Origin of the sequence: Novosphingobium sp. HR1a, from assembly GCF_015594425.1 — a bacterium.
Taxonomy (GTDB): domain Bacteria; phylum Pseudomonadota; class Alphaproteobacteria; order Sphingomonadales; family Sphingomonadaceae; genus Novosphingobium; species Novosphingobium resinovorum_A.
This window is the reverse complement of record NZ_JABXWS010000083.1, coordinates 1-56,137: the sequence shown is the minus strand read 5'-3', so window position 1 is coordinate 56,137 and position 56,137 is coordinate 1. Positions and strand designations below refer to the sequence as shown.

53 protein-coding genes and 2 pseudogenes are annotated in these 56,137 nt (G+C 63.6%); 29 read left to right on the top strand and 26 right to left on the bottom strand.

Translation table 11 applies throughout. From position 1 onward, the window contains the following. Nucleotides 1-34 precede the first annotated feature (34 nt). The 3 genes from HWN72_RS22095 to HWN72_RS22085 all read right to left on the bottom strand — a co-directional run bounded on the left by HWN72_RS22095 (nt 35) and on the right by HWN72_RS22085 (nt 5,404). Nucleotides 35-1,021, bottom strand: a complete 987-nt coding sequence (locus HWN72_RS22095; RefSeq protein ID WP_211151381.1) for a pectinesterase family protein — start codon at nt 1,019-1,021, stop codon at nt 35-37. After that, complete coding sequence (locus HWN72_RS22090; RefSeq protein WP_211151380.1) at nt 1,018-4,131, bottom strand: sugar-binding domain-containing protein; 3,114 nt, start codon at nt 4,129-4,131, stop codon at nt 1,018-1,020. The genes HWN72_RS22095 and HWN72_RS22090 overlap by 4 nt, the downstream gene beginning before the upstream one ends. A gap of 196 nt (nt 4,132-4,327) precedes the next feature. Beyond that, the gene (locus HWN72_RS22085; protein WP_248006234.1) at nt 4,328-5,404 is read right to left on the bottom strand and encodes a LacI family DNA-binding transcriptional regulator; all 1,077 of its coding nucleotides are present in this window, start codon (nt 5,402-5,404) and stop codon (nt 4,328-4,330) included. Between the two features lie 112 nt (nt 5,405-5,516). Here HWN72_RS22085 and HWN72_RS22080 point away from each other — a divergent pair, with 112 nt between their 5' ends. Together HWN72_RS22080 and pelA are read left to right on the top strand one after the other, a co-directional pair. Further along, nucleotides 5,517-8,117 (top strand): glycoside hydrolase family 3 C-terminal domain-containing protein, encoded by a 2,601-nt coding sequence (locus HWN72_RS22080; protein WP_248006237.1) that lies wholly within the window; start codon nt 5,517-5,519, stop codon nt 8,115-8,117. Between the two features lie 23 nt (nt 8,118-8,140). After that, nucleotides 8,141-9,430, top strand: coding sequence for a pectate lyase (pelA, locus tag HWN72_RS22075; protein WP_248006233.1), 1,290 nt, complete (start codon nt 8,141-8,143; stop codon nt 9,428-9,430). Nucleotides 9,431-10,292: 862 nt separating this feature from the next. Here the strand turns inward: pelA and HWN72_RS22070 are convergent. Further along, entirely contained in the window at nt 10,293-11,126 is an 834-nt protein-coding gene (locus HWN72_RS22070) for an IS5 family transposase (RefSeq protein ID WP_211151378.1), read from the bottom strand. 316 nt (nt 11,127-11,442) lie between these two features. Here HWN72_RS22070 and HWN72_RS22065 point away from each other — a divergent pair, with 316 nt between their 5' ends. Both HWN72_RS22065 and nhaA read left to right on the top strand, forming a co-directional pair. Continuing rightward, entirely contained in the window at nt 11,443-12,759 is a 1,317-nt protein-coding gene (locus HWN72_RS22065; protein ID WP_248006232.1) for a chloride channel protein, read from the top strand. 300 nt (nt 12,760-13,059) lie between these two features. Beyond that, a complete protein-coding gene (gene nhaA / locus HWN72_RS22060; protein ID WP_211151377.1) occupies nt 13,060-14,256 on the top strand; it encodes a Na+/H+ antiporter NhaA in 1,197 nt (398 codons plus the stop codon). On the opposite strand, the gene HWN72_RS22055 is transcribed toward nhaA, so the two are convergent. The 3 genes from HWN72_RS22055 to HWN72_RS22045 all read right to left on the bottom strand — a co-directional run bounded on the left by HWN72_RS22055 (nt 14,231) and on the right by HWN72_RS22045 (nt 18,080). Continuing rightward, nucleotides 14,231-15,952, bottom strand: coding sequence for an SLC13/DASS family transporter (locus HWN72_RS22055; protein WP_211151376.1), 1,722 nt, complete (start codon nt 15,950-15,952; stop codon nt 14,231-14,233). The genes nhaA and HWN72_RS22055 overlap by 26 nt on opposite strands. After that, the gene (locus HWN72_RS22050; RefSeq protein ID WP_211151375.1) at nt 15,949-17,523 is read right to left on the bottom strand and encodes a DUF389 domain-containing protein; all 1,575 of its coding nucleotides are present in this window, start codon (nt 17,521-17,523) and stop codon (nt 15,949-15,951) included. The genes HWN72_RS22055 and HWN72_RS22050 overlap by 4 nt, the downstream gene beginning before the upstream one ends. A gap of 140 nt (nt 17,524-17,663) precedes the next feature. Beyond that, nucleotides 17,664-18,080 carry a DUF3617 family protein gene (locus HWN72_RS22045; RefSeq protein WP_211151374.1) on the bottom strand — a complete coding sequence of 139 codons (417 nt, stop codon included), beginning with the start codon at nt 18,078-18,080 and terminating at the stop codon, nt 17,664-17,666. A gap of 217 nt (nt 18,081-18,297) precedes the next feature. Between HWN72_RS22045 and HWN72_RS22040 the strand changes: the two genes are divergently transcribed. Beyond that, on the top strand, nt 18,298-18,708 hold the full coding sequence (locus HWN72_RS22040; RefSeq protein WP_211151373.1) for a DUF2177 family protein: 411 nt from the start codon (nt 18,298-18,300) through the stop codon (nt 18,706-18,708). On the opposite strand, the gene HWN72_RS22035 is transcribed toward HWN72_RS22040, so the two are convergent. From HWN72_RS22035 to HWN72_RS22025, 3 genes are all read right to left on the bottom strand, one after another. Continuing rightward, the gene (locus HWN72_RS22035; RefSeq protein WP_211151372.1) at nt 18,674-19,063 is read right to left on the bottom strand and encodes a hypothetical protein; all 390 of its coding nucleotides are present in this window, start codon (nt 19,061-19,063) and stop codon (nt 18,674-18,676) included. The genes HWN72_RS22040 and HWN72_RS22035 overlap by 35 nt on opposite strands. A 158-nt stretch (nt 19,064-19,221) precedes the next feature. Next, a complete protein-coding gene (locus tag HWN72_RS22030) occupies nt 19,222-20,256 on the bottom strand; it encodes a cyclopropane-fatty-acyl-phospholipid synthase family protein (protein WP_211151371.1) in 1,035 nt (344 codons plus the stop codon). Continuing rightward, entirely contained in the window at nt 20,253-21,077 is an 825-nt protein-coding gene (locus HWN72_RS22025) for a DUF1295 domain-containing protein (protein ID WP_211151370.1), read from the bottom strand. The genes HWN72_RS22030 and HWN72_RS22025 overlap by 4 nt, the downstream gene beginning before the upstream one ends. A 123-nt stretch (nt 21,078-21,200) precedes the next feature. Between HWN72_RS22025 and HWN72_RS22020 the strand changes: the two genes are divergently transcribed. Genes HWN72_RS22020 through HWN72_RS22010 form a run of 3 tightly spaced genes read left to right on the top strand, consistent with a single transcriptional unit; the run spans nt 21,201 to nt 24,528 of the window. After that, on the top strand, nt 21,201-22,520 hold the full coding sequence (locus HWN72_RS22020) for an NAD(P)/FAD-dependent oxidoreductase (RefSeq protein ID WP_211151369.1): 1,320 nt from the start codon (nt 21,201-21,203) through the stop codon (nt 22,518-22,520). Further along, complete coding sequence (locus tag HWN72_RS22015; protein ID WP_211151368.1) at nt 22,517-23,287, top strand: DUF1365 domain-containing protein; 771 nt, start codon at nt 22,517-22,519, stop codon at nt 23,285-23,287. The genes HWN72_RS22020 and HWN72_RS22015 overlap by 4 nt, the downstream gene beginning before the upstream one ends. Continuing rightward, on the top strand, nt 23,284-24,528 hold the full coding sequence (locus HWN72_RS22010; protein ID WP_211151367.1) for a cyclopropane-fatty-acyl-phospholipid synthase family protein: 1,245 nt from the start codon (nt 23,284-23,286) through the stop codon (nt 24,526-24,528). The genes HWN72_RS22015 and HWN72_RS22010 overlap by 4 nt, the downstream gene beginning before the upstream one ends. A gap of 12 nt (nt 24,529-24,540) precedes the next feature. Here HWN72_RS22010 and HWN72_RS22005 read toward each other — a convergent pair whose 3' ends face one another. Both HWN72_RS22005 and HWN72_RS22000 read right to left on the bottom strand, forming a co-directional pair. Continuing rightward, nucleotides 24,541-25,254, bottom strand: a complete 714-nt coding sequence (locus tag HWN72_RS22005; RefSeq protein WP_211151366.1) for an anti-sigma factor domain-containing protein — start codon at nt 25,252-25,254, stop codon at nt 24,541-24,543. Then, on the bottom strand, nt 25,251-25,811 hold the full coding sequence (locus tag HWN72_RS22000) for a sigma-70 family RNA polymerase sigma factor (protein ID WP_248006231.1): 561 nt from the start codon (nt 25,809-25,811) through the stop codon (nt 25,251-25,253). The genes HWN72_RS22005 and HWN72_RS22000 overlap by 4 nt, the downstream gene beginning before the upstream one ends. 187 nt (nt 25,812-25,998) lie before the next feature. On the opposite strand from HWN72_RS22000, the gene HWN72_RS21995 reads away from it, so the two are divergent. Further along, on the top strand, nt 25,999-26,802 hold the full coding sequence (locus HWN72_RS21995) for an alpha/beta hydrolase (RefSeq protein ID WP_211151365.1): 804 nt from the start codon (nt 25,999-26,001) through the stop codon (nt 26,800-26,802). 247 nt (nt 26,803-27,049) lie between these two features. Continuing rightward, complete coding sequence (locus HWN72_RS21990; protein WP_211151364.1) at nt 27,050-27,886, top strand: outer membrane protein; 837 nt, start codon at nt 27,050-27,052, stop codon at nt 27,884-27,886. A gap of 82 nt (nt 27,887-27,968) precedes the next feature. On the opposite strand, the gene HWN72_RS21985 is transcribed toward HWN72_RS21990, so the two are convergent. Together HWN72_RS21985 and HWN72_RS21980 are read right to left on the bottom strand one after the other, a co-directional pair. Next, a complete protein-coding gene (locus tag HWN72_RS21985; RefSeq protein WP_211151363.1) occupies nt 27,969-28,394 on the bottom strand; it encodes a DoxX family protein in 426 nt (141 codons plus the stop codon). Between the two features lie 76 nt (nt 28,395-28,470). Then, nucleotides 28,471-28,737, bottom strand: coding sequence for a DUF2282 domain-containing protein (locus HWN72_RS21980; RefSeq protein ID WP_211151362.1), 267 nt, complete (start codon nt 28,735-28,737; stop codon nt 28,471-28,473). Nucleotides 28,738-28,946: 209 nt separating this feature from the next. On the opposite strand from HWN72_RS21980, the gene HWN72_RS21975 reads away from it, so the two are divergent. From HWN72_RS21975 to HWN72_RS21955, 5 genes are all read left to right on the top strand, one after another. Next, on the top strand, nt 28,947-29,486 hold the full coding sequence (locus HWN72_RS21975) for a sigma-70 family RNA polymerase sigma factor (RefSeq protein WP_211151361.1): 540 nt from the start codon (nt 28,947-28,949) through the stop codon (nt 29,484-29,486). After that, complete coding sequence (locus HWN72_RS21970) at nt 29,483-30,124, top strand: DUF1109 domain-containing protein (protein ID WP_211151360.1); 642 nt, start codon at nt 29,483-29,485, stop codon at nt 30,122-30,124. The genes HWN72_RS21975 and HWN72_RS21970 overlap by 4 nt, the downstream gene beginning before the upstream one ends. A gap of 86 nt (nt 30,125-30,210) precedes the next feature. Next, nucleotides 30,211-30,471, top strand: coding sequence for a hypothetical protein (locus HWN72_RS21965; RefSeq protein WP_211151359.1), 261 nt, complete (start codon nt 30,211-30,213; stop codon nt 30,469-30,471). Between the two features lie 57 nt (nt 30,472-30,528). Next, complete coding sequence (locus HWN72_RS21960; RefSeq protein ID WP_211151358.1) at nt 30,529-31,383, top strand: DUF692 domain-containing protein; 855 nt, start codon at nt 30,529-30,531, stop codon at nt 31,381-31,383. Next, nucleotides 31,380-32,138, top strand: a complete 759-nt coding sequence (locus HWN72_RS21955; RefSeq protein WP_211151357.1) for a DNA-binding domain-containing protein — start codon at nt 31,380-31,382, stop codon at nt 32,136-32,138. Before HWN72_RS21960 ends, HWN72_RS21955 begins: the two co-directional genes overlap by 4 nt. Nucleotides 32,139-32,213: 75 nt before the next feature. Here HWN72_RS21955 and HWN72_RS31265 read toward each other — a convergent pair whose 3' ends face one another. Further along, a complete protein-coding gene (locus tag HWN72_RS31265) occupies nt 32,214-32,432 on the bottom strand; it encodes a DUF1993 family protein (RefSeq protein WP_256434611.1) in 219 nt (72 codons plus the stop codon). 31 nt (nt 32,433-32,463) lie between these two features. Here HWN72_RS31265 and HWN72_RS21945 point away from each other — a divergent pair, with 31 nt between their 5' ends. Continuing rightward, nucleotides 32,464-32,847 (top strand): hypothetical protein, encoded by a 384-nt coding sequence (locus HWN72_RS21945; RefSeq protein ID WP_248006230.1) that lies wholly within the window; start codon nt 32,464-32,466, stop codon nt 32,845-32,847. A gap of 485 nt (nt 32,848-33,332) precedes the next feature. On the opposite strand, the gene HWN72_RS21940 is transcribed toward HWN72_RS21945, so the two are convergent. The 7 genes from HWN72_RS21940 to HWN72_RS21910 form a co-directional block, all read right to left on the bottom strand. Next, on the bottom strand, nt 33,333-35,942 hold the full coding sequence (locus HWN72_RS21940) for a PAS domain-containing protein (protein ID WP_211151356.1): 2,610 nt from the start codon (nt 35,940-35,942) through the stop codon (nt 33,333-33,335). A 170-nt stretch (nt 35,943-36,112) separates the two neighbouring features. After that, a complete protein-coding gene (locus tag HWN72_RS21935) occupies nt 36,113-36,481 on the bottom strand; it encodes a response regulator (RefSeq protein ID WP_211151355.1) in 369 nt (122 codons plus the stop codon). Nucleotides 36,482-36,524: 43 nt separating this feature from the next. Further along, nucleotides 36,525-37,943, bottom strand: coding sequence for an ATPase domain-containing protein (locus HWN72_RS21930; protein ID WP_211151354.1), 1,419 nt, complete (start codon nt 37,941-37,943; stop codon nt 36,525-36,527). 27 nt (nt 37,944-37,970) lie between these two features. Continuing rightward, a complete protein-coding gene (locus HWN72_RS21925; protein ID WP_211151353.1) occupies nt 37,971-38,231 on the bottom strand; it encodes a hypothetical protein in 261 nt (86 codons plus the stop codon). Between the two features lie 321 nt (nt 38,232-38,552). Further along, nucleotides 38,553-41,330: a MobF family relaxase gene (gene mobF, locus HWN72_RS31895; RefSeq protein WP_211151352.1), complete on the bottom strand. Its 2,778-nt coding sequence runs from the start codon at nt 41,328-41,330 to the stop codon at nt 38,553-38,555. Then, complete coding sequence (locus HWN72_RS21915) at nt 41,331-43,181, bottom strand: type IV secretion system DNA-binding domain-containing protein (RefSeq protein WP_211151351.1); 1,851 nt, start codon at nt 43,179-43,181, stop codon at nt 41,331-41,333. 29 nt (nt 43,182-43,210) lie between these two features. Continuing rightward, nucleotides 43,211-43,621: a hypothetical protein gene (locus HWN72_RS21910; protein WP_211151350.1), complete on the bottom strand. Its 411-nt coding sequence runs from the start codon at nt 43,619-43,621 to the stop codon at nt 43,211-43,213. A gap of 254 nt (nt 43,622-43,875) precedes the next feature. Here HWN72_RS21910 and HWN72_RS21905 point away from each other — a divergent pair, with 254 nt between their 5' ends. From HWN72_RS21905 to HWN72_RS21890, 4 genes are all read left to right on the top strand, one after another. After that, a complete protein-coding gene (locus HWN72_RS21905; RefSeq protein ID WP_211151349.1) occupies nt 43,876-44,217 on the top strand; it encodes a hypothetical protein in 342 nt (113 codons plus the stop codon). Then, entirely contained in the window at nt 44,214-45,221 is a 1,008-nt protein-coding gene (locus HWN72_RS21900) for a hypothetical protein (RefSeq protein ID WP_211151348.1), read from the top strand. The genes HWN72_RS21905 and HWN72_RS21900 overlap by 4 nt, the downstream gene beginning before the upstream one ends. Then, nucleotides 45,202-45,693, top strand: a complete 492-nt coding sequence (locus HWN72_RS21895; protein ID WP_211151347.1) for a hypothetical protein — start codon at nt 45,202-45,204, stop codon at nt 45,691-45,693. The genes HWN72_RS21900 and HWN72_RS21895 overlap by 20 nt, the downstream gene beginning before the upstream one ends. Nucleotides 45,694-46,045: 352 nt before the next feature. Continuing rightward, complete coding sequence (locus tag HWN72_RS21890; RefSeq protein WP_211151346.1) at nt 46,046-46,633, top strand: hypothetical protein; 588 nt, start codon at nt 46,046-46,048, stop codon at nt 46,631-46,633. Between the two features lie 136 nt (nt 46,634-46,769). On the opposite strand, the gene HWN72_RS21885 is transcribed toward HWN72_RS21890, so the two are convergent. Both HWN72_RS21885 and HWN72_RS21880 read right to left on the bottom strand, forming a co-directional pair. Further along, nucleotides 46,770-47,054, bottom strand: coding sequence for an RNA polymerase sigma factor (locus tag HWN72_RS21885; RefSeq protein WP_211151345.1), 285 nt, complete (start codon nt 47,052-47,054; stop codon nt 46,770-46,772). After that, entirely contained in the window at nt 47,051-47,968 is a 918-nt protein-coding gene (locus HWN72_RS21880) for an ArdC family protein (protein ID WP_211151344.1), read from the bottom strand. The genes HWN72_RS21885 and HWN72_RS21880 overlap by 4 nt, the downstream gene beginning before the upstream one ends. Nucleotides 47,969-48,789: 821 nt before the next feature. Here HWN72_RS21880 and HWN72_RS21875 point away from each other — a divergent pair. From HWN72_RS21875 to HWN72_RS21860, 4 genes and pseudogenes are all read left to right on the top strand, one after another. After that, nucleotides 48,790-49,266 (top strand): MucR family transcriptional regulator, encoded by a 477-nt coding sequence (locus tag HWN72_RS21875; RefSeq protein WP_211151343.1) that lies wholly within the window; start codon nt 48,790-48,792, stop codon nt 49,264-49,266. A 98-nt stretch (nt 49,267-49,364) separates the two neighbouring features. Continuing rightward, on the top strand, nt 49,365-49,619 hold the full coding sequence (locus HWN72_RS21870) for a hypothetical protein (RefSeq protein ID WP_211151342.1): 255 nt from the start codon (nt 49,365-49,367) through the stop codon (nt 49,617-49,619). A 212-nt stretch (nt 49,620-49,831) separates the two neighbouring features. After that, nucleotides 49,832-50,383 (top strand): annotated as a pseudogene (locus tag HWN72_RS21865) (transposase); the annotation flags it as partial. Between the two features lie 29 nt (nt 50,384-50,412). Then, nucleotides 50,413-51,045, top strand: coding sequence for a DUF3131 domain-containing protein (locus tag HWN72_RS21860; protein WP_211151392.1), 633 nt, complete (start codon nt 50,413-50,415; stop codon nt 51,043-51,045). Between the two features lie 308 nt (nt 51,046-51,353). Here HWN72_RS21860 and HWN72_RS21855 read toward each other — a convergent pair whose 3' ends face one another. After that, nucleotides 51,354-51,893: a hypothetical protein gene (locus HWN72_RS21855; protein ID WP_211151341.1), complete on the bottom strand. Its 540-nt coding sequence runs from the start codon at nt 51,891-51,893 to the stop codon at nt 51,354-51,356. 50 nt (nt 51,894-51,943) lie between these two features. Between HWN72_RS21855 and HWN72_RS21850 the strand changes: the two genes are divergently transcribed. The 4 genes from HWN72_RS21850 (at nt 51,944) to HWN72_RS21835 (ending at nt 54,340) form a co-directional block, all read left to right on the top strand. Continuing rightward, nucleotides 51,944-52,150 (top strand): hypothetical protein, encoded by a 207-nt coding sequence (locus HWN72_RS21850; RefSeq protein WP_211151340.1) that lies wholly within the window; start codon nt 51,944-51,946, stop codon nt 52,148-52,150. Between the two features lie 192 nt (nt 52,151-52,342). Then, nucleotides 52,343-53,161, top strand: a complete 819-nt coding sequence (locus HWN72_RS21845; RefSeq protein ID WP_211151339.1) for a DUF1206 domain-containing protein — start codon at nt 52,343-52,345, stop codon at nt 53,159-53,161. 321 nt (nt 53,162-53,482) lie between these two features. Further along, nucleotides 53,483-53,770, top strand: coding sequence for a hypothetical protein (locus HWN72_RS21840; protein WP_211151338.1), 288 nt, complete (start codon nt 53,483-53,485; stop codon nt 53,768-53,770). Nucleotides 53,771-54,052: 282 nt separating this feature from the next. Further along, complete coding sequence (locus tag HWN72_RS21835) at nt 54,053-54,340, top strand: PAS domain-containing protein (protein WP_256434610.1); 288 nt, start codon at nt 54,053-54,055, stop codon at nt 54,338-54,340. 3 nt (nt 54,341-54,343) lie between these two features. Here HWN72_RS21835 and HWN72_RS21830 read toward each other — a convergent pair. After that, nucleotides 54,344-54,568 (bottom strand): annotated as a pseudogene (locus HWN72_RS21830) (transposase); the annotation flags it as partial. A gap of 250 nt (nt 54,569-54,818) precedes the next feature. Between HWN72_RS21830 and HWN72_RS21825 the strand changes: the two are divergent. After that, nucleotides 54,819-56,030, top strand: a complete 1,212-nt coding sequence (locus HWN72_RS21825; protein WP_248006229.1) for an IS110 family transposase — start codon at nt 54,819-54,821, stop codon at nt 56,028-56,030. Nucleotides 56,031-56,137 lie beyond the last annotated feature (107 nt).

The window sequence follows — 56,137 nt, the reverse complement described above, 5'->3', positions numbered from 1 at the left end:
CGAATATTTTATTTCAATTCGGATTTCAATTGCTTTATTTCCCCACCCTCGCCCCAATCCATCCAATATCCCCTTTAAAGAATGCTTTGAGCCGCCAGCGCTCAATTAAGTTCAAGTTAAGTGTCTGTCCTTCTTTTATCAAAGAGAAGTCCTTGGCACCCCTTCCACGAGGCGAATAAACAGCATAGCGAGTCGTCGGCAGCTTGTTTGTTTTGCCCGGCGTCCATTCGGTAAATCCGCCCGGAACCAACAGTACATCTATGGTTGGCTCCAAGAAAATCACTGAAGCATAATCGCGCCATGGCCGCCCCAGCGAGACGTTGCGCGCGGCCGCATCCGCAGTGAGGCGGCAGTCCTCAAACACGAAGGCGCTGTCCTCGTCCGGCGCGTTGCGGCTCTGAGCGGTGTACATGACGGATTCGTGCGCCTCGCCGTGCAATTGGCACTTGCGGAAGAACGCCTTGGCATTGCCGAACACGAAGTCGACGTGACCGGCGATGTAGCATTTCTCGAAGTAGGCGCGGGTTTCCTTCCCGCCCTGCCCGTCGTTGACGAACAGCGTGTCCTGATGACCGAGCATCCGCACGTTCGACACCACCGCCGCGTCGCCCGTCAGCGAGACCGCCACCGCCTGCGACGGCGCATGCGCGGGATCGAGCCACCAGTCGTTCGACACCGTCAGGTTGCGCAAGGTGAAGGACGCGCCGGTCACGCTCAGGGTCGCGGACTTGAAGGTGCCGCCTGCCGTCATGGCGGAATCGCCGTAGACGAGGACGACGTCGTCCGGCCGCCTGCCCGTGCCCGCCAGCGTGACGTTCGCGGCGCTGACGGTCAGCTTCTCGCGGTAGGTTCCCGGCGCGATGAGCACTTTGCCGCCCTCGGCCGCGACCGAGTCGATGGCGGACTGGACGGTATGGAATGCCTCTGCCTTCGCCGGGTCGACGTGGACGGTGCGGGCCATGGCAGGCGCGCTCAGCATGGCAGGTGCGACGAGCGCCGCGCAGATCAGTCGATGGTTCACGAAGTTCTCCCCTGTCCCGCCAGCCATGCGATGGCATTGGCGAGGAAACGGCGCTGCAGCGGCGCCACCATATCCGGCATGCGGTGGACCACCACGCGCATCCGCTTGTTCGCGGCCACCAGCGTCGCGGCGCCGTTGTGGCGATCGTGATCGCGGCTGTAGCCCGCGACGATCTCGACGCCCGGCCCGTCCACCAGCAGCCCGTTCGAGAGGCGTCCATCGACCTGATGGAAGATCCCCGCCGCCCGGTCCGCCGGGATGCCGGCGAACAGCGGGTGCGCTCGCAGGTAGTTCCAGTTGCCCATCCACGGCGCGCGGATATCACCCACGGTGCCCTTGAATTCCAGCAGTCCAAGGTCCGCAAGTTGCCGCGCAACGCCTTCGGACAAGCCGTCCTCCGGCACCAGCGCCAGCAGCGGCACGCCCGAGCGCACGGCGGCCAGCACCTGCGACGACAGTTCGCCGAGCACCAGTTTCGGCTTCTCGCCCTTCCCGGGCTGGGCTTCGAGTCCGGTCTGCTCCCCGATCTGGCGGCGGCCGATCTCATCCGCCTTGAGGCCCGAGGCGATGACGAGATCGTACCGCTGCCCAGGCCGGAACTCCTCCAGCCGGAGGCCGGGCAACGCCTCAAGTTGCGCCCGAAGACTACGCGCGATCCCGGAGACGGCGATGCGCCGCCCGGATGCCACCTGCGCGGGCAGCCCCGTCACCCAAAGGCTGCGGGTGAAAGTGCCATCAGGCGCGCCGGAGAACGACAGGCTCACCTGCCACTCCCCTTCGCGTGCCAGCGCAGGCGTCGTGACTTCGCGTGCGACCAGCTGGCTGAACCGGTCCGGCGCCGTGGCGGCGGCAGGATAGCACCCCACTTCCACCACCGCGCCTTGCGGATCGCGCAGGGACAGCGCCAGCTCGCCGCTCACGGCCTTGCCGGTATCGTTGAACAGGAACAGGTCGAGTACCGCGCTTTCCCCCGCCGCGTAAGCCAGCTTGCGCTGCTTGGCGACGGGGCGCACCGGCAGCAGGCTGGCGCGCACCAGCGCCGGATCGGCCTTGAAGCCGCGTAGGTTGTCGACGATGCCGGAGTGGTTCTCGATCGCAGTGGTCTCCCACCCGCTGATCGCCGCCACATCCACCTCGTCGCCGATGCGGATGTTCTCCATGTAGTTGGCCCAGGCATCGTAGCTCTTGGCGCCGATCGACAGGAACAGGTCCTGCGCGGTGGGGAATGCCTTGCGGAACCCCCAGCGCTCCAGGAATGCCTCGGTATTGGCGAGGATCACCGCATGGTCGGCAAGGTCGTAGGACCGGCGGCCGCCCTTGCGGATCGTCTCGACCATGGCGGCGTGATCGTCGGCGACGGCGCAGCCTTCCATTTCGCCGAATTCGACGATGAAGGGCTTGCCGGTCTGGCGGTGGATGTAGTCGTCAGGGCTCTTGTAGAAGGCGTCGTACCACTGGTCGCCCGCGCCCTGGTGGTTGTCCCACCAGCCACCCCACTCGACCTCGTCCGAGCGGTAGTATCGGTCGCTGTAAGGAACGTACATCGCCTGGGAGGCGCCGCGCTGGACGAAGCCGTCGTTGAGGATCACCGTGCGGCTCGGATCGGCGCGGTGCATTGCCAGCAGCACCGCCTGGACGTCGGGGTTGGCGAGGTCCGCGCCCAGTTCGTTCTGCAGCGTGTACTGCACCAGCGAGGGGTGCGAGCGGAACGCACGCACCATCGCCACGCACTTCTCCACCTGATAGTCGCGTGCGAAGCGGTCGGCGTCGGAGAGTTCGCCGTTCTTGCCATAACCCGCGATGGCGAAGCGGCCACCGCCGGGCTCCATCACACGCAGCAGGCCCATCTCGTCCTGCCGGTCGAGCACCTCGCGCTTGCCGACGTTGCGGTGGAAGTGCAGGCAGTTGAGGCCCAATGCCTTGGCCGCCTCGACTTCCTTGATCGCAAGGTCAGGGCGCGGCCAGAGCCCGTTGAAACCCCAATAACCCCACGAGATCGCCGAGTAGAGCTTGATGCGCCGCCCGTTGAGCCGCAGCATCGCATCGCTGCCCAGCCCCTCCGGCGCGAACCAGCGGAAGCCGAAACGCACCTCGGCCGCGTCCTTGCCGAAGGAGAGGCGCAGCGTGTGCAGCACCGGCGTGTCGAGATCCCACAACTGCGCGTCCCGCGCCTCGATGCGGAAGCGGACGTGCGCGGTGGTCCCCTCGACGCGCGCGTCCTCCAGCGTCACTTTCGCCGGAACCCGCGCGCCCTTGTCGCCCAGCAGAACGGCCTTGGCCAGCTTCCCCGCCTTTCCGGCCAGCGCGATGTCGCGGCAGGCGACCTTCAAATGGGCGGTCACCACATGCGGATCGGGCGTGTTGAGCACCCAGGCGTCGGCCACATGCGCGTCGAGCGGATGGCTGGTAAGATGCACGTCCCGGTCAATCCCGCCGAACCCGTGCGAGCGGAACAGCTTCACCGCGCCCCAGGTCATCGTGGTGGAATCGCGCCAGTCGTAGCGGCCGCCGGGATTGGTGATGCGGATCGCCAGCCGGTTGCGCGCGCCCGGCCGCAGCGCCTCGGTCAGATCGCAGACGATCGGCAGCTCGGCCATGATCGAGTAGCCGACCAGCTTCTCGTTGAGGAACACCTCTGCCCGCAGCCGTGCCCCGCGAATGTGGAGCAGCGTGCGCCGCTTCGCGAACGAGGCGGGGGCATCGAAGTCCTTCGTCCACCACGAAACCCCGCGATAGGAGCCGTTCTGCGGCACGGGATCGTCGTTGGCGTAGCGGTACTCGTCGTCGTTGTAGGGCCGCTCGCCCAACTTGCCCCAGACGTGCTCCTCCACCGTGGTCGGCAGGGTAACGGCGACCGACGGTGCGCTGTCGAGAATGCCCCAGCCCCCGGTCGGCGGATTGACCCGCAGGCTGCCAAGATCGACCTGCGAGGGCAGATGGATGCGATCGTCCTCGAACCGTGCCTCGCGGTCCAGCCAAAGCCGCCAACCCTCATCAGGCAGCGAGAGGCGGTTGCCGCCTTCCACCGCCAGCGCGTTCGTAGGCAGCATCGTGACCGCCCCGGATGCGCCCGCGACGCCGAGGAAGCCCCGGCGATCGAGCGCGGTCACCAGCGCATCTCCGATAGGCGTGCGGATCGGTGCTGTTCCATGCCATCCCTTCCCCTGTTCGCGGCGCCGGCTTTCTACCCGGCCGTCGAATTTTAGATAGCGCTATCATTCAAACAGGGAGATGCGCAAGAGGCTTGGCGGGGAGAACGTCAAATCAGTTCGGTCTCGCTCCCTACCCTTCGTGAGGGCGATCGGATCAAGCCAAAGGCGCCGCGTCGGATTCGCGGCGGATCAATTCGAAGCTCATCTGCCGGTGCCGGGGCGCCAGACGGCGTCCATCACGGGCGGTGCGGATATCCTCGACCAGTTGCAGCACCGCCGCGCGCGACATGTCGGCGATGGGCTGGCGGATCGTCGTCAGTTCCGGCCAAGTCGTGGTCGCCTGCGGAGCATCGTCGAAACCGACCACGGTGAGGTCGCCGGGCACGTCCAGCCCCATGCGATGCGCCACGGAAACCACCGCCGCCGCCATGTCGTCGTTGCTGGCGAAGATCGCGGTCGGCCGCTCCGCCAGCGCCAGCAGTTTCTGCGCCGCATCAAGGCCCGACCGATAAGTGAACAGCCCCTCCACCACCAGCGCAGGATCCGACACCAGCCCCGCCTCCCCCAGCGCATCGAGGTAGCCGTAGAGGCGCAGCGCCGAGGCGGTCTGATCGGGATTGCCCGAGACGAACCCTATCCGTTCATGCCCCTGCGAAAGCAGATGCTGCGTCATCGCCGCCGCCGCCGCGCGGTCGTCGATGTTGACGGAGGAGAGGAACACCGGCGGCCGCCCGGACGCCACCGCGACGCCGGGAACCTCAGCCTCCTGCAACAACCGGTGAATGTCGTCGGCATCGCAGAGCGGCGGCGGCAGGATCAGTCCGTCGACCCCGTTGTCGATAAGCCGCTGCACGATTTCGGCGCGCTCTTCCTTCTTCTCGCACAACTGCACGACCAGTTGCACGTTGGCCCGGCTCGCCTGATCGAGACTGCCGACGAGGAATTCGTTGAGGTAGCCTGCACTGGGATTGCTGTAAAGCAAGCCGATGCGGATCTCGCTCGCCGCCGCAAGGTTGCGGGCGGCGGCGCTGGGGGAATAGTTCAGCGCCTTGATCGCGGCCTCGACCCGCTCGCGCGTTTCCTCGCGCACGTTGGCCTTGCCGTTCATCACGCGCGATACCGTCATCAGCGAGACGCCTGCCTCGCGCGCCACGTCGGAGATGGTGTTGCCCGCACGCGAGCGGCGCGAGGAGCGTGGGCGCATGGGCGATCCGTCGATATCGTCTGCCATGCGTGCCCCAACTCCCTGCCTGAACCCTCGCTGCTAACGCGGCAGCAAGCGGCTTGCAATGTGATCGCGTGATTGATAGCGCTATCAGTCAATAACAGGGGAGAGCATCGTGATGCACCGAATCGGGCTACTGCTGAGCGCGGCGACCATCGCCCTTCCGACCATCGCCAGCGCTCAGAAACCCAGCGTCGCCGCGCTTCAAGGCCGCGCCGCTGAGATGGTCCGCGCGATGACGCTGGAGGAAAAGGCCGCGCAGCTCAAGTCGGAAGCTCCGGCGATCCCGCGCCTCGGCATCCCGGCTTACGACTGGTGGAGCGAGGGCCTGCACGGCGTCGCCCGAGCCGGGGAGGCGACCGTGTTTCCGCAGGCCGTCGCCATGGCCGCCACCTTCGACGCGCCGCTGATCGAGCAGGCCGCCGAAACCGTCGCCACCGAATTTCGCGCCAAGTACCGCGAGACACTCGGCCCCGACGGCAGCTCGAAGCGTTATCGCGGGCTCACCGTCTGGTCGCCCAACATCAACATCTTCCGCGATCCGCGCTGGGGACGCGGGCAGGAGACCTTCGGCGAGGACCCCTTCCTCACCGGCCGCATGGGCGTGTCCTTCGTGCGCGGACTGCAGGGCAGCGACCCTGCGTTCTACAAGACCGCCGCCGTCGCCAAGCACTTCGCCGTCCATTCCGGCCCCGAGGGCAACCGCCACCGCGAGGACGTCCACCCCTCCCCCTACGATCTGGAGGACACCTACCTCCCCGCCTTCCGCGCCACGGTGACGGAGGCGAAACCCGCCGGGATCATGTGCGCCTACAACGCCATCGACGGCGTGCCCGCCTGCGGCTCCCCCCTCATCGCGCAGCGGCTGCGCGGGGACTGGGGCTTTGCCGGACATGTGGTAACCGACTGCGCGGCCATGGTCGACTTCTTCAACCCCGAGGCCCACGCCTACAGCCGCGACCCGGTCGATGCGGCGGCGAGCGCGGTACGCGCCGGAACCGACCTCATCTGCGTCGAGTTCGGTCGCGACAAATCCTCCGACCCCGCGATCATCGTCGATGCGGTGCGCCAGAACCTGCTGCCCGAAGACGTGCTCGACCGCGCGGTGGAGCGCACCCTCTCCGATCGCCTGCGCCTCGGCCTGCCCGGAGAGACGACGCCCTATTCCGCCATCACGCCCGCGCAGAACGACACCGTCGCGAACGCCGAACTCAACCGCAAGGTCGCGCGGGAATCGCTGGTGCTGCTCAAGAACGATGGGCTGCTGCCGCTGGCGAAGGCGCCGCGCTCGATCGCGGTGATCGGGCCGAACGCGGACAGCGTCGATGCGCTGGTGGGCAATTACAACGGCACGCCGTCGAAGCCCGTCACGCTGCTGGAGGGCCTGCGCCAGCGCTTCCCCGAGGCGCGGATCGACTACGTGCAGGGCACCGGCCATGTCGGCCCACCGCTGAAGCCCGTGCCCGGCGCGGTGCTCTGCGTCGATGCGCGGTGCAGCGCGAGGGGCGTGACCGTCGAGGAGTTCGCCGGAGCCGGGACCACAGGCAAGCCCCTGTCCCGCCGCACGAACGCCGACGTGCGCTTCGACTGGGGCCGCCCTGCCCGCGCGCAGCGCAGCACCGCGATGCGCTGGAGCGGCTGGATCGTGCCCGAGGCGACCAGCGAATATCACTTCCGCATGAACCTCGACGACGGCTACCGCATCACCGTGGACGGGCGCGAGATCGCCGATGCCTGGGACCTCGGCGACCCGCCATCGATCCACAACGACGGCGTCACCCTCACCGCAGGCAAGGCGTATAGCATCGTCATCGAAGCTCGGCAGGAGGGCGATCGCGGCGACCAGTCGCTGCTCTGGACCGACATGCGCGAACAGGAAGGCGCCGCCGTCGAGGCCGCACGCAAGGCCGATCTCGTCGTCTTCGCGGCGGGCCTCAATTCGAAGCTGGAGGGCGAGGAAATGCGCGTCAACGCGCCGGGCTTCGCGGGCGGCGACCGCACCAGCCTCGACCTTCCCGCACCGCAGGAGGGGCTGCTCGAAGCGCTTCACGCGACCGGCAAGCCGGTGATCCTCGTGCTCATGAACGGCAGCGCGATGAGCGTGAACTGGGCGCAAGGGCACCTCCCCGCCATCGTCGAGGCTTGGTATCCCGGCGGGGTCGGCGGGCGCGCGGTGGCGGACATGATCGCGGGCGACTTCAGCCCGGCCGGCCGCCTGCCGGTGACCTTCTACGCCTCCGCCGAGCAGCTTCCGGCCTTCGGAGACTATGCCATGAAGGGGAGGACCTACCGCTATTTCGCGGACAAGCCGCTCTATCCGTTCGGCCATGGGCTCAGCTACACCAGCTTCGCCTATGCCGCGCCCAGGACCACGAAGCAGGTCGTTGCGGGCAAGGCGCTGGAAGTCTCGGCGACGGTGACCAACAGCGGAGAGCGGGACGGTGACGAGGTCGCGCAGCTTTACCTGCGCCATCCCGGCGGCACCGCGCGCCATGCGCTGCAGGGCTTCACCCGCATCCACCTGAGGCCCGGCGAAAGCCGCGAGGTGCGCTTCATCCTCGATCCGCGCGCGCTCAGCACCGTCGATGCGGCGGGGATGCGCCGCGTGATGCCGGGCGAGATCGAGATCTGGGTCGGCGGCGGCCAGCCCGATACCGGCGCGCCCGGCGGCTGGGCAAAAGTCCGCGTCACCGGCAAGTCCGTGCCGCTTCCAAAATAACGACGTTCGAGGGAGAGAGAACCATGCGCAACCTGAAAGCCCTGCTCCTTGCAACCACTCTCGCCGCCGCGCCGCTGCAGGCCGCGACGATCGGCACCATGACCCCGGCCGAGCCGGTCACCGCCGCGCGGATCGATGCCATGCCCGCCGCGCAGCAGCAGGCATGGGATCGTTACCTCGCCCGCTCGCAGGCGCTGATGGCGGCGGACAAGGCGGCGCTGGCGGCCGAGCGCAAGAGCCATCCGGCGAGCAACCCGCCCTCCGGCCCCTCGGGCGGGGGCGGGATGCCGATGGACAAGCCCTCCGCCTGGTACGCCGGGGCGGAAGCGCGGCGCATCGCCGCCACCGTGGTCAGCTTCCAGACCCCGGCAGGCGGCTGGGGCAAGAACATGGACCGCTCCGGTCCGGCGCGCCTGCCCGGCCAGAACTGGGTCCCGCACGAGAACCTGCCCGCCAACGCCCGCGAGGACATCGTCAGCGCCAGCGAGGAATGGCGTTACGTCGGCACCATCGACAATAACGCCACGCTGGACGAGATGCGCTTTCTCGCCCGCGTTCAGGCGCAGGCGCCCGGCAAGGACGGCGATGCGCTGCGGGCCTCGTTCCGCAAGGGGCTGGGCTATCTCCTCGAAGCGCAGTTCCCGAACGGGGGCTGGCCGCAGGTCTATCCGCTGCAGGGCGGCTATCACGACGCGGTGACCTACAACGACGATGCCATCGCGCAGGTGCTCGCGCTGCTGGGCGAGGTGGCCGCGCGCAAGGGCGACTTCGCTTTCGTGACCGCTCCGGAGGCCGCGAGCGCCAGGGCAGCATACGATCGCGGCATCGGGGTGATCCTCGCCACGCAAGTGCGGGTGGGCGGCAGGCTGACCGGCTGGTCGCAGCAGCATGATGCACTGACGCAGGCGCCGGTCGGAGCGCGCAACTTCGAGCCCGCCGCGCTGTCCAGCAACGAGAGCGCGCGATTGCTGGTCCTGCTCATGGAGCAACCTTCGCCCTCGCCGCAGGTCGTCGCGGCCGTGCATGGCGGGGCGGCTTGGCTGCGCTCGGTCGCGGTGCGGGACAAGGCGTGGGGGCTGGCCGACGATGGCGTCGCGGGCAAGCGCCTCTTCGACAAGCCCGGCGCCGGGCCAATCTGGGCGCGGTTCTACGACATGGCGACAGGGCGACCGGTCTTCGGCGACCGCGACAAGTCGGTCCATGACGAGGTGAACGAGATCAGCCTGGAACGGCGCAATGGGTACAGCTGGTTCGGCAGCGGGCCGGGACAGGCGCTGAAAGTGTATGAGACCTGGGCGAAGGGTCGGGAGTAAATCCTCCCCCTTGGGGGAGGAACTGGCACCCACCGTTCGTCATTGCGAGCGCAGCGAAGCAATCCAGGGCGGCTCAAGACTGCCCTGGATTGCTTCGCTGCGCTCGCAATGACGAGGATATGCGGAAACGCCCGCTGGCGAGTGCGGGCCGTTACGCCGGGGAAATCAACGCATCCGAAGGTAACATCGGGTCGGCGTCGGGAGCGTCCTCACCGGGACGCGGGGTTTTGTTTTCCGTGAAGCTCTGGCGAGCGGCCGGGTAACTCACGGTGCAGCCCGGTTCGACCTGTATTCCATCGGACTTGTCCCATGTGGCCATCGTTAGGGTTCGCAGCGTTATCGGCCGAAGGCTATCCGGGATGGCCCTCCCATGTCCTGCCGTGTGTCGCAGGAACGTATGGACGGCGTTTCCGGTAGCGCAGAGACAGTCCGGGTCTTCGATGGGCGCGTGGTTTGCACAGCTGCGGCTTGAAACCGCATCCCGGCCCACGACGCCGACCCGATACACCGGAGCGACGTGATCATTCGCCGCTCCGGATGCTGGGCTATATAACCTATGTGGTTATAAATGTCAACAAAAAGCGTGCCGCCGCGAGGGTGAGCGACGGCACGCAGGGGAGTAGCCTTCAGATCGGAACCGTGTTCAGAACTGGGCGCGCAGACCCACGCGGTAGACCGGGCCGGAACTGGAGTAGTTCGCTACTGGTCACACCAGCGAAAATGGGAAAATATCGATGATATGGGCGGATGCGTCTTGCCCCTCGATCAAGCACTCGACCACGTTGCTGAAAACAGCATCTTCTGGACCTGGACCTGACCAAAAACGTACAAAGTCGAGCTAAGTGCCTGATTCAGAAGTTTCTCAACCGTAGCAATATCTTGCAGTTCTGCGGGTGAGCATGCGGATGGAGGCTATTGTTGTCCATGCCGTGGAGGATGCGATGGTGGTTTCCCAATCCTTGGCGAGGCGGCGGCATCGGCCAAGCCATGCGAAGGTGCGTTCGACGACCCACCGCCGCGGGAGAACCTGGAAGCCCTTCGCGTTGTCCGAACGCTTTATGATCTCGATCGTCCAGGCCCCTGATCCGGCGAGGGCAGTACGGAGCTTGTTGCCGGCATAGCCCCCATCGGCAAAGACATGACGTAGCCACGGGAAGCGTTTCCGCACGGCCTTGAGGACATCGACGGCACCGTCGCGGTCCTGGATGTCGGCGGTGTGGACGAGGATGAAGATGAGAAAGCCGCAGGTGTCGGTCAGGATATGCCGCTTGCGGCCCTTGAGCTTCTTGCCCGCGTCATACCCGCAAGGGCCGCCGCTTTCGGTGGTTTTCACTGACTGGCTGTCGATCACACCGGCGCTCGGCGAGGCTTCGCGCCCTTCGATCTCGCGCAGGTTCATCACCAGCACCGTGTTCATGGCCTCGAGCAAACCGGTGTTGCGCCAAGCGTAGAAATAGCGCTGCACCGTCGAGACCGGCGGAAAGCATTTGGGTAGAAGCCTCCAGGCGCAGCCGCTGGCTGCTATGTAAAGCAAGGCATTCACCACCTCGCGCATGTCTGTCGTCCGACGTCGACCTCCGCGCTTGGCCGGCGGGATGAACGGCTCCGCCAAAGACCACTCACGGTCCGTCATATCGCTGGAATAGCGCAGTCCTTTCCGGCTATGCTCCTGCCGGGCAATACCAGTCCATGTCATTGATCACTCCATCTCTCGCAGGACGGACTGAATCACAACATACTGGTATTGCTCAACAACTTTCGAGGCGGGCTCTAAGAACCCATCCTTACCCATCGCTAGTTAGAAATATAAATGGCGGCCGAGAACAGCATGGCACTAGCTGTAACGCCGATGACTGCACCATAATTAAGAAAATCACGGCCCTTTGACTGTTAGTTTGCAAGATTTCACATACTGCCGAACGGTACTTCCTTCAGCAGCTGCCTGATAGACGAGGGTGGACTCAGGCTTATGAAACACCCATGAGGCTCGGCGAGCTTGTCCAGTCCGCAGTTTGAGTTTTCGTTCCGTGAAGCCGCTTACCCGCCTCCTCCCCCGGCGCTTTCGCGTCCTCCTGCGTCGCCATGGTCCGGAAGCGCTGATCTGGCGACGGCGTGTGGCCATTCTGGGCGGCGCGGTGCTGGTCGGGCTGGTGGCCCTGGTTTTCGCCGACATGGCGGATCGAGCCAATATGCTCTTCCAGTCGGCCTACCGCCGATGCTGGTGGCTGCCTTTCTTTATGACGCCGTTGGGCTTCGCGGGCATCGTCTGGGTGACCAACCGCATGGCACCGCTGGCGAGAGGTTCGGGCATCCCGCAGGTGATAGCCGCGACCAGAAATCCCGAAGCCGCCCTGTCGACCTTCGTGTCGGCGCGTGCGGCTATCGCCAAGTTCTTTCTGACGGCGGCGGCACTCGTCTTCGGCGCGTCGGTCGGCCGCGAGGGGCCGACGGTGCAGATCGCGGCGGCGATCATGGGGCGCATGCACCGGCTAATGCGCATTCCCATCCGCTCGTCGGTCTATATCGCAGGCGGTGCGGCCGGCGTGGCGGCGGCGTTCAACACGCCTCTGGCCGGCGTGGCCTTCGCGATCGAGGAACTGGCAGCGGCCTATGAGCAGCGGATGACGCTGCTGGTGATGGCGGCCGTCCTGATCGCAGGCATGGTGAGCCTCGGGCTGGCCGGGGATTACATCTACTTCGGAGAAATGCGTCAGACACTTCGCGTGACGCAGGCGATCATCGCTGCTCCCGTCGCCGGGATCATCGGAGGCATTGCGGGCGGTATCTTCTCACGGCTGATGCTGGCCGCAGGCGCGACGTCCTTCGCCCCCATGGCCTGGCTTCGGGCGCGGCCGGTGACGTTCGCACTTGGATGCGGCGTGGTCGTGGCGGTGATCGGGGCCTTCACCGGGCTGACCTGGGGCACGGGCTATGAGACCGCTCACGGGATCATCGAAGGCCGCGCTGTGCCGGCATGGTTCGGTGCGGCGAAGTTCGTGACGACGCTGGCGACGGCCGTCTCGGGTCTGCCGGGCGGAATCTTTGCGCCGTCGCTGTCGATCGGCGCGGGCATTGGCGACCTTCTGCGCACGGTCTTCCCGGATTACTCGCCCGGTGCCATCGTGCTGCTGGGCATGGTCGCCTACTTCACCGGCGTGGTGAGAGCTCCGCTCACGGCGGTCATCATCATCTCGGAGACGACCGCGAGCCGGGGGCTGATGATGCCGCTGGTGGCCTCTGCCCTGGTGGCGGATTTCGCCGCGCAGTTCGTCTGCAAGGAAAAGCTTTATCATGGACTCTCGCAGCGTTTCCTGAAGGCGGCAGGCTGAGCAGCCTCAAGGCCGAGCTATCGGCATGCTCCCACAGGCAGTCAGGCAAATGAGCTTAGCTACCGAATTTGACTGACTGCCCGAATGTGGGACTGGACAAAGGTCAGCGCGAAATCGCTCACGATAATCCAACGGACTGATCGCAGATTCCGACCACATCGAGGCCTCGGCAAGTCGGACCGGGGTTGCGGCCCCGGGTGCGGGCTGCCAAGGATACGGCGGGTGTTCGCCATGTGGTGGGCAGGTTTCGCAGCATCGGTCGGGCCGCCGGTGCCTGATGATCTTTGCCCGGAGCTCCCGATGGTCCTTGCACGCCTCAAGTCCCCCAGCGCTCTTCGCCGTTTCCTGCATGGGCAGTCCTCTGCAGGTCTTTTTCTGATGGCGATGGCCGCCATCGCGCTCATGCTCGCCAACTCGCCCGCCGCAGCGACCTACGAAGCCCTGCTGCACAATCATCTCGGGCCGCTCTCGATCGCGTACTGGATAAATGACGCCTTAATGGCGGCGTTCTTCCTGCTCGTTGGCCTTGAGATCAAACGTGAGATGCTCGACGGTCAACTTTCCACATGGCCGCGCCGCATGCTCCCGGGCATCGCGGCCCTCGGCGGCATGGCGGTTCCGGCACTGCTCTTTTTCGCATTCAATACAGGGGAAACGGCCCGGGGTTGGGCGATTCCAGCGGCGACCGACATCGCATTCGCTCTTGGCGTAATATCATTGCTCGGCGACCGCGTGCCTGCGTCTCTGCGCGTGTTCCTGGCTGCCTTGGCGATCATTGACGATCTGGGTGCCGTAATCATCATCGCAGTGTTCTACACCGCCCAGGTTTCCTGGCCCGACTTGCTTGGCGCGGTGCTGGCCGTCGCGGGTCTCATGGCGATGAATCGTCTGCGAGTTCGCCGGCTGACACCCTACTTGCTGTTGGGCGTGGTGCTGTGGATCTTCGTGTTCCGCTCTGGAATCCATGCAACGCTGGCCGGTGTGCTGCTTGCGTTGACCATACCCATGGACGTGACGCCAAGCCGCTCGGACGGCGATGCCACCAGCCCTCTCCATCGCCTCGAACACGCCTTGCATATCCCGGTTGGCTTTCTCATTGTTCCTCTCTTTGCACTGGCCAATGCCGGGGTGCCCTTTCTCAGCCTGCCGGCGAATGCGTTACTCGCGCCGGTGACGCTTGGAGTCGCTGCAGGTCTGGTCCTCGGCAAGCCGATCGGCGTGTTTGGCTTTTCGCTGATGGCCACCAAGCTGGGGTTGGCGGATGCTCCGGCGCATGCCAGCCGGATGCAGATGCTGGGGGTGGCCCTGCTTTGTGGGATCGGCTTCACGATGAGCCTTTTCATCGCCCTCCTGGCGTTCCCGGGCGACGCTATCCTTCAGTCCGAAGCCAAAGTCGGCATTCTCGTCGGTTCATTGATTTCCGGATTTCTGGGCTTCTTGGTGCTGCGCATCGCGCACCGTGAAGTCCCGATCAGCCATACAGCAGCGTCAGCGTAATAGCCGCACAGGCTACCACAGCGACGACCAGCGGCGCGCCCATCCGGGCATAATCACTGAATCGGTAGCCGCCCGGTCCCATGACCAGAAGATTGTTCTGATGGCCGATCGGTGTCAGAAAATCGGAAGACGCGCCGATGAGCACTGCCAGCAGCGCTGCGTCTGGGCTGACATGAAGGAGGTTGGCAGCGTCGATAGCGAGCGGGCCCATGATGATCGCCGTCGCCACGTTGTTGAGGAAGATGGATAGCACCAGGGTGACCGAGCACAGTGCGGCCAGAACGACGACCAGCGGCAGACCCGTCAGCGTCTCCCCCAGCCACTGCGCCGCGATGGCGGCTGCGCCGCTGTCCTCGAAGCTCTGCCCCACCGGGATCATGGCTGCGAGCAGGACGATCACGCTCCAGTCGATAGAGCGGTAGATTTCCTCTGGCGGCAGTAGCCGCAACGCCGCGATCAGGACGGCGGCACCGGTGAAAGCTAGTGCGGGGGAGAGCCCGAGTCCGACAATGCAGGCAATCGCAGCTGCGAAAATCGCGATGATACCGGCTGCGCGGGCGTGAGCCGTCGGGACGGGATCGTGCCGGTCGATTTCCAGGACACGGGCACTGGCGCTGAACGCGCCAAGCTCTGACTGAGGACCGCGGATATAGAGCTGGTCGCCAGCACGTATGCGCATGTCCACCAACTGCCGCCGTTCGCTCGCCACGCGGGGGCCTACAGCGACGACCTGCAACTGCTGCCGGCTGCGGGTTCGCACTTCGTCGTATCCAAGCCCGATGAGCGGAGAGCCGTGTGCCACCGCGACGCGGACGGTGACGGCATCTGGCACATGGTCTGCGGGAACATCACTGGCGAGGCCGGCTATCGCCGCTACTGACCACTGGTTCCTGCGCGACACGACCAGCAGGCGGTCCCGCGCCTGAAAGTGGTCGACCCCGGCAATTGGCGCGATATCTCGGAAGGCGGCGAGCATCCGCGCTCCGGCAGCCCTGAGACGGCTACGCAGCTCATCAGCCTCCAGACGTTCATCCAGAACCGACAGCTCATATACTCGCCATGGCGGCTTTCCATCGCTGGAACTGCGCGTCCGCACCGGCAGCAGACGCCAACCCACCACGCACAGGTAGACAAGACCGACGACCGTCACCGCCACCCCGACGGGCGTCATCGTGAAGAAGCCGAAGGGCGTACCCAATCTCGCTTCCCGCACCGAAGACAGAATGAGGTTGGCCGGCGTGCCGATCAGCGTCGTCATCCCGCCCAGAATCGTTGCAAACGCGAGCGGCATCAAGGTGGCGGCCGGCGATCGCCGGGCCGTGCGCGCGATCTCGGCCGCGATCGGCATGGTGATGACCAGAGCGGCGATATTGTTCATGAAGGCCGACAACATGGCACCGACCACCAGAAGTCCGGCCAGCCGCATCGCGAACGGCGCATCGACCGGGATGACGCGGTTGGCGACGAGACCCGCCGCTCCGCTAAGCTCGATGGCACGCCCGACCACAAGCACCGCTGCGACCGCCATCACGGCAGGATCGGAAAATCCGGCAAAGGCGTCAGCCGGCGCGATAAGACCCGTCATGAGACAGGCGATGAGCGCGAGGAACGCGACCAGATCATGCCGCACGCGCTCGGATACGAACAGGACTAGCGTACCCAGCAGGATCACGGCGCTGACAAGGGCCGGGCTCAAGGCTGCTCCCCGCCTCCTTCAACTTCTCTTAGCGCAAAACGGCTTCCTGCGGCCGGAGCGGGCACCGCTTCGACGCCGTTCTCACGTAGCAGTGCGGCAATGCCGATAGCCCGCCGCTGGACAAGCGTGGGAGATTGCGGCGCATCGGCTGGAAGGCCTGGAACGGCGAGGACACGCACATTCCAGCGCCTGGCGGCCCATGCCGTCACCAGAATGGCCTCCCGCGCGGGAAGGTCGAGCGCATCCTGAGACCCTGTGAAGCTGATTGACGGGTATGCTATCTGCGGCGGAGTGAGCACCACGTCCCACCCATCGGCCTGAGCAGCAGCCCGCCGTTCCAGGGTGCGATATGTGGCAAGGGATGCGCCGGGAAGCGGCGCGGCGCTGGCCATTGCACGATGGTGATCGCGATCAATCGTCACGCTGTCGGACGATATGCCGGCGGTGAGGGCGAGCATCTGTGAAAGGCTCGCGATGCGCTGGGTCTCGATGGCGGCGGCATCGCCTGCCTGCCGGATTTCCTCACGCTGGGCCTCGATCGCACCGGCACCCGCTTCGAGCAGAACCTGATCCAGCCGCAGCTTGATCGGCTGCCCGAGCCGTGCGGTGAGATCGTCCTGCAACGCCGCGGTGCGCTTCATCTTGTCGCGAGGGGTGATGACCACAGCGCGAACCACTGCCGGCTGCGCATCGAAGTCAATGTCGAGCTGGGTCACACGTGCATCGGCACCGAAGCGTTCGGAGAGGAACGAGCGGGTCTGGTTGAGCGTCACAGCTTCCCCGGCGATCTGCTTGAGGGAGATGCCAAGCGGAATGGCCATTGCGACGAAGACGAACAACAGGACAAAGGTCTGCGTCCAGGTCTGCTGACTGGAGAGGTAATGCCCCAACCCGTAGAACCGCGCCATGATCATCGCCGACAAGGCGATCGTCACGAAGTTGGTGACGAACAGCGCGAAAGCGCCGCCAAGGACCGGCATGTTCCAGGTCGCGAGGCCAAAGCCGACGACGGCGAGAGGGGGCATCAGGGCCGTTGCGATGGCGACGCCGACTACGGTGTCGCCGCGGCCGCGGATGATCGCGAACGTCCCGGCAAGGGCTGCGAAGAGCGCGACCGCGAGATCGAAGAGGTTTGGCCGCGTGCGTGCGATGATCTCGCTGGTCGGCGCCTGGAGCGGTGATAGCGCAACGATAAGCGCCGTGAACAGCACCGCCGCGCCGGCACCGACCGCGAGCGCCGTCAGCGCCCGCCGCATCTCCTTGAAATCGAACAGGGCAAGACTGAACCCCAACCCAAGGATCGGACTCATGAGCGGAGAGATCAGCATCGCGCCGATCACCACCGCCGGGGAGGACAGCAGCAGGCCGAGGACCGCAATACCAGCCGACATCATCACCATGAACGCGTAGCGAGGTGTCCAGCCACTGTCCTCGACGATACGCGCCATCACCGCCTCGTGATCGACCCGCCCCACAACCGACCGGCGCCACCACCGGTAGAGCGCGACATGCTCCAGCCTGTCGTGAATGGCGCCCTCGGACACCGGCGCTGCCGATTGAAAAGCCGTCATCCCCGCCCCGTCTCGTTCCCGTATCACTCAAACTGATGCTGGAATAAGCCCTGTTATCGCATGCGGTTGCAGGCGGCGAGTCACGATACGACCCTTTGACAGTCGGTAAACGGAGCAAGATCCCGGCCCCCGCCCGACATTTACCCTGAGTTCTTGCAGCTGTTTGCGACCCTTTTGCCCGCCCCCGTAGTGAGGATGCGAACCGGTTTCCCGCCTTTGGTCCCAGTGCTTGTCGTGGAAATCGAATATGTCGTTGGCGTATACGATCCGCGCGAGGACACGAGCAGGCCATCCGGGAAGTGCTTGTTGGTACAGAACGTGTCGAATTCCAGCTTGCCGTCGACCATCGACAGCCGACGCAGTTTGCACGTAGCGCTATCATCGCCCTGAAGCAGGAATTCCGGATGAATCTGCGCTTCAGCCCGACTGGGACAGTTTCGGCGCGTCGAGTGGCCTGCCGTCAGCCGGATAAGCCATTGCGGGACGCCGGGCACGCTTGCACTCACCAGATCGGTCTGATGCTCCCATTGCCCGCCCATGAAGCTGGTCGCGGCCAAAGCCGGGCCTCCTGTAAGGATGGATAGAACGCCTACTCCGCGCATCATTCTTCCGGAATTTCGCATTGCCGTTACCTTCTCGTTGGCGCCGGTCAGAAGATACGTGAGGGAAAGCCCTTTGGATGATGTCGAAAGGGGCAGGAGGGATCGGAACCCGGGTTCCGACGTTCTGTTCGGATGGCGTTTCACCGGCGCCCGCCAATCGAAAGGGCTGACAATGGCTGCGTGGATCGTAGGGTATCTCGTTACCGCGCTGGTTTTCCTGGCTTGCGATGCCGTATGGCTCAGCTTGGCAGCAAGCCGTCTCTATCGCCGTGAACTAAGCGGATTGCTGATGAACGGGTTTAATCTGGGGCCTGCCGCAGCGTTCTACTTCATCTATATCGCCGGAATTCTCGTCCTTGCAGTGTGGCCTGCGCTGCCGGCCGGACGCTGGACAGGCGCGCTGCTGCGCGGCGCCACGCTGGGCTTTGTCGCCTATGCGACCTATGATCTCACGAACCAGGCCACGCTGCGCGGCTGGTCGGGCCTGGTCACCATCGCGGACCTGTGCTGGGGTACGCTGCTGACCGGTACGGCGGCAACGGCGGGCTTCATCGCCGTGCGCTGGATGTCCGCGCGCGGATGAAGCTCACGAGGATCATCAGCGACAGCACCCCGGCGCTGCCGGCATTGAGCCGGACCAAAGCCGCATGGCCTTCACCGTCAAATACGCCCAAGGGCACGCCGTAATGTCCATACAGCGACAGAGCGCCGAGGACGGCCAACACCACGGCCAGGCCGGCTGGCCACTCATTTCGTCGGGTTCCCAATAGACCGAGCAAAGCACAAGGCAGAAGGAACAACTCGACGCCGCAGGCTTCTCCCAGCGCCTTCGTCGCGACGATGGCGTTCGCCGCGCCTGCGACGGGCAGCAGCATGCGGCCAAAGAGCGAATGGCGCCGGGCCAACGCGGGAACCATGACGAACAGCGGCGTGGACACGAAGGTCCAGCACGCGACCCACCATTCACCCCCCGCGACCCACAGCACTTAGAACGGATATGTCGGCTGGCTGGAAGCAACAAGCAGGGCGATACCGTTGGCAGCCCGCGTCAGGGGATCATCGTGCTGGACATAGGATCGCAGCAGGCCCCTGATAGTCACGCCGACCTTGCGACCGGCTTGAGCCGGTAGTGGCTGACTCCCCATTCCTCGCCCCTGGAATGGCCGAACAGGCCCGCGGTCGCGAGGTAGAACAGGCGCCAGCGCCGCCGCCAGAGCTTTGCCTGCGCGCCATACACTTCGCGCAGCACCACATCGATCTCCGCCCGGTTTGCATCGAAACGGGCAAGCCAGTCCCTTGCGGTCCGTTCGTAGTGCGCGCCATTCCACCGCCACTCCTCCTCGACCTCGAAGCAGTCCGGAAAATTGGCGATCAGGGTGTGGCTGGGCATGATGCCACCGGTGAAGAAGTGCTGGGCGATCCAGTCGGTCTTGTCGCGCGTATCGAAGCGGTAGGGCTGGCTGCGATGGGAAAAGACATGGACGAACAGGCGTCCTTCCGGCGTCAGCCACGAACGGGCCCGTTCCAGCAGGGTGGCCCAGTTTGACATGTGCTCGAACATTTCTACCGACACGATACGGTCGAAAAGGCCCTCCGGCTGGAAGTCGTTCATGTCGGCGGTGATGATGGTGAGATTGGTGAGACCTCGTTCCTGCGCCCGGGTCTCGATGTGCCTGCGTTGCGGTGCGGAATTCGATACGGCCACGATCCGGGCGGTGGGAAAATGTTCAGCCATGAACAGGCTGAGCGATCCCCAGCCGCACCCCAGTTCCAATATCCGCATGCCATCTGCCAAATCGGCGTGGGCGACGGTTTGTTCCAGCGCCAGCACTTCCGCCTCTTCCAGCGTCTCGGTGCCCGATGGATAGAGGCAGCAGCTGTACTTGCGCCGCGCGCCCAGCGTCAGCTCGAAAAAGCGGGGCGGCAATTCGTAATGCTGCTCGTTCGCCGCGTCGGTGTGCTCGGCGATCGGATGATCGCGCATCGCTTTCGCGAAGGCGGCGTCGCTGGGCGGCGAATCGTAAAGGCTTTCGAGGCGGGCGCCGACAAGGAAGTCGATGCCCGATCGGGTCAGGGCATCGGGCAGCGGCATGGCTTCGACGACGCGGATGGCAGTGGCGATGGGATTCATGCCTTGGGATGCTCCTCTAAGCGTGGAACGGGCCAGAACGCGCAAATGCGCCTCTGGGTATCGCGGAAAGCCTCTCCCCGCGAGCGCAGCATGTGCGCCTCAAGCGGAGGGATGCCCGAGACATGGACCAGCAGCCAGTACATGAAGACCGGCCCGGACAGGCTCAGCCAGCCCCAGAGATAGTGCTCATCCAGACCTCCACCGGGACCGATGGCGATCACCGCATAGCCGCACCAGCCCAGCCATTCGAAGAAGTAGTTCGGATGGCGTGAAAGGCTCCACAGTCCGGTTTGACAGACGGCAATGCGATTGCCGGAAGATCGAGCGAATGCGCGCAATTGCGCATCGGCAACCGCCTCTCCGGCGATCGCTGTGCAGAGCAGGAGTGAACCGGCGATATCGCTCCATGCAAAAGCCGGAGACGGGTTGCGCGCGGCCAGAAGAATGGAGATCGCCAGCAGCCAGCCGGCGACCGCCTGAACCTGCAGGAAGGCGAACAGCCTGCATGGAAACCGCGCGCCCCACTCGCTGCGCAATTGCGCATAGCGCGGATCGTCATGACCCGGCCTGATGCGGCGCGCGATGTGGGTGCCAAGGCGCAGCGACCACGCCCCGGCAAGGGCTGCGACGAGCCACTGGCGCGGCGTCGGCGACCCGGAGATGGGTGCCAAAGCTCCGACGACCCCTGCCAGCCCAACCGCGTAGGACCAGACCACGTCCGTCCAGCCGGAAGCGCCCGGTCGGCGTGCGATCAGCCACACTCCGACCATCGCCACGGACAGCCCGGCGGCAAGCATTGCGGCGAGAAGAAAGGCGCTCATGAAAGCAGATACGCAAGGGTCTGCCGCTTGGATGCGCCCCTGCGATTTTTCCCGTCATCCAAACCGCGCTGCGCTGCGTATCTGCTTGAACGGAGACAGATGGTGCCGACTGGAGATAAGCGAATGAAGTCAGACGGGACGTTGGACATCGCCATCGTCGGCAGCGGGATTTCCGGCCTGTCGGCCGCATGGCTGCTTTCGCAGCGTCACCGCGTCACGCTGTTCGAGGCGGATGGGCGGATCGGCGGGCACAGCCATACGGCCATGGTCGGCGACACTCCGGTCGATACCGGATTCATCGTCTACAATGAACAGAGCTATCCCAATCTGACGGCTCTGTTCCGGCATTTCGACGTACCGACCAAGCCGACCGAAATGACCTTCGCGGTGTCGCTCAATCGCGGAAAGCTTGAATATTCCGGCACCGACCTTGGCGGCCTCTTCGCCCAGCGCCGCAATCTGGCATCGCCGCGCTTCTGGTCGATGTTACGCGATTTGGAGCGGTTCTATCGCCGCGCTCCGCGCGATCTGCCGGAAATGGGCACAGTGGGGCTTGGCGCGTATCTCGACGGGTTGGGTTGCGGCGCGGCCTTTCGGGACGACCACCTCTATCCGATGGCCGCCGCGATCTGGTCCACGCCGGTGCGCGACATTCCAGGCTACCCGGCGGCCGCCTTCGTGCGGTTCTGTGAAAATCACGGGCTTCTGAAACTGGGACGCCGCCCGACCTGGCGCACGGTGGATGGCGGCAGCCGCGAATATGTCGAGCGGCTGACGCGCAGCTTTGCCGACCGCATCCGGCCGTTCGCGCAGGTGCGGGAAATCCGGCGCATCGGTGGCGGCGTCGAGATCGCTTGCAACGGCTTGGTAGAGCGTTTCGACCATGTGGTGATCGCGGCCCATGCCGATCAGGCCCTATGCATGCTGACCGACCCCGACGCACGGGAAACCCGCGTGCTGGGCGCCTTCGGGTATCGTCGCAACGAGGCCGTCCTCCACTCCGATCCGGCGCTGATGCCGCAGCGCAGGCGGGTGTGGTCGAGCTGGAACTATGCCTCCGAGCGGGGCGAAAGCGCACCGGCGCTGTCGGTGACCTACTGGATGAACCGGCTTCAGGGCATTCCGGAAAGCCGTCCCCTTTTCCTGACCCTGAATCCTTTGGTGGAACCGGACCCTGCGCTCGTCCATCGCCGCGACATCTATCACCATCCGATCTTCGACGCCGCCGCCGGCGAAGCCCAAGGCGAATTGTGGTCGTTGCAGGGGCAACGCAATACCTGGTTCTGCGGTGCCTACTTCGGCGCCGGATTCCACGAGGACGGGCTGCAGGCAGGCCTTGCCGTGGCCGAGCAGCTTGGCGGCCTACGCCGCCCGTGGAGCGTCGAGGGCGAATCGGATCGCATCCAGATCACCGCACCTGCGCGGCAGCAGGTGGCGGCATGACCGGAACTTCAGCACTCTATGTCGGGTCGGTCATGCATCGGCGGGTCAGGCCGAAGCCCCATCGCCTGCGCTATCGCATGTTCTCACTGTTGCTTGACCTTGACGAGATCGACGCAGTGGCGGGTGGATTGCGGCTGTTATCGCGCAACCGTTTCAATCTGTTTTCCTTCCACGACCGCGATTATGCCGCAGGCACGGATGAGCCGCTGCGTGCGCAGATCGAGCAGCATCTGACAGCGGCTGGACTATCACCGGATGGCGGCGCGATACGGCTTCTGACGATGCCGCGCATCCTGGGCTTCGCGTTCAATCCGCTCAGCGTCTACTTCTGCCATCGCCGCGACGGGCAGCTGATGGCCGTCCTGTGCGAAGTGAACAACACCTTCGGCGAACGCCATAGCTACCTGCTCCCGGTTGGACCGGGAGATGCACCTTTCCGGCAGGATTGCGCCAAGGTGTTCCACGTTTCGCCATTCATGGCGATGGACATGCATTACGCTTTTCGCGTGGCGCCGCCCGACCAGCGGCTGTCCATCGCGATCACCGTATCGGACGGGCAAGGTACGGTATTGACCGCCGTCCATTCCGCTGAGCGCAGAGCCCTGACCGATGGTGCATTGCTGCGCGTATTCGTGACGCAGCCGCTGCTGACGCTCAAGGTGGTGGGCGGGATTCTGTGGGAGGCACTGCGGTTATGGCTCAAAGGTGTTCCCGTCCGCCACCATCCGGCCCCGCCTGCCCAGCAGGTCACGGTGGCACGGGCATGACGCGCGAAAACGTCGCCGCCGAGCCTCGCGCAGCAGCCGGGGCACGGCCTTCCGGTTCGGGCACGAAACGCGCGCAGCCCTGGCTGATCCGCCGAGTGCTGGCGCAGATCGTGTGCGGGCGGCTCACCGTCGTTCTGCCTTCGGGACGCACGATCACTCATGTCGGTACACAGCCGGGCCCGCATGGGGTCATGGAATTGCACAGCGGCCGTGCCTTTCGGCGGTTGCTTTCACGCGGCGACGTAGGGTTTGCCGAAGGCTACATCGCCGGAGACTGGACCAGCCCCGATCTGACCTCGCTGATCGCCATGGCAGCCCTCAACGTGGCGCGGCTGGACAGGATCCTGGAGGGGTTTGCGCCGATCCGGCTGTGGCGGCGCCTGTCCCACGCTCTCAAGCGCAATTCGGCGACGGGCAGCCGCAGGAACATCATGTTCCATTACGATCTGGGCAATGCTTTCTATCGGCTTTGGCTTGATGACAGCATGACATATTCTTCCGCCTGCAGCATCGCGCCGGGGCAATCACTGGAGGCATCACAAACCGAAAAGCTGGCAAGGATCACTGATCTTCTTGCTCTCGATGCGGGGATGGAGGTGCTGGAAATCGGATGCGGATGGGGAGCCCTGGCGACCCGTATCGGACATCTCGGCGCCCGTGTGAAAGGGTTGACCCTGTCCACCGAACAACTGGCCTGGGCGCGCAGGACCGTGGATGAGACCGGCCTGACCCACGCCGTGGACCTGAACCTTCAGGACTATCGGGACGAGACGGCACGTTACGATCGCATCGTCTCGATCGAGATGCTCGAAGCGGTCGGTGAAACCTACTGGCCGGTCTATTTCCGCAAGCTATCCGAATGCATCCGACCGCAGGGGCGCATCGTTCTGCAGGCCATCACCATCCGCGAGGATCGGTTCGCGTCCTACAAGCGTAACCCCGATTTCATTCAGCGCTACATCTTTCCCGGCGGCATGTTGCCCACCGTCGCCATGCTCCGACAGCAGGCTGAAACGGCTGGCCTTGCGGTGGTCGGCGAAGAGCGATTTGCCCAAGGCTATGCCGATACCCTGGCGGCTTGGCGAGACCGCTTCGAAGCGGCATGGCCGCAGATCGCGTCGCTGGGCTTCGGCGCCGAATTCCGCAGGCTTTGGACATATTACCTCAGCTACTGCGAGGCGGGTTTCCGATCCGGGACCATCGACGTCGGTCTCTACGTTCTGGAGCCGCAGCGCCGATAGCCGCTGCCGATCTCAGGTCGCGACCAGCTTGCCGGTCAGGATCACCGGCCCGGTCGGCTGACCGGTCGGCGAACCTCCCACCGGCTCGACAGATACCGCGATCGTGGCGCCTGCTGCCATGGCAGCGGATGCGGCCTCCGGAATCTTCGCCCACCCCGGCGCCGAAGGATCGAAGATCCCCATCGAGCGCGGCTTGCCATCGGCGGGGATCACCCATAGCTCGGGCGAGCGATCCGGGAGTTGCAACCCGTTGGCGGCGGAAGTCATGCGTCCGTTCGCCGGGTCGAAGCTGACGGTGACCACGCCTTTCTCGCCGGTCAGGACCGCGACCATCGGTGCCGTGCTGGCGGCCTGCTGGACCACGGGGACCCGAACGAACACGCTATCGGGCTTGCGCAGCGCCACCACACCCAGGACAAGGGCCGCGGTCCCGGCGACCAGCGTTCCTGCCTGCCACCAGCGCAAACGGGCATTGCCATGGGCTTGAGGCGATACGTCATTGGCAGGTAGCCGTGCTTCTATCGCGGTCCATACTGACGGACGGGGCGCTTCGCCGGGGCCCGAGGCCATGGCGCAGGCATGGGCATTCCATCGCGCATACGCCGCCGCAAAGTCCGGGTCGCTGTCCAGCCGCAGCCGGGCCGCTCGCCGCTCGTCGCCATCGATCAAATGGAAGGCCAGCTCAGCCGCCAGCAGTTCGTCGTCGTCAGACAGCGGCGCGCTCATTGCAGGCAATCCCTCAGCTTGAGCAGGGCCCGGCGAATGCGGCTCTTGATCGTGCCCAGCGGGGTGGATGCGCGCGCAGCGAGTTCGGCATACGTCGATCCCTCGAAGAACGCCGTCCGGATGAGATGGTGCTCCCCGTTTTCGAGTGTACCCATGCAATGGGCGAGGCGCTGCTCATCCTCGCCCATTTCAAGAATGTCGGAGGCCCCCGGTGCATCATCCGCGATTTCCGAAGCCAGTTCGATCGGGCTTGCGGCAATCTTGCCGCCGGAGCGCAGGCGATCGACCGCGCGGTTGCGCGTGAGGGTTATCAGCCAGGTCATGGCGGTGCCGCGCGACGCATCGAACGCCGCAGCACGCCGCCAAACCTGGAGATATGCTTCTTGCAAGGCTTCTTCCGCTTCGTGTCTCACAGGCAAGATACGGAGGCATACGCCGAATAGTTTCACCGAAGTGCGGCGATAGACTTCCTCGAAGGCAGCCCTGTCGCCGGACGCCACTTTCTGCAAGGCCGTTGCCAAACTGATGGCGCTCATGTCGGAAATCGTCGTGTCCATGCGCATCCATCGGGGGGTGGGCAACGTAGCTCTATCGGCTGCGAGACTATAGCGTGGGCACTTCCTTGCAAGGCGGATGTTATGACCAGGATGAAACTCCAGATTCCGGATCGCCGTGAAGCTCGGTAGGGCAGGCATCGCAGGGCTGCTGCTGGGCACCCTGGCCTCCGCCTGCTCTCCGCTCCAGATGTTCAATGCGGTGATGCCGAAGGACAGCGGCACCGTACTTGCCGTTCGCGGAGCAGCTTTCGGACCCGACCCTCGGCAACACGTCGACGTCTATCACCCCGGGAACGATTCCGCCGCCCCCCGGCCGATCATCGTCTTCTTCTACGGCGGGTCGTGGAACTCCGGCACGAAAAGCGGTTATGCGTTCGTCGGTCGCGCCTTGGCGGCGCGCGGCTTCGTTGTGGCGATCCCCGATTATCGTCTGGTCCCGCAAGTGCGCTATCCGGCTTTTCTGGAAGACAACGCCGCTGCGGTGCGCTGGGTCAGGTCGCATGCCGGCGAATTCGGCGGGGACCGTGACCGGCTGATCCTCGCCGGTCATTCGGCAGGTGCCTACAATGCCGCCATGCTGGCCCTGGACCCTCGCTGGCTCGGGAAGGACCGATCGTTTGTCCGTGGTCTGATAGGGCTTGCCGGACCCTACGACTTCCTGCCGTTCGACGGCGCGGTGGTGAAGCAAGCCTTCGCCGGGGTCGAGACACCAGAACTCACGCAGCCGGTTCATTTTGTGGCATCAGGCGATCCCCCGGCATTTCTTGCGACGGGCGACAAGGACGACGTGGTGCGCCCGACCAACAGCGATGCCCTGGCGCGAAAGCTTCAGGCCGCAGGCATACGCGTCGAACGCCGCCGCTATCCGGAAGTCGGGCATGCAGGCCTCGTCACGGCGATCGCAAAACCGCTGCGCGGCCGGGCGACCGTGTTGGACGACATGGTCGCATTTACCGATCAGGTGGCTCGGTCCGAACGGGATAAGAAGTGAGCATCCGCCGCTCATCTGTTCTCGGAGACTTGATAAATAATTCGTAATGGCTTGAGAAGATCAGGACGCCTCGACAGCGGCGTTCAGGCCTTTGCGCTCACGCTCGGTTTAATCCCGGCCTCGCTGCTACGTGCACTTGCATGCACCGGCAATGAAACCTTACACGTCGGCCACGCAACGACGATGGCACCCGGATGTTTGCCTTCCCGACAGCGGCCTTTCCGGCCGTCTGCAACGGAGGATTTGCATGAGGGCACTGTACTATGCGCCTTTGGGTGCAATGGCGCTCGCTCTTGCCGCGCCAGCATTCGCGCAGGACGGGGAACCCGTGGACTGGAGCGGCCCGTACATCGGCGGCTCGATCGGCTACACGTTCCAGAAGAGCGACAACAACGAGCACTTGCGCTTCGACACGAACGCCGATGGCAACTTCAACGATACGGTCACTACAACCACCGACGCCAATGCCTTCTCTCCCGGCACTTGCGGCGGCGCGGCACGCGGTTCGACGCCGGACAGTGGGTGCCGCGGTGACAAGGACGCGCTAAGCTGGATGGGTCACGTCGGCTATGATCGCCAGTTCGGCAGTATCGTGGCGGGCGTGGTCGCAGAAGCGGGCAAGACGTACATCGACGATACCGTCAGCGAGTATTCGACGACCCCGGCGTATTACACCATGCGCCGGCAGATCGACTGGAACGGCAATCTGCGTGCAAGGCTGGGCGTAACTACGCGCAGTGGTATCATGCCCTATGTGACGGGCGGCCTATCCTACGCCAAGGTTCAGAACAGCTTTGACACCAGCAATGGCGCGAACAGCTTTACCGAGGTGAACCGAAAGGAGGATGCGTGGGGCTGGAACCTCGGTGGCGGTGTGGAAGCCAAGGTCGCGCAAAACTTCTCGATCGGCGCGCGCTATCTCTATACCCGCTACAATGTCGGCGATTACCGCGTCGATGTCGGCGCGGGCACCGCACCGCCGACAAACCCGTTCCGCCTCACGCCATCGGGCGGCGCGAGCATCAGTCGCGGCGACAAGTTCGATACCCAGAGCGTCATGGTGACCAGCAGCTTCCGCTTCTGATCACATTCGAAAGTGAGCGGCTGCGAGCTTAGGCTTCGCAGCTGCTTTTGGTTTGTCGGTGCAGCTTATCGTTGGAGATGTTTCAGCGGCGATCAAGCGCCCAGCGACCGCTTCCGCGCGCGAGCAACAGGAGCAGGATCGCTGCCCAGCTCAGATGCGTCGGCCAGGCATCGGGATAGACGAATATCTCGATGATTGTGGTCATCCCCAGCAAAGCCGCTGCGGCTGGCCGGGTAAAGAGTCCGAGGACCAGCAGGATCGGGAACAGGTGCTCGCTGTAAGTCGCCGCGTGGGCGGCGATTTCGGGAGGGATCAGCGGCAGCGCATATTCGCTGCGGAACAGCTCGTAAGTGCCGGGAGTGATGGTGAGCAGCCCCTCCACCTTCGTCCTGCCGGACATGAAGAAAACGGCCGCGATCCCCAGCCGCGCGACGAGCAACAGCAGGGCCTCGGGCAAGAGCCGTGCGAGCAGTCGGGCTAAACGATCTTGCAGGGTAGCGAGCGACATGGTGATTACTCCGCGTGGGAAGGGCAAGCCGGCGTCACGGCGGGCGAACCGCCGGACGCAGGCTTGCGAGCATGGCTCAGCCCTTGGGCGTCAGCGATCCGGGGCCCTTCGGAGTCTTCGTAGTCACGCAGGTTCCCGCCTTGACCAGCTTCCAGGCATTGCCCTGATAGTTCGTCTTCGACGTACCCGCGCAGCTGGTGCCGGCACCCGCCTTGCAGTCGTTCTTGCCCGCAAGCGCAACGCCGTAGCACTTCTCCATCGGCTTGTCGGCGGGCGCGGCGGATGCGCTGCTCGCAATCGAGACGGCGAGCGCGGCGGCAAGGGCGGCATGGGTTTTGATCATATGGAAATGTCCTTGGTCTGATGCCTCCCGGGCGGCTGACGCGGGGCCATTTCAGTGCCGGTGATCGCGAGGAGGCAGTTCAGGTGCGGATCACGAAGGAGCATTCGGGCTCACCCGTCAAAAGGTTACGGTGTCGCGCGAACTATTTCTCTGTACGCTGCCTGTAACTTTCGCCGTCGTTGCCCCGAAGAAGGGGGGCAGGAGCGTGAATGCGGGCAAGCGAAGACCAACTCAGGAGCATGATGATCGGCGGCCTCGAAGGCGACGCCGTGGCCCATGCCGCACTGTTGTCCGCCCTTGTGCCGCTATTGCGCGCCTTCTACCGCCGCCGCATGCGCGATGGCGGAGACGATATCGAGGATCTCGTGCAGGAAACGCTGATTGCCGTTCACACCCGCCGCGCCACGTACGACCGCGACCGCATGTTCACGGCCTGGCTCTTCGCGATCGCGCGCTACAAGATGGTCGATCATTTCCGCAGCCGGCGGCGGCTGTGCCCGATCGAAGGGCTTGAGGAAATCCTCGTCGCGGAAGGCTTCGAGGATGCCAGCAACGCCCGGATGGATATGGACCGGCTGCTGGGCGATCTGCCCGAAAAGCAGGCGGCCGCCATTCGCCGCACGAAGATCGACGGCCTCAGAATCAGCGAGGCTGCCGGTCAAGGCGGGCTCAGCGAGGCCGACGTGAAGGTCTCGGTCCATCGCGGTCTCAAGGCGCTGGCATCACGGATCATGGGGGAGCGGCGATGAAGACCGATGACCTCATCAAAACCCTCTCGAAGAACGTTCCTGCGGTACGCCGTGGTGCGGTCGGTCGCCGGATCGGCGCGGGCATCCTTGCCGGCGCGCTGGTGACGATCGTGCTGGTGGTCGCGGGCCTGGGCATCCGTCCCGACCTCGGCCTTGCCATGCGCGGCTACTCGTTCTGGATGAAATGGATCTACACCGCATCGCTCGGCGTCGGTGCGCTGGTGATGGTGGCGCGCCTGGCACGCCCGGATGCGGTGCGGCTGCGCTGGTTGTGGGTTATCGCAGTGCCGGTGGTGCTGCTGGCGATGATCGGCGGCACCGAGATGGCGCACGTTCCGCCCGGCGACTGGCTGGCGATGTGGCTGGGGCAAAGCTGGAAGGTGTGCCCGTGGATCGTGCTGGCACTGTCGGCGCCGATCTTCGTAGGCCTGCTCTGGTCGTTCCGCCGGCTGGCTCCGACGCGGCTGCGTGCCGCCGGGGCGGCGGCCGGACTGGCTTCCGGCGCGTGGGCCGCCACGCTCTATTGCCTGCACTGCCCCGAGGTATCGGCGATCTTCGTTCTGACATGGTACACGCTGGGCATCGCGCTCGCCGCCGCTGCCGGAGCCGTGCTCGGGCCGCGCCTGCTGCGCTGGTGAAAAGAAACTTTCGGGTGCTGTAACCGATCCCCGTCCACCACCGAACTGGAGGGGCCAATCGGGCACGACAATTCGGAGAGAGTTTCATGAACAGCATCAAGATGGGCGCCAGCTTCGCCGCCACCGCCGCCATCCTCGCCCTCAGCGCCGCCACCCCGGTCATCGCCAAGGACGCCAAGGCCGAAACCGTCCACTGCTACGGCGTCAACAGCTGCAAGGGCACCTCGGACTGCAAGACCTCGGCCAACGACTGCAAGGGCATGAACGTGTGCAAGGGCCACGGCTTCAAGGAAATGACCGCCAAGGCCTGCACCGCTGCCGGCGGCATGCTGACCGAAGCGAAGTAAGCCTTCCTGCCCGGCCGTCGCACCGGCCGAGCACCCTCCTGCCGCAGAGTCAGCCCCATGCCCTTCGCCGCTGCACCCCCGAGCGAACCGACCTTTTCCGGCTACGGCCTCGGCCTGCGCAAGGAGCACTACCGCGACTTTCTGGAAACGCAGGTGCCCGTCGATTTCGTCGAGGTCATCTCGGAGAACTTCATGGTCGATGGTGGGCGCCCGCGCGACACCTTGCGCCGGATACGCGAACGCCATCCCGTGGCACTGCACAGCGTTTCCATGTCGATCGGGTCCGCCGACGGCCTCGACCGCGCCTACCTTGCCCGCCTTCGGCAGCTGGTGGACGAAATCGAGCCGCTGTTCGTATCCGACCACCTGAGTTGGTCGCGGTTCGAAGGGTTCAATTCGCACGACCTGCTGCCGCTTCCCTACACCGAGGAAGCGCTGGACGTGGTCTGCGCCAACGTGACAATGGCACAGGACGTGCTGCAACGTGCGATGCTGATCGAGAACCCCTCCAGCTACGTCGCCTTCGACGGATCGGGGATGAGCGAATGGGAGTTCATCGAGGCGCTGTGCCGCCGCACCGGCTGCCACCTGCTGCTGGACGTCAACAATATCTTCGTCAGCGCTTCCAACCACGGTTTCGACACGTTGGACTATCTCGCCGGCATCCCTGCGGACCGGGTGCGACAGGTTCATCTGGCCGGCCACAGCCAAGGCACGGATATGCTGATCGACACCCATGACCGGCCGGTGCCGTCTTCGGTATGGGCGCTCTACGAACACGCCATGGGCCGCCTCGGCCCGATCGCGACGATGATAGAGCGGGACGATGCCATTCCGCCGCTGGGCGACCTTCTGGACGAATTGGCCCTCGCACGCACTATCGGTCGCAATGCGGACAGGAGAGCGGCATGAACCTCAAGGCATTGCAGCACGATTTTCGCGCGTGGCTGGTGGACGGCGGGGAAGATTACGCTGACCGTTTCGAACGTCGCGCCCGGCCCGGCCTGCTCGTCTACCAGAACAATTATCGCAGCCAGCTCGTCGCCTGCCTTTCCGAGGCCTTCGAGCGATTGCACGCATGGCTGGGCGACGAGGCGTTTCTGGCCGCAGCCATCGCGCATATCGATGCGGTTCCGCCGACGCACTGGACGCTCGATGCCTATCCGAGTGCCTTTCCCACGACTATGGCCTGCCTCTACCCCGATGACCCAGAGGTCGCCGAACTCGCGTGGATGGACTGGGCGCTCGCGCGTGCCTTCACCGCTGCCGACGCAGCGCCGCTGACTTCTGCGGCGATCGCGCAAGTCGATTGGGACCGGGCGGGAATCGTGTTCACGCCTTCGCTTGTGATGGCCGAGATCGCCACGAACGCTGCTGCGATCTGGTCCGCGCTGGCGGCGGGCGAGATTCCCCCGCCAGTCCGGCCACTGCCTGAAACGGGCAGCCTGCTGGTTTGGCGAGATGGCTTCACGCCGCGCTTTCGCACCATCGACCCAGTCGAGCGCGGTGCGGTCGAACGGATGCTCGCACGCGGCAGTTTCACTGACCTGTGTGCCGCCATGGTCGAGGATATGGGAGAAACCGTGGGGGTCGCACGGGCCGGAGCGCTGCTCGGCCAATGGGTCGGCGACGGATTGATCGTCGGCACAGGCTCGCCAGACTTGTGAACCTTTGACCCCGTATCATCTACTGATGCCCGACCTTGAGCGGAGCTATCGGCAGGTTCGCAGGCCGTGGCACTACTATATCGGCTTCTTGCGTATTCTGCCGTAGAAATCGCGCTTTCCGATCTGAACTCCTTTCATGCGCAGGATGTCGTATGCGGCGGTGGCGTGAAAATAGAAGCTGGGTTGCGAGAATGACAGCAGGACATCCCCGGCTAAAACATCGATATGACTGGCGCGAGTTCGCAAAAAGCGGACGGCTACCTTGACTTGGCTCGGAAACGAATTTTTTGCCAGCTGGCAAGTCTGAGCATCGAAGAAGTCATTCTTGGCTTTTTTGGCAGACCTCAGAACCCGCCGGTCCGGTATCCCATGCCCGCCGCGCTACTTCCCGTGGCAGTTCGATGTTGATTTCGAGGCGATCGGCCGTGGTGGTCCCCAGGACATCTTCGATGCCCAGCTCGACGTGCGTGAGCTGCTGCGTTCGCAGGACAAGACCGAGTGGGTCATCATCTCCACCGGCATGTTCATGAGCTACCTGTTCGAGCCAGACTTCGGCGTTGTGGATCTGGAGAACAACGAGGTTCACGCACTCGGCAGCCTGGACAACGCCGTGACGCTGACGACACCTGACGACATCGGCGTGCTGACAGCCGAAATCATGTTCTTCGAGCGTACTGATCCGCAACGAGATCGTCTTCCTTGCCGGTGACACCGTTACCTACGGCGGGGTCGCGGACGAGCTCGAGGCGAACGGCTCGATCGGTGTGGAACCGCTCAATGCAGCCGATATCCCCTGACACCGAGTTAGGACGGCCAAACCCCCTCCTCCAAACATCATCGCCTCGGTAAATCGACGGACAGACGAAAATCAGGTCTTCTCGGACACCATGAGCGGGGCTCAGCGTATTTCTGGATCCGTTCTATGTACCGCCCCCCGAACAGCGGCAAAGTCCCACGACCTTCCGACAGCACGCGACCAAAGGCTGCTCATTACGGGACAATTGCTGCGAAGCCGCGAACGTCCGCTTCAACTAAACTGGCCGCTTCCGTGCATGATCGTAAATAAAAGCCTCGTCCCACGACTTTCAGGCAATAATCGACCAGATTTTACTGATTGCCTCTAATCGCCAAGCTTGACGTCTTGGCAGAAAACCCGACATCTGCATCTGAGATCAGGAAAAAAGCGGCTCGCAACTAGGAAAGCAACGCCTTTATCCGGGACGCAAGCGCTTCCATCGTGAAAGGCTTGGTGATAATCTGCATGCCGACTTCAAGATGTCCATGATTTAGAACAGCATTTTCAGCATAACCAGTGATGAAAAGGACTTTTAGGTCCGGCTGATTTGATCGTAGCGCGTCGGCCAATTGCCGACCGTTCATGCCTGGCAAGCCGACGTCTGTCACCAGGAGGTCGATCTTTCCACCTCGGGCGATAATGTCCATGGCTGTCGGCCCGTCAGGGGCTTCGATGGCGGAATAGCCAAGGTCGCCAAGCGTTTCGGTGATGAGCAGGCGAATGGTCGCCTCGTCATCGACAACCAAAACCGTTTCGGTGCCCTCTGCGCGCGGTGCTGATGAAAAGTCTGCTTGCGATGCTTCGTCTTCGACGGCTTGGCCGTTGCGGGGCAGGTAGATGGTGACGGTGGTACCAAGCCCAGGTGTGGAATGAATCCGGACCTGGCCGCCGGACTGCCGTGCGAAGCCGTAGATCATGGACAGACCCAGCCCCGTGCCGCTGCCGATAGGCTTGGTCGTGAAGAATGGCTCGAAGGCTCGCGAAATCACCTCCGGCTCCATACCGCTTCCCGTGTCGCTGACCGAAACACAAACAAAATGGCCTGGGTCAATGTCGCGCTCGCGACCGAAAGTTTCATCGACACGGCAATCCTGCGTCTCGATCATCAGACGTCCGCCATCGGGCATTGCGTCGCGCGCGTTGATACACAGATTGAGAATCGCGTTTTCAAGCTGATTTGGGTCGACCAAGATCGACTTCAGGTCCTCTGCGAGCTTTGTTTCCACGACGATGGACGGACCAACGGTTCGCCGGACCAAATCGTCCAGTCCACTGACCAGTCTGTTCGCATCGGTTGGACGGGGATCGAGCGTCTGCCTTCGGCTGAACGCCAGCAGCCTGTGGGTGAGTGCTGCCGCCCGCTTCACCGCATCCTGCGCGGCGGTCATGTATCGGCCGATATCGGAGGCTCGACCCTGTTCGATACGCAAATTGATCAGTTCGAGGCCACCGCTGATTCCGGTTAGGAGATTGTTAAAGTCATGTGCCAAGCCTCCGGTCAGTTGCCCGACGGCCTCCATCTTTTGCGATTGTCGCAGGGCATCTTCGGCGGCCACTAGTTCTGCGGTGCGCTCGGCCACCTGGCGCTCGAGCGATGTGGCCAGATCCGCCAATTCTCGCTCGGCGCGGCGGCGCTCGACAGCGTCGCGGGTGCGCTCAGCCACTTCGCGCATGAAAGCGATATCGTCTTCAGACCAATGCCGCGGTGCCTCGTTGTTGACGAAAATGAGAGCGACGAACCCGCCTTGCTCATGAAGGGGCATGTTGATGAAGGCGCGCGCACTGATCGCTTCCAGAACAGCCGACGTCTGAGCCGTGCGCGGATCGAGGCGGGAGTCATCGACACTTACGGTCTCACCGCGCTTTAGGTCCTCGATATAGGTGCCATGCGCGCGAAACTGGAGGGTGCCCGCTATGGTGGTGACGCCGGCGGCATTCCAGTCGCGTTCGATCGTGATCGTTTCGTTGACAGGGTCGACCATGCCATAGCCCGCGCGGCTGACGCCAAGAGTCTCCCCTAGGACTTCTGCCGCAGCATGGGATATGTCAGCACTATGATCGAGATCGCGAATCAGGTCATGGAGACGTACGAGCGCCTGGCGCTTTAGTTCTTCACGCTTGGCATTGGTGATATCGACCGAAACCCCGGCAACCCGCAACAGTTTACCCTCGACATCGACGAATGGCTGTCCGCGCGACGAAATCCAGCGTGTGCTGCCGTCGGGCCAGACGATGCGATATTCTTCCTGATATTCGCGGCCCTTCAAGCCAGCTTCGATCATCTTGTCGATCGCCCGGCTGCGGTCGTCGTGGTGGACGGCCGCGATCCGATCCTCGAACGAGAAGGGCTGATCGAGCGGTCGGCCGAAGAGCATCTTGCACTCTTCCGAGGCGGTGAGCGTCCGCGAGGCTAGCTCGAAGCTCCACGTACCAAAACCGCCCGCCCGCAATGCGAGCGCCAACTCGCGCTCGCGCTCCTGCTGGGTAAGCAAACGATTGCTCACTTCCGCCATCAGCGCGGCATTGTCGCGCTCCAGGCCGGATAGACGCTCACGTTCAAGCGTAACGTCAACCTGACTTGCGAAGAAATAGGAAAGTCTCTGGTCCGCGTCGAACACCGGGGCCATGAGGAGCCGATTCCAGAATGGCTCGCAATTCTTTCGGTAATTCTGGATATCCACCTCAACCGGTTCGGCCTGCTCCACCGCATGGTGCAGCTTGCGCCTTGTCTCGGGATCCGTGTCCTTGCCCTGTAGGAACCGACAATTGCGACCAAGGATTTCATCACGCTCGTAGCCGGTCAGCCTGCAAAAGGCGCCGTTAGCGAAGACCACCGGATTATCTGGAAGCCTGGGATCGGTGATGATCATTGGCATGCGGGTCGAATGGACGGCGGCGACGAACGGATCAGTGAAAGGGTCAAGCCCGCTCAATTCGCTGGTAATACGTTCGTCATCTGCGACGCTTTTGCCAGAGCGACTGTGAGGAATGTTGGCGTGGTCGGTCAAATTGGCTTCCTCACGAGTGCAGCGGGACAGCTGCGCCGATGCGCAACGCAACCCTGATAGGGCAAATTATGCAACGAAGCACGTCGCGAACGTCGCAAACCTATACCGAGTGATTTGGGTAAAAAGAGGCTGAGGAGAGCTTATGGATTCTTTCGATGTGCGGCAGGCCGTTATTCCTGGTCTGTCGCAACATGGTTTGCGATGGCTTCCAGAATGGCGCTGTTCCTATAGGGCTTGTCGAACACCGCCTGAAAAAGTTCGGGCCGCTCACGGGCGATGTTACCTTGCGCGCCGCTGACAAGAATGATCGGCAGGTTTGCAAGCGCCGCATCTGCGCGCACCGCCTCGGCGAACTCCAGACCCGTCATCATGGGCATCATAAAGTCGGTGACTACTAAATCGGGCCGTCTCTTACGCACCGCAGCGAGTGCGGCCTCGCCGTTGGAAACGGTGTCCACCTCGTACCCTTCGTCCTCCAATATGTTGGTAAGCATCATGGCGAGGAGAAATTCGTCGTCCACTACGAGGATATGCGCCATAGTCTAGTCTCTCCCCGGGTTCATCCCCACGGCTGTGTGCCGCTTAGCGTTGAGGATGGGGAGGCACCTGGCGGGCACTGAGCGCCCCGCCGAGCATCAACCCGTTCGGAGCGAAGTCCACCGCGTGGACCGACGTGTCGAAATGGCTGTCGCGCATCTTTTGGATAGAGACAGCCCGAATAAGCTGGTCGTCCTCCTCAAAGAGCCGCAGGAGGATCATATTGTCGAGAATGGCGGAAATTTCCCTGGCTGGTGCCGCGACGTCGGAACCGACCAGTTCGCGGATTTCCCACGTCGCCAACGTGGTAACGCCTTCGGCTCTGAGTTGATCCATCAGACAGGCGAAAAACTCAATGAGCCGCGGGCGGTGAACAGCCGCGCGTTCAAAACCGCCGAAGCCATCGATGAACAGTCTCTTGATACAGAGCGAGCGCACCTGAGCGAGCAACTGATGGGCCAGCTTGTCCAGCATATTGTCCGCGAGCGGCATGCGTTCGATTGTCAGGACCTGGCCTTCCTGATCGGCCAGGCGAATGCCGAGAGCCGCCGCTTTAGTGCGCAGGCGATCGGGCGTTTCGAAGAAACCGAAATGAAGCGCGGGTTCAGCATCGCTTGCCTGCGACAGAAAATGAATGCCCAAGGTCGTCTTGCCACTGCCGGAAGGGCCGGCCAGCAAGGTGATCGAACCTTCAGGAAGGCCGCCGCCCAGCATCGCATCAAGCCCAGGAACGCCGATGCTGAGCTTGCTCTCGGCCCGGACGCTGGCCTCAACCCGTGCCGGCAGAGACTCGATTCGGGGGTAGACGGTGATGCCCTCATCGCTGATTTCGAACTTGTGAAGGCCCCCCAGCGCCCGGCTGCCGCGCGACTTGCGGACCTGCAGCTCGCGCACGGTGCGCACGCCGGCAAGCGTATCGGTGAGATCGATCACGCCATCGACCATCGTATGTTCGGGATTGAGGTCGGTCACGCTGGAACTGGTGAGGAAAAGCACTGTACAGCCAACGAAGGCGGCCTGACCCTGCACCTCCGCGACGAACGTCTTGACGTCGAAGTCCGTGTCGGCGCGATCCCGTGCGTTAAGCAGACCGTCAAACACGAGAAGAGTGGCGTCCTGACGTTTGGTTTCCTTGCGCAACATCTTGACGACGGCATCGAGCCCTTCGTCGCGCAGAGTCTGGAAGACGCTGATATAGGTGATCGCCGCACCCAACTGCGAGCGGTCGAAAAAGGCCAGCGGATCCATGGTCTGGAACAGCCGCTCATGGCTTTCGGACAGGAGCGTGACATAGAGCACCCGTCCGCCTCCCGCGATATGCGCGAAGGCGATCTGGTTCGAAAGGATCGTCTTGCCCGCTCCCGGCTGCCCCTGGATGATGTAGGAGGCGCCGGAGATGAAACCGCCCGCCAAAATCTGGTCCAGGCCGTCTATCCCGCTTGTTAGACGGTGTGCGTGCTGCATTGGTGGGTATCTCCTGGAGCGGTCGTGTTATGCTCCTACCGTTCCCGCGCGCCGGGTAAAGCGAAAGCTCGAACCTTCCTCGATTTTAGCAATTTTCATAAGGCCGCGGATTCCTGTCAGGAGCATTGCCTTGTCGCAAGGCTTGTTGACGACAGCCTGGAACAGGTCGGGATGGCTACGTTCGATCTCAGCTTGCGCGCCGCTCATCAGCACGATCGGCACATCGCAAATCTGCCGTTCGGCGCGAACCGCGCGGACGAGATCAAGGCCGGTCGTGACCGGCATCATGAAATCAGTGATGATAAGGTACCGAGCACATGCTCTTGCGCAGACTGAAGCATCACCGCCATTGAAGGTTGTTTCGATATCGCAACATTAATTCCCAAGAATGTCGGCGAGTAGCATGAGAAGCTGTGAAAGGCCGCAAGATATTCTCGGGCCATTTTCTTTGAATGCGAAACCGTGAACAAGGTAGCGGGGGCCTCTGGCGGGACAGACCGGTTCTGGGTTGGAAGTCGCCTCAGAGCAGGGGAGTTGCGAACGGCGGCAAAGTCCCAACCTCGGCCGTTCCCGCTTTTCTTTTACCCTGATGATATTGCCTTTGATAGCTCATCCGAGCCCGATTCCACGGCTCTGCGCTGGCTTGTGATTGTCAATTATGCGCTCGCCGCGTGATGATGCGATCGCGCTATGCCGTTCTCCGCTTCTGCTCTCGATAGCGTCCGCCAGCTTCTCCTTATCGTCGGTATAGATTGCAGCGTGCTGCCGGGCACGGCTAATCGCGACATAGGCGGACCTTGCATCCACGGTATTCGCCCGGAAGCTTTCCAGATGCGTCATCGACCGATCCGCTGTCGCGCCTTGGCTGCCATGCACGGTGCCTACCCACCCGTGCCGGATATGCCGGTCACCGGTATTGTCGAGCGACAAGGTATGCTCGTGCCCGCGGGCGTCGACGGCAGTCATGGTGCGTGCCTCGGCATCGATACCGACCACCGCCGCAGTCGCGCCATTCACCCGGCCGGCCTGACGATCGTTGCGAGTAAACTGCACGCGGTCACCTGCCGCAAATTCACGCTGCACTTCGGCGAAGCTTTCGACCTGCCCCCGCCCCCACTTGTCGAGACGCCACTCGATCGCCCGCCCCTGCTGGTCGTGAAGCGCGATCCGGTTGGCATCGCTGTCGACATGTACCACCCGGTAAGCCTGCCCCTTCTCGATACCGTGCCGCTCGTAGTCGCGCCGGAAGGTCACCACGTCGCCGACTTCGTACCCGCGCGCATGGCGCGCCTCCTCCCGGGTCAACCCCTTGCTCTCCAACGTCGCTACGGTGAGCCCCTCGCCCCGGATCGTGCCATCCTTGCGCAACTCAGCCCGAATAGCCTGCGTCAGCAGCTCACGCCCCTCGCGCGTGGTGTCCATGACCAGCGTGCGCTCACGCTCCCGGACAGACAATGCGGCATAGTCTCGGGCCATGGCGATGCGCCGGTCGGCAACATCAGCAAGCTCGGCGACACGGCCCCCACCCCGGTCCAGCGCCTCCAATGCCCGTTTCCCGTCGCCAGCGATCGTCGCCTGTACCGCTTCGCGCGTAAGGTCGTTCTGCTGCCGCACGATCTTGTCGAGCACGAAAGTCCGCATACCGGCGTCCTGCAGCTGACCAAAAGCCCGGCCAGCCTCGACACTGCCAAGCTGCTTTACATCGCCGACCAGCACCACCCTGGCGTTCGCGCGCTCAGCCATGCCGAGCAGGCGCGCCATGTCGCGCGCACCGACCATCGAGGCCTCGTCGACGATCCAGGCTTCGCGGGCCTTGGCGGCATCGGCTATGAGCTGCTCGCCCGTCAGCACCGCCTTGGCAACCGTATCGCCCTTCGTGCCGGTCGCATCACCGAGTAACGCTGCCGCCGCCGCCGTGGGCGCAAAGGCGCGAACCTGATAGCCCGCACTGCGCATCCCTTCCGCATAGGTCGCGAGCACCGTGGTCGTCTTGGCCGTGCCGGCATAGCCTTGTACGCCCGCGACACGGTCGTGCCCCGCCAGCAAGCCAATGGTCGCAGACTGCTGACCCTCAATCCACTTGTGCCCCTCAGCCTCGGCAAAGAACGCAGCCGTGGTAACGATCCGCGCCGCGTCCTGCCGCGAATGCGGCGCTGCGGCTGCATTCCGCCCGGCATGCTCTATCGCCAGCATCCGCCGTTCGGTCGCCACGGCCTCCCGGGTTGTGAAGCCCTGCCCCGCCGCCCCCCGTTCGCGTGCAACCAGTTCACCACCTGCTCGTGCCCTACCGACGGCAGCCGCGATCTCGGCCGCGCTCACCTTGCCGCCCGCATGTTCGCCGGCGCGCGCTTCCAGGGCGGCGGCACCGAACACCGCCTCGCGCTCCGACAAATGACGCGCGGCAGCGGCGACGGCTAGTGTTGCGGCAATCTCCGCCCTCCCCGTCTCCGCCAATCCGCGTGGCCCATCCTTTACCGCGCGGCTCTCCGCAGCTACGATCGCCGCGATGCGCTCGGCCTCCCCGAAGCCGGCCGCATCAGCCTGGGCCCGCCAGCCCGGTACCAGCGCCTCGCGCGGGATCTCTTCCTTAGCCTGACGGGTGGCCAGCGTCAGCGTCGCCTTCTCGGCCGCAGTCGCATTGGCCCGGGTCTTGCCGCGCTCCGCCAGCGCGGCTTCCACCTGATTACCCCGCGCGCTGAATTGCCGGATCGCAGCCTCAGGAACGACTGCCAGCTCGAACATCGAGCCCTTGGCCTCCCGCAGCGCATAGCCGAGCTGACGCGCCTCTTGCGCCAGCGCCTGCCGGTAGATCGCGCCCGCATCCTTATAGATGCGGAAGAAGGACAGGCTTTCCAGACTGCGCCATATGCCCGCCTTGTCCTGCGTGGCGTTGAGGATCACAGCATGGGTGTGAAGCTGGGGATCCTGTGCACGGCTGGTATTGTGCCGGAAGGTCGCCACCGCCAGCTTGCCGGTCTCGACCGTCTTGATCTCCCCGCCCTCACGAACCCGGGTCGCCGCGCCGTGCCGCTCGATATAATCGAGGGCCGTGCGCACCGCTTTGTCGTGGGCGCCTATGAGGCGCCGGTCACCGGCGACCTCAGCCATGATCGACACCGACTTGGGTGCGGAGAAAGTCACATCCCACCCCGGCCGATGCTCGCGCTCACCGTTCCGGATGGTACCAAGCTGCCGGCCATTGGGCAGTTCGCCTTCGAGGCCGCTTTTGAAGGCGGCGCGGTCCACCTCGCCGACCAGCCCCAGCGCCCTGGCACCCTCGCCGAACCAGGCGCTCGGCGCTTCCCCGCCTTCCGAATAATAGTCGTCAGCTTCGTAGTAGCTGGAAGCCTGCGCGGCGCTTTTCAAAGCTGCGACGCTGGCAACCACTTACAGCGCTCCCCCGGCGGTGCGGTCCTCGCCTGGATCTGGCATCGCTACCGCAGGAACAGGCGATGATGTCGGCGCCGGCTCCGACGCCGGCACCTGTACCGATACCCTCGCAGTTCCAAGAGGGACGGTAGCTTCCGCGATGTCGGGCCTCTCCATATGCGATCGACTGATCGCCACGCGCGCGATCGGCAAGCCCGACAAGCGCAAAAAGCCGGTCAGCGGCGGCAAGTGACCGATCTCGCTGTCGAGCACGATCTGCTTGGTCTGCCGTAAGGTCGAGAGCGAACCCTTGTCGCTCATGGCGTCGCTGTCGAGTGACGCGCTCGAGCGATGCTCTTCGATCTCCGACCGCCCCAGCAGCTCGGTGGCCCATCTGGTACTCTCCGGATCGCCGAGACGCATGACAAGCTGCGTGCCGGTCTGACCGACGATCGTGCCTGTGGCATGCTGGCCGTAGGTTTCACGAAGCTGACCGATCGCCTGGAAGGCGATCACCACCGCTGCCCCAAACTTGCGCCCCTCGGGGAGCAAGCTCAGCAGCCCCGATGCGCGCGGCAGCGCCGGCAATTCGTCCAGGATCAACCACGCCCGGGGCGCGCCGCGGATCGGCCGGTCCAGGATCGCGGCCACGGCGCAGTCCAGCCAGCACCCCAGCAGCGGTTTTGCCGCGGCAAAATTGCGCTTGCGCGAAGCCAGAAATATCCAGGGGTTCGCGCCTTCGATGTCCGGCAGGCGCTGATAGAAGTCGTCGAAGCTGAGGCTGGGTCCATCCCCCGCCGTCCGCTTCAATGAGCCGACGATCTTCGCCGCTTCGGCAAGGCAGAACAGCACGCTCGCGGTCGCCTTGTCGGCATCCTTCTGGAATACCCGCGATGCTTCGGTCCCGCGCGTCAGGGTCGCCAATTGATCGGGGGTCATGTCGCGAAGGGCATAGACCAGTTCACCGACACTGCCCCTGCCCTGCTCCCAAAGGCGCCGGATCACAGCAGCGGCGACGAGCCGGGCCTGATCGTACCAGACATCATCGCCAGTAGCGTTGCCTCCCGGCTTCGGAACGATGAACCCTGCCAGCCGGTCGGCATCGGAGGCAGAGCGCACATCATCGAACGGGTTCCAGTAGGCGCACCGCTCGTCAAAGGGATTGAGGATCAGGTCGCCGCGTTCGGGACGGTAGTAGCGCGCGACATAGCCGCCATCGACATCATGGACGAACGCATGCTGACCGCGCCGTTCCACCTCGTCGAGCAGCGCCCAGATCGCGGTCGTCTTGCCGGTGCCCGTCGCACCGGCAAGCAGGAAGTGCCGAGCCTCCTCGCTCTCAGGGACTGGCACCCCGCCGATCGTTACCGGATGTGTTCCAGCGCCAACCGAGACCATGCGCGCAAGCGTCTTTGCATCCACCCGCTCGGCGCCGCGCACCGTGCGGTCGCGGCCGGCGCGCTCGCCTTCCGCCAGCCAGGCCCGGCGGCGCCAGCGGTACAGCGGTATGCCGATGGCGATCCCGCACAGCACCGCACAGATCCCCATCCGCCATAGCAGGCGCTTGAAGGCACGGGTGGCCGGACTCTCCGCAGCGAGGATTTCATCACGCACCGCAACCCGGGCGCGCGCCTCGTATGTCTGGAGGTTCCGGCCGAACGGATCGAGGAGCTCACGTCCCTGAACCTTGAGATAAAGGCTGGCCCCGCGCCGGGTGAGGTCGGGTGCCGTCTTCCATCCCGCAAAGGCGCCCACGCCGGCACACACCAGGATCAAGATCGCCGCCACCTGGGCCCGGGCGTTGATGCCAGCCCAGCGCCGGTTCTGGCTCGCCTGACCGCGCGAGAGGATTTCTGCGCGGCGCGTCATCGATCAGACTTTGCCCCGACGCAGCGCCATCAGAAATCGGCCTTCGCTTTGGCGAGCTGCCGATCGAAGATCCGATCCGCGTCGAGCGCGATCTGCTTCAGGCGCTCCTCGCCTTGGCCTGGTTCCGCGAGCGCCGCCGCATAAGCAGCCCCGGCCGCATAAAGGGTCCGCTGGATCAACCGATCGGTCAGTTCCGAACGCGTCGTCAGCCGCTCTATCGCTTCGCGCAGTGCTTCCACATCAGGGGAATTTGGAAGCGCAGCGGCAGTGCTGTCAGAGCCGGCAGGCTCGGCGCCCCTGCCCCCGACCAGCGCTGCGATGCCCAGCTCGAGCGCGCGAACCGTCGCCTGATAGAGCGGCAAGCCGACATCCGCCGCGTACCCTTTTAGCGCAGCAGCCTGAGTATCTGTTACTCTTCCTGTCAGCATCACACGTGCCATCGCCACCTACCTCGGCAGTATGCGGAGAGAATACGCACTTTCATAAATAAGTATAGTCCACGTTGACACCGCTTTCCATGTATGTTGCCATTGGTCATCTGGTCACTGCGACCACATATCGACTACGCTATGGAGGCAGCACACGTGCGTAGGGTGTGGACAAAAACAGAGCGAGGCAAAGCCTCGCCCCTTCTTCCTTCGGAATACTTACCCGAGCGTTCATCATGGCGCTAAGCGGGTTCGCCTCCGGCGCCTTGGTGGCAGCTCCGATGGCGGCGGTGCTGACGTGGCTGACGGTCACCTGGCAGCAGCACGTCGACATCCGGGTCGAGCGCGACACCGCCGTCGTGCGGGCCGACAGGGCTGCATTCGACGCGGGGTTCAACCTTGACTGGCAGGCGATGGCGGGGCGGCGGCTGGAGCCGACATCGAAGCTGGCATCAGGGGCGACAGGCTGCGATCCGAGCGCCGCAGCCGAGCTTGCACGCCTGCGCCAGCGGGCGAGCGAGCTCGAGCAAAGACTGGCGGGCAGCTCTGCGGATCGCGCCGCCGATGCGCAGGAGCTTCGCGCTCTGATGAAGGAGACAAACCGATGATCTCGGTGCGCTTTGTCGGTCCCTGCTTCCTGCTCGCGATGCTGTCGGCCTGTGGTTCGGGTGGACCCTCGCTCTCGGGATCGGCCTCGGAAAGTTCAGGCTCGAGCTCGAGCTTGTCGAGCCTGTGGGAGAAGGTGCGCGCGCTCGGCTTTGAAACCGGCAAGACCTACGAGATGCCGGCGACCGGGATCATGGCCGATGCCTTCCTTGCCGATATCGAAGCGCGCGGCATGCCGCTCGATGCCCTTGCGCGCATGCTCCTCTCACCGGGTGAACAAGGGCGGCCGCGCTTCGATGTCTCGGTCGAGGCGCATGTCGTGCCCACCCGCGTAGAGATTGCCGAGACTGGCATCGACAAGATGCGTAGCATAACCCCGCTCGATCCCGATCACATCGTCTACGCCGCTCCCATCGCGCTCGCCATGCAGCCGCGCAAAGGCTGGGAAGTGGAGGCCATCGACGACCGCCACGTCGACCCGCAGTTCGACACGCCGTTCTTCCGTGCTCATCGCCGGCCTTCGACGTATGACGAGGAACTGCACATCCGCTACATGGAGATGCTGGCGATCTCGGCGATCTACACCAACACTGTGTTCGCGCTGATCGACAACGAGCTTGGAACGTCCCGCCTGTCTGACCCGGAGGCTGCCCGCAGACAGGTGCTGATCACGTTTCAGGCGATCCCGATGGATACCCTGAAGGCCGCGCTCGTAGAGGCGGCGAACCAGGTGGTCGGTGGCCGCTTCTCCACCGACCTCACGGGCTCGGGCAACATCCATTTCACGCATATTCCGGCCGGCGATTTTGTCGCCGATCCGCGTGGGCTGACCTGGACCAGAGCCGGAGGCGTCTGGTTCGGCGATGGCCGGATCAACGGGCAGACTGTCAATCTGCGGCTCGCCTCGACATCCTCGTTGTCGCAGCGCCAGGCGCAGACTGGAACGCAAGGCACGAACGCTGAGGCGAAAGTTGAGGGAGGTGCGAATGTTGGTCCGGTTCAATAGCACCGTGCTGGAGACCTACGATCCCGATTGGGAGGCGAAGTGGGACCGGGCTCATGCCATGATGCGCGAGCTTGAAGTGAAAGACTGGTCCAGCCTGACAGCGGAAGATCGTGACCGGCTCGACAAGCTGCGCCGGTCGTTGCCCGTCATTTTCGATGCGAGTCATCGTACCCCAAACGACTACATCCGGTTTCACCTTTCGTTGACACTCAAGGAAGCCGATGAACTCGGTATCTGGGCTTGGATGCCTGTTCTTCCAGATGATGCTGATATCGATAGGACGCGTGCGGCGGTTGCCGAGGTTTCGCGCTATATCGAGACGGTGAAGCGACGTCGCACCACAGTCGAAATGTGTCGGCGGGCGGGATTGAAGCCAGGATACGTTAGCACGCCGCCCAATCTCACCTGGCGTACCCGTTGGGCTATGCTGCAGTACCGGCTCGGTCGATCTGCAAGACGTCGCGGCAAGTAACGCCAGCTCGAAGACGGGCGATGACATCGCCCGAGGCTGCGGCAACGGCCGGCCGCTGCGCATCATTCACGCAAAACTTGGCGAGCGGATTCGCGTCTGATATCGTGGCCGGGCGCTGCGCAAAAGGCGGCGCCGGGACTGGTAATCCCGCCAATGGCTCAACTCGGAAAACACGGTTTTCCGGGGTGCCGTCGCGCATGTCCAAACCTTCGGGTGAAAGGCGGCGGCGCATGTCATTGGCATGTTACCAGCTCCGGCGGCTCCCGCGCGTTAGCGTGCGGGAGTTCGGGGTCGGTCCGCGTGATACTCCGAGGTCTTCCGTTACCGCTCCTGACGCGGACCGGAGGTGCATATGGACAGTATCGTTCCTGCTACGTCATCTCGCCTTGGCGCTGCAGCGCCGGGTGCTGCGATCATCACGTTGCCCGGGGAGAGCTCCGAGCTCGGCGCGCTGTGGCGCCGCTACGATGCCCGGCCGGTCCGGCTCGTGCGCACGCGCGAGGGACGCAATTTCAGTTTCGTTCGCTTCGAGCGGGCGCATTCATTCATGGCGGGTATGGCGCGCCCCGCCGATGAAGACATGGCCGATTATCTTTACTCGGCCGGCATTGTCGCACAGCTTGCGATATCATCGCACCTGCTCGATGTGGGCTTTCCGGACATGTGGTGCGCCAAATACATTGGTCTCCACGTTGACCGTTCCCTCGCCTACGCCAACGCCACGGGCTTCGGGTACGAGGATACCGATACCGAACGCCTGATGCAGGTGCTGTCGCCTTATTGGAAGTGGAACACCATGAGCCAGATGCAGGGCATCGAGCCGGACGATGGCGGCTTTACGCGTGAGGATGTCGCCGGGATCATCGCCGCTCTGGTGGACCACGTCGCGGAGGTGACAGGGCACAGCCTGAGACCGGGACGTCGTGCTGCGCGATCGTGATCGCGCAGCACGACATGGCGAGCCGGATCGCGTCGCGAAATGCCGTCTTCGATTCTGGCGATGGTTGCCCCTGCCCCCGCCCCCGGCCAATTGAATTGATGCTGCCGCCCGGCATGCCGGGCGGCAGCGACAACTGTCACCAACCGTCCCGTTCCTGCCTGTCCATAGAGCGCACGAGCATCACCAGCGCGTAGACAAAATGCCGCCGGGCCTGTCGGCGGGAAAGGCCAAGCCGCGCGGCGATCTCGTCTGTGCTCAGATCCTCGGCGCGTGCCAGCCGGAACACTTCGCGGTGCAGCGCGGGCAGCGATGCCACTGCCCGGTGCATCCGGCGCATCTTCGGATCCTCAACCTCCGGGAAGGCGTCACGCAGGCGCGCCTCCTTTCTGCGCTGCTGCCATAGGGCGATACGCTGGATCATGACCGTCCCTCCCCGAATGCGAGGAGATAGTCGGCGCCCTTGCTGGCCGCGCTCGCTGCCCGGAAGATCGCCTTCTCATCGGCGCGCATTGCCTCAAGCCACGCTCCGATGTAATCTGCATGCCTGACCGTGGGCTGGATGCCCAGCGTTGCGCAGGTGAAAGCCGCCGTCATCTCGGCCGCCAGTTCCTCTTTCGCATACGCCACCGAGCCGAACCGCCCGGACTGATCGCGCTCCAGCCGCCCCTTACCGCCGACCCAGTGCCCCATCTCGTGAAGCGCTGTGCGAAACCAGTTTATGGGCTCATGAAACGCGGCCTGCGGCGGCACCTGCACATAGTCCTGCCCCGGCGAATAGAATGCCTCGCTCCCGCCGATCCGGAAGTCTGCACCGCTAGCGGCAATCAGCCTGTCCACCTCGGCAATCGCCATGACGGGATCAGGCACGGCTGCTTCCCCTCGAAGGTCGTCCGGCAAGCCCTCGCATTGGTCGAGGTTGAACACGACAAAGCGCTTCAGAAACGCAACGGTGCGCGCCTCACGGTGTTCGCCCTGCGCCTTGGCGGCTTCGTCCTTGGGCGTGAAGCGATCGGCGTAGCAGACCACCGTTCCCTTCTCGCCGCGCCGCACGTTCCCGCCTGCTGCTGCGGCCTGCTTGTACGTCAGCCACCGCTGCGAGCCGAACCCGCCGCCGATCCCTGCTGCCCATAAAATGAGCACATTAATCCCCGAATAAAACCTTCCGGACACCGCGTTCGCCGGCATCGTGCATGGACACTTCGAAGCATCCCACGGCTGCACCCACGGCAACCGGCCCTCTTCCAGCTCGGCGATGATCCTTGCGGTTACCTCTCCATAGAGGCTCTTACGTTCGGTATGGCTCACGGCTTCTTCACTCCTTTCCTCAACCGCCATTGACCGGCGCCAGGGTGGCGGGGGGCGGCAGGAGCGGACCAACAGCCCCGCCGGCCAAGGCGGGGCGCACCTGACAAGGCCGCAACGAAGTGGAGGACCCGGGAGTGAAACGGACGGGTTGCGCACCGGCGAGGCGGGGCTACAGGGCTGCGACGCCCCCCGTCACCTTGATGCCGCCAAAGGCCCCACGCCGCCGGGCCACAGGCTCGGCGACCGCCGAAGAGCGGCAAAGCCTTTCGCCCGGTCTGCTTCGAGCAGGACGGCACGCGTCATGCGATCGTTACGGCTGTGCCGACAAGACGCCGCCAGGCGGCTTGGCTGAAGCGGAGCGGAAGTAGAGCGCGATCAGGGCATGGCCCTGAGACGCCACTCCCTTTCCTACTCGCCCTCGCCTTCGCCTGGAACGAGCAAGTACCTCGCGCCTGCGGAACGGAGAGTAGGCAGCGCATGTCAGACTGCGACTGGAAGACAACCAGCGGCTGCCCCGTCGTCTCGCCGCCAACGACAATGACGATTGCATAGTGTGAGCTACGGTAACTGCGCAAACCTCGATCGATGGCGACAGAGTATAAACTTCGTCTGGCGTCGTAGTGCGCAGCTCGAATGCTCGGATCTGCGCGCCCGGCCTCGGGTCTCACTTAGAATTTCGGGCCAATCGCATCTTCGCTGGCGGGGATTAACATCGGCTTCACGGATCGTGAAATATAAGTCAGCGCATACGACCCACCTCACGACCCATCTGATGATATTATTATTGTGATGGGTGGATAAATACCGACTTGCGCATTATCCTGCAGACAGTCGCTTGATAGGAGCCAGAATTGGCCATCGAAAACGAAATACTCATTACGCTTGCCGCCGAGATCGTCGAGGCACATGTCAGCAACAACAGAGTCGCGGTGGGAGAGGTCAGCACGCTGATTGAAAAAGTCTACGGCGCCTTGGAAAAGCTCGGTGCGCCGACCGAGGTGGTGGAAGAAAAGCCCAAGGGCGCCGTCTCCATCCGCGCCTCGATCAAAGCCGAGCATCTCGTCAGCATGATCGACGGCAAGCCCTACAAGATGCTCAAGCGGCACCTGACCTTGCACGGCTACACGCCCGAGAGCTACCGCGAAGCGTTCGGCTTGCCCAGCGACTATCCGATGATCGCTGCCAGCCACTCGCAAAAGCGCCGGGAGATCGCCAAGACCCTCGGTCTCGGCCGTAAGCGCAAAGCCCCCGTCGAGCCCGTCGTCGCCGCCAAGCCTGCCCGCAAGCCGCGCGCCAGGAAAGTCGTGACCGAACTCGCCGAGGGCTAACGAGAGGAACGGCGGACATCGCGGAGAACCCCGTCGTTGGCTGGAGCATCGGAATTTGGCATCGTTCTCATCGCAGCTGTATTTGGAAGGCGCGAGCGATGCCAGATCATGACGAGGAGCACTATGAAGGCGGCGAAGCCTGGGCCGACATTCTGGCGCGCCGCTCGCCCGAAGGTCGCGCGGTCGTCGAGCAGTTAAATCGCGCCGAGGAAGCAGCGTTGGCCATCCAGCAGCGCGTCGTGCTCGCAATCACTGAGACGCGCGACGTCACCAACGATTTTTGCGCGTTTGAAGCGGCGCTCGCCGAGGTGGAGCGGATGCGATCCGAGGTCTATCGCATGGCGCGGCAGTGATGCAGTGCACTCGGCGAGGTTTTGGCTGCGTGCAATTGTTGACGTGAGTTGGTCGGAACTTCGCAGAGCTGAATCCACGACGCGAACGGCGACGAGTGGGACATTCGCGACGGTCGGCTTCGGAGCAACAATTTTAGGATAGCTGACATTCCACGGGGACTGTCAGGAATTCCGTGTGTGAGCGGGCATAATGGGTAAGAAGGAGACCCTGTATGCCTCGACGCAAGGAGCCGGCGATCCCGGCTGATTTACTCGATCAACTCTTGGCCGGCAGCGATGCGGCCAGTGCGCTCCAGCAGGGCGGCCTGCTGGATTCATTGAAGAAGGCGCTGGCCGAACGGGCGCTCAACGCCGAGATGGATTACCACCTTGGCGATGCCTCGCAGGTCGGGAACAGCCGCAATGGCTATGGCCGCAAGACGGTGGTGACGGAGACCGGCAAGATCGAGATCGAGGTGCCGCGCGATCGTCAGGCCAGCTTTGATCCGCAACTGATCGCCAAGTACCAGCGCCGGTTTCCGGGCTTCGACGACAAGATCGTCTCGATGTATGCGCGCGGCATGAGCACACGGGAGATCGTCGGGCACTTGCGCGATCTGTACGGTATCGACGTCTCGCCGGACCTGATCTCGACGGTGACCGACGCCGTGCTCGAAGAGGTCGCCGCCTGGCAGGCCCGACCGCTCGATCCGGCCTATCCGCTGGTTTTCTTCGACGCGATCCGGGTCAAGATCCGTGACGAAGGTCTGGTCCGCAACAAGGCTACGAGGAGTATGCGGCCAAGGGCTTCGCGCTGTGGGGGCATCCGGCGGCTGTCGCCGAGGTGCCCGCGCCTTATGCCTTGACCACGATCGAGGACGTTGCGATCGCGCATGACAAACGCGATGCGATGAACATAGGCGGCAGCAACCACGTCGTGACGGAAAGCGCGATGCTCGACGGCATAGAGTTCGGATGGGATCGCGCCGACGATGCGACGAGCGATGCCTTCGAATTCACCGACGGCTGGGCTGCGGCGCAGGCCTGGCACATCTATCTGGCGCAGGAGAAACGTGCCGAGCGCACAGGAATCCTGACCGCGCGTACAGAACATCAACTCGCGGTGGCTCCGCACTTCGTCTACGATACGGTCTTCGCCGACGGCAAGACATGGGCGACTATCAGTGCCGGCGGCGATCCTTTTCCGAGTGGGAGTGCCGTGGCCCTCAAGGCCGCGATAGGTCTTTGGGTGCTATGGCCGACGGCTTACACTGATAGTTTGTTCGCAGCGGTCTCCCGCGAATTCGACCCCGACCGCGGCGTCTATGAGGGTGTCCTGGAGGCGGGTGGACGTATCGGCACTTTCACCGCGAACAACAACGGCATCATCCTTGAGGCGCTAGCCTACAAAGTGAAGGGTCCTATGCTCCGCCTAAGATCCAGATAGCTGCGTCGCTCATGAATGAAATTTCGACAAAAGTCGAATGGGGAACTGCCTTTCCCAAAACCGACGCTCAATGAATTACGTATTGCTTCCCAGCGGGAAAGCGGAGTGTCCGCACCCCGGAAGAGAATTGGTGGCTTAACGGCTCAGGGTCGCGAATGAGTGCAAGCCGCTAACTCGGATTAGGGCACCTTGAATGCGAACGATATGAGTATGACCCATCGCCTCCAACGCCGGAGCTAACTGAAATGGCACGCGACGCCGATCGTGCAGGTCAGCCTTGCGCCCTGCCTGAACGGCTGGCCGCATTCTCAGGGCTGCAGGGTTCCCAACACCTCGACCGGACGCTCACCCGCCCCCGAATTGGGCGCTGGCTCAGGAAGCTGCGCATCCGCAGGCGCTGCTTCTGCCATTCGCACCTCCCGCATCGCCTGTTCTGCCGATCGGGCAGCGGTCTCGGCCGCATCCTCCAGCGCCAGCGGTTGGGCATTGTAGCTGGCGGTCATAGGCCCGGCCAACTCATCGATGGGGTATTCGACATAGTCATAGCGATCCGACGGCAGCGCATAGTCATTGTACGAGATATCGCGATCGTCCTGCACGGAGCCGGTCGGCAGCGATGCAGAATTGAAAAGCCACGTCGGCGTCACGTTGTCAGCGAGGGCATAGCTCTCGATCTCCTGCGAACCGCCATCGTAAGTGACATCGCCCTTCCAGCCATAACGGTCGCGCCAGGTGTCCTCGACTGAGCTGATTTGCGTGGGTACGGTGGTCGCGGCGATTAGTCCGAGTGCGGTCGCGCCCGCGATGCCGATGATCAGTGCGCTTTTAATGAAAGCGGGCGATCTCATCTCTCATTCCCCATCGACGCTGTGGCACAGGGGAAACGCGACGAAACGCCTTGGCGTTCCTCATTCTCGTCAGTTTTCACGAAGGCGCAATTCTGGCGGCTGACAATCTGGCGGACTTGAGCGATCCTTTCCATCTCCGCGCGCTCGTCGGCTCCACCCCCCACGAAATGGAAGACGATCTATTGTCGGTTGCGGCGGTGGATAGAGGCTGGGGTCTGGAAGGCGGCGTCGGTCACGTGGGTCGGAACCATCGCTGACAGTGTTCACTTCGGCCTCGATAGCTCCATCGTTTGCGCCATGTCTCGGCAGCGGGCGGAAAACGGGACTCATCAGCGAACTCCTGGCTACTCGCGGGTGCCGACTTCGCCAGTGAGCTTTCCGGTCCGGTTGACGCGCGCTGCTGGAACGCGGGTTGCCCCCATGCATTTCGAATGCGTTGGGAGAAAGACATGGCATACAGCGATAAAATGACGGCGCTTGCCCGGCTCGGTTTCGCTGCTCGCGGGCTCGTTTACATTTTGATTGGATGGCTTGCGCTCAACGCGTCGCGGACAGGGGCAGAACCGAGCGACAACCAGGGCGCGCTCGGCAGCCTTAGCGAAAAGCCACTGGGCCATGTCATACTGGCGATTTGCGCGGTCGGCTTTGCAGGTTATGCCTTTTGGAGAATTGCAGAGGGCATCCTCGACCCCGAGGGTCGCGGCAGTACCATTAAAGGCAAAGTGGAGCGCATCTCCTATCTCATCAGCGGAGCTGCTCACATCTCGCTCTGCCTCGTAGCGGGAAAACTTACTCTACAGCAGACATCTGGAAGACAAGGTAGTCCGGGGGACGAGACCGCGCAAAACTGGTCGGCGTGGGTACTCGACATGCCTGGCGGTCTGGCACTGTTGATCGGAGTAGGTATCGTTTTGTTTATTGTCGCCGCTGCGCAGGCGCACAAAGCATATCAGGCGAGTTTTGATGAACTGGGTGGAGATGTGCCAGCCCCGGCTTATGTGAGGTGGATCGGCAGGTTCGGATACGGCTCGCGCGCTGTGGTTTTTGCCGTGGTCGGTTGGCTTTTGATTGCCGCTGCCATTCATCATGATCCCGCCCGGGCTGGCGGTTTAGGGGACGCATTGAAAGAACTTCGTGCGCAACCAAAAGGCGTGGCGGTTCTATCGATAATTGGTGTTGGGCTAATGCTGTTCGGCGTCTTCAGTCTCGTTGAAGCCCGCTTCCGGCGCATTACCGTTCCGCAAGTACAAAGTCCCTTGCAGCGTTGAACATCGCCGGATCATATCGCTCATGGACTTGAGATCATTTCTACCGGCTATCATTAGGCACAGTTCGTCAAAGCAGCCAAAAAACCGTCGCGATGGCCAAGTCGTCCTGCCGTGAGCGGGAGCTTCAACACGATGTGATGGCATCGAACAGCCCAGTGGGCCTGTGGATGAAGGTGAAGCTGGTTCCCATGCGGGCGGAATGCAACTCCCGCTGCGGGTTCAGGACCTGCGCGCAGCGAACGGGCAGTGAGAACGTCTCTCAATTGGAACCGAGAAGGAGGATGCCAGTTAAGCGTATAATTGTATGCAGGAGAGGTGCAAATGGTCGAAGTTCACCGAGATATTCACGGTACTCGAGTTGTCGAAAAGCGTAGCAATGCGGGTCGCACAATTGCGATTGTCGCGCTCATCGTAGTCGCGGTCGTGGGCCTCCTGTTTGCAACAGGGTTCTGGAAAGCCGACGTTTCTGGCGGTGACATGCCCAAGGTCAGCGTAAAGGGGGGAGATCTCCCGAAGGTTGACGTCGATTCGAAGGAGGTCGTCGTCGGAACGAAGAAGACCGAGGTCGACGTCCCTACCGTAGGCGTGAAGGACAACGGCGAGAATTGAGGCATTTAAGATAATGCTCGGTCGGGCCCTTAGCGTTGCTGAGGGCCCTTTTTTGTGGCTGACGGTGCGCCTTCCCCGCCGACTTGTGAAACGGTCTTTTGATTTGCAGTCCTATCGCGATTGCGATCCGCCTCTCGCCTTCGGCGCAAAGAACGCGCAATCATGATACCCGGCTTCGATTGAGAAACCGCTGTGCGCCCCTTTGGCTTCAGGGCATTTTCCGGCCAGTAACATTCCGCTTCCAAATCGACGGCCCGCGCCCAGCTTCAACTGGATCGCGCCTTGCCTCACAGATATGGAGTCGCGGGCAAGCAGCAGGCCGCCATGGTGATGGCTACCGATCAGCGGATCATGACGAGCGGCCGCTCCGAACAGGTCGAGGAGGATGTGAATTTTGCCCATGGCCGGCGCGCGATCTGGCTGTCGACCAAATCACCGCTGCGGGATGCCGACGGTGCGGTGGTAGGTCTTGTCGGAACCTCTCTCGATATCACCGAACGAAAGGCCATTGAAGCCAGTCACCGCGAGATCGGGGACTGTCAGGAATTCCGTGTGTGGGCGGGCGGTTGAACATTACGCTGCCATGGCCTTGATGAAGCGTTCTCCGAACAGCACGGCGAACTGGGCCTTGGCCATAGACCACTCACGTGGCGGCATTTTCCACTCTTTCTCGGATCGGTTCAAGATCAGATAGAGCAGCTTGGTCGCTGAATCGTCGCTGGGAAAGTGCCCCCTGGCCCTGACCGCCCGTCGAAGCTGGGCATTCAACGCCTCGATGGCGTTTGTAACCGGTATGAGGATGCCGGTGCCAATGTTCCTGCTGCGACTCGCGAGTTGTGGCGTATGGTGCGACCATCCGGGACAGAGGCACCGGGAGCACGAATGTGCGGGCAGGCCGATGTATAGGATGAGCTTCGAGCTCGAGTTAGTAGCTGGCCGCCTCTGCGACTCGCCCGGTTGCGCCGAGAGCGCGGATCCGTAGGTGTCGTGTCGCCCGCCGCTCCCGTCATTGTGCTGACAGGAGGAACCAATGCGACGGGTTGTTGGAATGGACATCCACCGAACGTTTGGCGAGGTGGTGATTTGGGAAGACGGAAAGCTTCGGCACGCGGGTCGGGTCGATATGACCAGAACGGGGCTGGAGGGGTTTTGCAAAAAGCTGCAGGCGACCGACGAGGTCGTGATCGAGGCGACTGGCAACTGCATGGCGGTGTCCCGTGTGCTGTCGCCGTTCGTGGCTCGGGTGGTGATTGCCAATCCGGTCCAGGTGAAGGCAATCGCGCATGCGCATGTAAAGACCGACAAGGTCGACGCAGGCACCTTGGCGAGCTTGTATGCGGCCGGCTATCTGCCGGAGATCTGGACGCCTGATGCCGCGACGGAGCGCAAGCGGCGGCTCGTTGCGCGCCGGTATCAGATCGTGCGGCACCGGACGCGGATCAAGAACGAGGTGCACGCCATCCTGCATGCGCATCTGATCCCGCTCTGTCCGCACGCCGACCTGTTCAGCAAGGTCGGGCGTGGCTGGCTCGAACGACAGCCGGTACCCGATGACGAGCGGGTCGCGATCGAGCGTCATGTCCGCGAGCTGGACCGGATGGGCGAAGACCTCGCCGCCCTCGACAAGGAAATCGCCGGCGAGGCGCTCGATGACGCTGACGTCGCGCGGCTGATTTCGATCACGGGCGTCAATCTGACGGTCGCCACCGGGCTTGTCGCTGCGATCGGCGACATCAGGCGCTTCGCGAGCCCCCAGAAGCTCGTGAGCTATTTCGGCCTCAACCCGCGGGTACGCCAGTCCGGTCTTGGCGCGGCTCATCACGGCCGCATCAGCAAATCCGGACGCAGCCACGCACGTGCGATGCTGGTCGAAGCGGCTTGGGCGGCGGCAAAAGCGCCGGGTCCGCTGCATGCCTTCTTCGTGCGGATCAGGGCGAAACGTGGGCACCAGATCGCCGCTGTCGCGCTCGCCCGCAAGCTCACCGTGCTCTGCTGGCATCTGTTGACCAAGCAGACCGATTACCGGTGGGCACGTCCAGCGCTGGTCGCGACGAAACGACGCGCTATGGAACTGCGCTCAGGCCAACCTCAGAAGAAGGGCAACAAGCCAGGTCCGGCACATGCCTACAACGTCAAGGCGCTTCGAGATCAGGAAATGGATGTCGCTCGACACGCCGAGCAGGCCTACGAGCACTTCGTTGCACAATGGAAGACCAGGCCGAAGGTGCGCGGACGCTCCAAACCGGAAGGACTGTCATGAGGCGGCCTGGTGGAACCTGCATCCGATGTTCCGCTCTTCGCCACGGAGTCGCCCGCGCAGGAGATCCATAGCACATTTTTCGCCTGGAGGTCTTGTCGATCTCATCC

What these genes read in the sequence shown, in the direction of transcription:
- HWN72_RS22085 (WP_248006234.1), bottom strand. Translation starts at nt 5,404, where the DNA reads ATGGCAGACGATATCGACGGATCGCCCATGCGCCCACGCTCCTCGCGC.
- HWN72_RS22080 (WP_248006237.1), top strand. Translation starts at nt 5,517, where the DNA reads ATGCACCGAATCGGGCTACTGCTGAGCGCGGCGACCATCGCCCTTCCG.
- pelA (WP_248006233.1), top strand. Translation starts at nt 8,141, where the DNA reads ATGCGCAACCTGAAAGCCCTGCTCCTTGCAACCACTCTCGCCGCCGCG.
- HWN72_RS22070 (WP_211151378.1), bottom strand. Translation starts at nt 11,126, where the DNA reads ATGACATGGACTGGTATTGCCCGGCAGGAGCATAGCCGGAAAGGACTG.
- nhaA (WP_211151377.1), top strand. Translation starts at nt 13,060, where the DNA reads ATGGTCCTTGCACGCCTCAAGTCCCCCAGCGCTCTTCGCCGTTTCCTG.
- HWN72_RS22050 (WP_211151375.1), bottom strand. Translation starts at nt 17,523, where the DNA reads ATGACGGCTTTTCAATCGGCAGCGCCGGTGTCCGAGGGCGCCATTCAC.
- HWN72_RS22040 (WP_211151373.1), top strand. Translation starts at nt 18,298, where the DNA reads ATGGCTGCGTGGATCGTAGGGTATCTCGTTACCGCGCTGGTTTTCCTG.
- HWN72_RS22030 (WP_211151371.1), bottom strand. Translation starts at nt 20,256, where the DNA reads ATGAATCCCATCGCCACTGCCATCCGCGTCGTCGAAGCCATGCCGCTG.
- HWN72_RS22025 (WP_211151370.1), bottom strand. Translation starts at nt 21,077, where the DNA reads ATGAGCGCCTTTCTTCTCGCCGCAATGCTTGCCGCCGGGCTGTCCGTG.
- HWN72_RS22020 (WP_211151369.1), top strand. Translation starts at nt 21,201, where the DNA reads ATGAAGTCAGACGGGACGTTGGACATCGCCATCGTCGGCAGCGGGATT.
- HWN72_RS22015 (WP_211151368.1), top strand. Translation starts at nt 22,517, where the DNA reads ATGACCGGAACTTCAGCACTCTATGTCGGGTCGGTCATGCATCGGCGG.
- HWN72_RS22010 (WP_211151367.1), top strand. Translation starts at nt 23,284, where the DNA reads ATGACGCGCGAAAACGTCGCCGCCGAGCCTCGCGCAGCAGCCGGGGCA.
- HWN72_RS22005 (WP_211151366.1), bottom strand. Translation starts at nt 25,254, where the DNA reads ATGAGCGCGCCGCTGTCTGACGACGACGAACTGCTGGCGGCTGAGCTG.
- HWN72_RS22000 (WP_248006231.1), bottom strand. Translation starts at nt 25,811, where the DNA reads ATGGACACGACGATTTCCGACATGAGCGCCATCAGTTTGGCAACGGCC.
- HWN72_RS21995 (WP_211151365.1), top strand. Translation starts at nt 25,999, where the DNA reads ATGTTCAATGCGGTGATGCCGAAGGACAGCGGCACCGTACTTGCCGTT.
- HWN72_RS21990 (WP_211151364.1), top strand. Translation starts at nt 27,050, where the DNA reads ATGAGGGCACTGTACTATGCGCCTTTGGGTGCAATGGCGCTCGCTCTT.
- HWN72_RS21985 (WP_211151363.1), bottom strand. Translation starts at nt 28,394, where the DNA reads ATGTCGCTCGCTACCCTGCAAGATCGTTTAGCCCGACTGCTCGCACGG.
- HWN72_RS21980 (WP_211151362.1), bottom strand. Translation starts at nt 28,737, where the DNA reads ATGATCAAAACCCATGCCGCCCTTGCCGCCGCGCTCGCCGTCTCGATT.
- HWN72_RS21975 (WP_211151361.1), top strand. Translation starts at nt 28,947, where the DNA reads ATGCGGGCAAGCGAAGACCAACTCAGGAGCATGATGATCGGCGGCCTC.
- HWN72_RS21970 (WP_211151360.1), top strand. Translation starts at nt 29,483, where the DNA reads ATGAAGACCGATGACCTCATCAAAACCCTCTCGAAGAACGTTCCTGCG.
- HWN72_RS21965 (WP_211151359.1), top strand. Translation starts at nt 30,211, where the DNA reads ATGAACAGCATCAAGATGGGCGCCAGCTTCGCCGCCACCGCCGCCATC.
- HWN72_RS21960 (WP_211151358.1), top strand. Translation starts at nt 30,529, where the DNA reads ATGCCCTTCGCCGCTGCACCCCCGAGCGAACCGACCTTTTCCGGCTAC.
- HWN72_RS21955 (WP_211151357.1), top strand. Translation starts at nt 31,380, where the DNA reads ATGAACCTCAAGGCATTGCAGCACGATTTTCGCGCGTGGCTGGTGGAC.
- HWN72_RS21935 (WP_211151355.1), bottom strand. Translation starts at nt 36,481, where the DNA reads ATGGCGCATATCCTCGTAGTGGACGACGAATTTCTCCTCGCCATGATG.
- HWN72_RS21930 (WP_211151354.1), bottom strand. Translation starts at nt 37,943, where the DNA reads ATGCAGCACGCACACCGTCTAACAAGCGGGATAGACGGCCTGGACCAG.
- HWN72_RS21925 (WP_211151353.1), bottom strand. Translation starts at nt 38,231, where the DNA reads ATGATGCCGGTCACGACCGGCCTTGATCTCGTCCGCGCGGTTCGCGCC.
- HWN72_RS21915 (WP_211151351.1), bottom strand. Translation starts at nt 43,181, where the DNA reads ATGACGCGCCGCGCAGAAATCCTCTCGCGCGGTCAGGCGAGCCAGAAC.
- HWN72_RS21910 (WP_211151350.1), bottom strand. Translation starts at nt 43,621, where the DNA reads ATGGCACGTGTGATGCTGACAGGAAGAGTAACAGATACTCAGGCTGCT.
- HWN72_RS21900 (WP_211151348.1), top strand. Translation starts at nt 44,214, where the DNA reads ATGATCTCGGTGCGCTTTGTCGGTCCCTGCTTCCTGCTCGCGATGCTG.
- HWN72_RS21895 (WP_211151347.1), top strand. Translation starts at nt 45,202, where the DNA reads ATGTTGGTCCGGTTCAATAGCACCGTGCTGGAGACCTACGATCCCGAT.
- HWN72_RS21890 (WP_211151346.1), top strand. Translation starts at nt 46,046, where the DNA reads ATGGACAGTATCGTTCCTGCTACGTCATCTCGCCTTGGCGCTGCAGCG.
- HWN72_RS21885 (WP_211151345.1), bottom strand. Translation starts at nt 47,054, where the DNA reads ATGATCCAGCGTATCGCCCTATGGCAGCAGCGCAGAAAGGAGGCGCGC.
- HWN72_RS21880 (WP_211151344.1), bottom strand. Translation starts at nt 47,968, where the DNA reads ATGGCGGTTGAGGAAAGGAGTGAAGAAGCCGTGAGCCATACCGAACGT.
- HWN72_RS21870 (WP_211151342.1), top strand. Translation starts at nt 49,365, where the DNA reads ATGCCAGATCATGACGAGGAGCACTATGAAGGCGGCGAAGCCTGGGCC.
- HWN72_RS21855 (WP_211151341.1), bottom strand. Translation starts at nt 51,893, where the DNA reads ATGAGATCGCCCGCTTTCATTAAAAGCGCACTGATCATCGGCATCGCG.
- HWN72_RS21845 (WP_211151339.1), top strand. Translation starts at nt 52,343, where the DNA reads ATGGCATACAGCGATAAAATGACGGCGCTTGCCCGGCTCGGTTTCGCT.
- HWN72_RS21840 (WP_211151338.1), top strand. Translation starts at nt 53,483, where the DNA reads ATGGTCGAAGTTCACCGAGATATTCACGGTACTCGAGTTGTCGAAAAG.
- HWN72_RS21825 (WP_248006229.1), top strand. Translation starts at nt 54,819, where the DNA reads ATGGACATCCACCGAACGTTTGGCGAGGTGGTGATTTGGGAAGACGGA.